Origin of the sequence: Paenibacillus sp. LC231 (assembly GCF_001860525.1) — a bacterium.
Classification (GTDB): Bacteria; Bacillota; Bacilli; order Paenibacillales; family Paenibacillaceae; genus Paenibacillus_AQ.
The window spans coordinates 1-57,671 of sequence record NZ_JFOM01000019.1; the positions used below are offsets into that span (position 1 = coordinate 1).

General features: G+C 48.2%; 58 protein-coding genes and 2 pseudogenes (1 of these 60 running past the window's edge). 54 read left to right on the plus strand and 6 right to left on the minus strand.

Going from position 1 to position 57,671, the window contains the following annotated elements; all coding sequences use genetic code 11:
• Window positions 1–159: 159 nt before the first annotated feature.
• The 12 genes and pseudogenes from AK95_RS14880 to AK95_RS14935 all read left to right on the plus strand — a co-directional run bounded on the left by AK95_RS14880 (window position 160) and on the right by AK95_RS14935 (window position 12,465).
• Complete coding sequence (locus tag AK95_RS14880) at window positions 160–1,056, plus strand: ABC transporter permease (protein ID WP_071220751.1); 897 nt, start codon at window positions 160–162, stop codon at window positions 1,054–1,056.
• Window positions 1,057–1,923: a carbohydrate ABC transporter permease gene (locus tag AK95_RS14885; protein WP_071220752.1), complete on the plus strand. Its 867-nt coding sequence runs from the start codon at window positions 1,057–1,059 to the stop codon at window positions 1,921–1,923.
• Between the two features lie 48 nt (window positions 1,924–1,971).
• Entirely contained in the window at window positions 1,972–2,685 is a 714-nt protein-coding gene (locus tag AK95_RS14890) for a glycerophosphodiester phosphodiesterase (protein ID WP_235613121.1), read from the plus strand.
• 267 nt (window positions 2,686–2,952) lie between these two features.
• Window positions 2,953–4,212, plus strand: coding sequence for an MFS transporter (locus AK95_RS14895; protein ID WP_071220753.1), 1,260 nt, complete (start codon window positions 2,953–2,955; stop codon window positions 4,210–4,212).
• A gap of 355 nt (window positions 4,213–4,567) precedes the next feature.
• On the plus strand, window positions 4,568–4,843 hold the full coding sequence (locus AK95_RS14900) for an acyl carrier protein (protein ID WP_071220754.1): 276 nt from the start codon (window positions 4,568–4,570) through the stop codon (window positions 4,841–4,843).
• The gene (locus tag AK95_RS14905; RefSeq protein WP_071220755.1) at window positions 4,830–6,344 is read left to right on the plus strand and encodes a hypothetical protein; all 1,515 of its coding nucleotides are present in this window, start codon (window positions 4,830–4,832) and stop codon (window positions 6,342–6,344) included. Before AK95_RS14900 ends, AK95_RS14905 begins: the two co-directional genes overlap by 14 nt.
• A 22-nt stretch (window positions 6,345–6,366) precedes the next feature.
• Window positions 6,367–7,473 (plus strand): glycosyltransferase family protein, encoded by a 1,107-nt coding sequence (locus AK95_RS14910; protein WP_071220756.1) that lies wholly within the window; start codon window positions 6,367–6,369, stop codon window positions 7,471–7,473.
• Window positions 7,445–8,620 (plus strand): radical SAM protein, encoded by a 1,176-nt coding sequence (locus AK95_RS14915; protein ID WP_071220757.1) that lies wholly within the window; start codon window positions 7,445–7,447, stop codon window positions 8,618–8,620. The genes AK95_RS14910 and AK95_RS14915 overlap by 29 nt, the downstream gene beginning before the upstream one ends.
• A 60-nt stretch (window positions 8,621–8,680) precedes the next feature.
• Entirely contained in the window at window positions 8,681–9,664 is a 984-nt protein-coding gene (locus AK95_RS14920; RefSeq protein ID WP_071220758.1) for an ABC transporter ATP-binding protein, read from the plus strand.
• Complete coding sequence (locus AK95_RS14925) at window positions 9,661–10,470, plus strand: ABC transporter permease (protein ID WP_071220759.1); 810 nt, start codon at window positions 9,661–9,663, stop codon at window positions 10,468–10,470. The genes AK95_RS14920 and AK95_RS14925 overlap by 4 nt, the downstream gene beginning before the upstream one ends.
• A 105-nt stretch (window positions 10,471–10,575) precedes the next feature.
• Window positions 10,576–11,285: pseudogene (locus AK95_RS14930) on the plus strand (ABC transporter permease).
• Between the two features lie 136 nt (window positions 11,286–11,421).
• Entirely contained in the window at window positions 11,422–12,465 is a 1,044-nt protein-coding gene (locus AK95_RS14935; protein ID WP_071220760.1) for a hypothetical protein, read from the plus strand.
• Between the two features lie 146 nt (window positions 12,466–12,611).
• Here AK95_RS14935 and AK95_RS14940 read toward each other — a convergent pair whose 3' ends face one another.
• Entirely contained in the window at window positions 12,612–13,226 is a 615-nt protein-coding gene (locus tag AK95_RS14940; RefSeq protein ID WP_071220761.1) for a TetR/AcrR family transcriptional regulator, read from the minus strand.
• A 349-nt stretch (window positions 13,227–13,575) separates the two neighbouring features.
• On the opposite strand from AK95_RS14940, the gene AK95_RS14945 reads away from it, so the two are divergent.
• The 20 genes from AK95_RS14945 (at window position 13,576) to ptsP (ending at window position 36,585) form a co-directional block, all read left to right on the plus strand.
• Window positions 13,576–14,574, plus strand: coding sequence for a phosphotransferase enzyme family protein (locus AK95_RS14945; RefSeq protein WP_071220762.1), 999 nt, complete (start codon window positions 13,576–13,578; stop codon window positions 14,572–14,574).
• Window positions 14,575–14,824: 250 nt separating this feature from the next.
• A complete protein-coding gene (locus tag AK95_RS14950) occupies window positions 14,825–15,160 on the plus strand; it encodes a hypothetical protein (RefSeq protein ID WP_235613122.1) in 336 nt (111 codons plus the stop codon).
• Between the two features lie 178 nt (window positions 15,161–15,338).
• Window positions 15,339–15,923, plus strand: a complete 585-nt coding sequence (locus tag AK95_RS14955) for a TetR/AcrR family transcriptional regulator (protein ID WP_071220764.1) — start codon at window positions 15,339–15,341, stop codon at window positions 15,921–15,923.
• A gap of 146 nt (window positions 15,924–16,069) precedes the next feature.
• Window positions 16,070–17,284, plus strand: a complete 1,215-nt coding sequence (locus tag AK95_RS14960; RefSeq protein ID WP_071220765.1) for an MFS transporter — start codon at window positions 16,070–16,072, stop codon at window positions 17,282–17,284.
• A gap of 228 nt (window positions 17,285–17,512) precedes the next feature.
• A complete protein-coding gene (locus AK95_RS14965) occupies window positions 17,513–17,845 on the plus strand; it encodes an ArsR/SmtB family transcription factor (RefSeq protein WP_071220766.1) in 333 nt (110 codons plus the stop codon).
• A gap of 28 nt (window positions 17,846–17,873) precedes the next feature.
• The gene (locus AK95_RS14970; protein WP_071220767.1) at window positions 17,874–18,734 is read left to right on the plus strand and encodes an aldo/keto reductase; all 861 of its coding nucleotides are present in this window, start codon (window positions 17,874–17,876) and stop codon (window positions 18,732–18,734) included.
• A gap of 102 nt (window positions 18,735–18,836) precedes the next feature.
• On the plus strand, window positions 18,837–19,613 hold the full coding sequence (locus AK95_RS14975) for a DeoR/GlpR family DNA-binding transcription regulator (protein ID WP_343225164.1): 777 nt from the start codon (window positions 18,837–18,839) through the stop codon (window positions 19,611–19,613).
• Between the two features lie 319 nt (window positions 19,614–19,932).
• Window positions 19,933–20,751 (plus strand): MBL fold metallo-hydrolase, encoded by an 819-nt coding sequence (locus AK95_RS14980; RefSeq protein WP_071220769.1) that lies wholly within the window; start codon window positions 19,933–19,935, stop codon window positions 20,749–20,751.
• Complete coding sequence (locus tag AK95_RS14985; protein WP_074961869.1) at window positions 20,748–21,995, plus strand: MFS transporter; 1,248 nt, start codon at window positions 20,748–20,750, stop codon at window positions 21,993–21,995. Before AK95_RS14980 ends, AK95_RS14985 begins: the two co-directional genes overlap by 4 nt.
• Window positions 21,970–22,932, plus strand: a complete 963-nt coding sequence (locus tag AK95_RS14990) for a metallophosphoesterase family protein (protein WP_071220830.1) — start codon at window positions 21,970–21,972, stop codon at window positions 22,930–22,932. Before AK95_RS14985 ends, AK95_RS14990 begins: the two co-directional genes overlap by 26 nt.
• Before the next feature lie 358 nt (window positions 22,933–23,290).
• Complete coding sequence (locus AK95_RS14995) at window positions 23,291–27,232, plus strand: polysaccharide lyase family 8 super-sandwich domain-containing protein (protein WP_071220770.1); 3,942 nt, start codon at window positions 23,291–23,293, stop codon at window positions 27,230–27,232.
• Between the two features lie 254 nt (window positions 27,233–27,486).
• Window positions 27,487–29,598 carry a BglG family transcription antiterminator gene (locus AK95_RS15000; protein ID WP_268801967.1) on the plus strand — a complete coding sequence of 704 codons (2,112 nt, stop codon included), beginning with the start codon at window positions 27,487–27,489 and terminating at the stop codon, window positions 29,596–29,598.
• 35 nt (window positions 29,599–29,633) lie between these two features.
• The gene (locus AK95_RS15005) at window positions 29,634–30,077 is read left to right on the plus strand and encodes a PTS sugar transporter subunit IIA (protein WP_071220772.1); all 444 of its coding nucleotides are present in this window, start codon (window positions 29,634–29,636) and stop codon (window positions 30,075–30,077) included.
• Entirely contained in the window at window positions 30,074–30,337 is a 264-nt protein-coding gene (locus AK95_RS15010; protein WP_071220773.1) for a PTS sugar transporter subunit IIB, read from the plus strand. The genes AK95_RS15005 and AK95_RS15010 overlap by 4 nt, the downstream gene beginning before the upstream one ends.
• A gap of 23 nt (window positions 30,338–30,360) precedes the next feature.
• Window positions 30,361–31,656, plus strand: coding sequence for a PTS ascorbate transporter subunit IIC (locus AK95_RS15015; RefSeq protein WP_071220774.1), 1,296 nt, complete (start codon window positions 30,361–30,363; stop codon window positions 31,654–31,656).
• A 97-nt stretch (window positions 31,657–31,753) separates the two neighbouring features.
• Window positions 31,754–32,746: a phosphotriesterase family protein gene (locus tag AK95_RS15020; RefSeq protein ID WP_071220775.1), complete on the plus strand. Its 993-nt coding sequence runs from the start codon at window positions 31,754–31,756 to the stop codon at window positions 32,744–32,746.
• A gap of 13 nt (window positions 32,747–32,759) precedes the next feature.
• The gene (locus AK95_RS15025) at window positions 32,760–33,518 is read left to right on the plus strand and encodes a creatininase family protein (RefSeq protein WP_071220776.1); all 759 of its coding nucleotides are present in this window, start codon (window positions 32,760–32,762) and stop codon (window positions 33,516–33,518) included.
• 36 nt (window positions 33,519–33,554) lie between these two features.
• Window positions 33,555–34,289: an SIS domain-containing protein gene (locus AK95_RS15030; protein WP_071220777.1), complete on the plus strand. Its 735-nt coding sequence runs from the start codon at window positions 33,555–33,557 to the stop codon at window positions 34,287–34,289.
• Between the two features lie 263 nt (window positions 34,290–34,552).
• Window positions 34,553–34,822, plus strand: coding sequence for an HPr family phosphocarrier protein (locus AK95_RS15035; protein ID WP_071220778.1), 270 nt, complete (start codon window positions 34,553–34,555; stop codon window positions 34,820–34,822).
• The gene (ptsP, locus tag AK95_RS15040; protein WP_071220779.1) at window positions 34,822–36,585 is read left to right on the plus strand and encodes a phosphoenolpyruvate--protein phosphotransferase; all 1,764 of its coding nucleotides are present in this window, start codon (window positions 34,822–34,824) and stop codon (window positions 36,583–36,585) included. The genes AK95_RS15035 and ptsP overlap by 1 nt, the downstream gene beginning before the upstream one ends.
• Window positions 36,586–36,747: 162 nt before the next feature.
• On the opposite strand, the gene AK95_RS15045 is transcribed toward ptsP, so the two are convergent.
• Entirely contained in the window at window positions 36,748–37,140 is a 393-nt protein-coding gene (locus tag AK95_RS15045; RefSeq protein ID WP_071220780.1) for a hypothetical protein, read from the minus strand.
• Between the two features lie 266 nt (window positions 37,141–37,406).
• Between AK95_RS15045 and AK95_RS15050 the strand changes: the two genes are divergently transcribed.
• From AK95_RS15050 to AK95_RS15075, 6 genes are all read left to right on the plus strand, one after another.
• Window positions 37,407–38,084, plus strand: coding sequence for a response regulator transcription factor (locus AK95_RS15050; protein ID WP_071220781.1), 678 nt, complete (start codon window positions 37,407–37,409; stop codon window positions 38,082–38,084).
• Window positions 38,081–39,442: a HAMP domain-containing sensor histidine kinase gene (locus tag AK95_RS15055; protein ID WP_071220782.1), complete on the plus strand. Its 1,362-nt coding sequence runs from the start codon at window positions 38,081–38,083 to the stop codon at window positions 39,440–39,442. The genes AK95_RS15050 and AK95_RS15055 overlap by 4 nt, the downstream gene beginning before the upstream one ends.
• Window positions 39,443–39,747: 305 nt before the next feature.
• Complete coding sequence (locus tag AK95_RS15060) at window positions 39,748–40,704, plus strand: hypothetical protein (protein ID WP_071220783.1); 957 nt, start codon at window positions 39,748–39,750, stop codon at window positions 40,702–40,704.
• A gap of 308 nt (window positions 40,705–41,012) precedes the next feature.
• On the plus strand, window positions 41,013–41,489 hold the full coding sequence (locus AK95_RS15065; RefSeq protein WP_071220784.1) for a YqeG family HAD IIIA-type phosphatase: 477 nt from the start codon (window positions 41,013–41,015) through the stop codon (window positions 41,487–41,489).
• A gap of 388 nt (window positions 41,490–41,877) precedes the next feature.
• Entirely contained in the window at window positions 41,878–43,335 is a 1,458-nt protein-coding gene (locus tag AK95_RS15070) for a S8 family serine peptidase (RefSeq protein WP_071220785.1), read from the plus strand.
• Between the two features lie 870 nt (window positions 43,336–44,205).
• Complete coding sequence (locus AK95_RS15075) at window positions 44,206–44,682, plus strand: GNAT family N-acetyltransferase (protein WP_071220786.1); 477 nt, start codon at window positions 44,206–44,208, stop codon at window positions 44,680–44,682.
• Window positions 44,683–44,753: 71 nt separating this feature from the next.
• Here the strand turns inward: AK95_RS15075 and AK95_RS15080 are convergent, their stop codons facing one another.
• Entirely contained in the window at window positions 44,754–45,095 is a 342-nt protein-coding gene (locus tag AK95_RS15080) for a winged helix-turn-helix transcriptional regulator (protein ID WP_071220787.1), read from the minus strand.
• Between the two features lie 39 nt (window positions 45,096–45,134).
• Here AK95_RS15080 and AK95_RS15085 point away from each other — a divergent pair.
• The 7 genes and pseudogenes from AK95_RS15085 to map all read left to right on the plus strand — a co-directional run.
• A pseudogene (locus tag AK95_RS15085) lies at window positions 45,135–45,597 on the plus strand (arginase family protein); the annotation flags it as partial.
• Window positions 45,598–45,853: 256 nt separating this feature from the next.
• Window positions 45,854–46,336 (plus strand): DUF2975 domain-containing protein, encoded by a 483-nt coding sequence (locus AK95_RS15090; protein ID WP_071220788.1) that lies wholly within the window; start codon window positions 45,854–45,856, stop codon window positions 46,334–46,336.
• A gap of 10 nt (window positions 46,337–46,346) precedes the next feature.
• Entirely contained in the window at window positions 46,347–46,571 is a 225-nt protein-coding gene (locus tag AK95_RS15095; protein WP_071220789.1) for a helix-turn-helix domain-containing protein, read from the plus strand.
• A 357-nt stretch (window positions 46,572–46,928) separates the two neighbouring features.
• Window positions 46,929–47,393 carry a hypothetical protein gene (locus AK95_RS15100; protein ID WP_162487588.1) on the plus strand — a complete coding sequence of 155 codons (465 nt, stop codon included), beginning with the start codon at window positions 46,929–46,931 and terminating at the stop codon, window positions 47,391–47,393.
• Window positions 47,394–47,419: 26 nt separating this feature from the next.
• Entirely contained in the window at window positions 47,420–47,980 is a 561-nt protein-coding gene (locus tag AK95_RS15105; protein WP_071220790.1) for a hypothetical protein, read from the plus strand.
• 305 nt (window positions 47,981–48,285) lie between these two features.
• Window positions 48,286–49,056 carry a TetR/AcrR family transcriptional regulator gene (locus AK95_RS15110; protein ID WP_071220791.1) on the plus strand — a complete coding sequence of 257 codons (771 nt, stop codon included), beginning with the start codon at window positions 48,286–48,288 and terminating at the stop codon, window positions 49,054–49,056.
• A 26-nt stretch (window positions 49,057–49,082) separates the two neighbouring features.
• Window positions 49,083–49,829: a type I methionyl aminopeptidase gene (gene map / locus AK95_RS15115; RefSeq protein WP_071220792.1), complete on the plus strand. Its 747-nt coding sequence runs from the start codon at window positions 49,083–49,085 to the stop codon at window positions 49,827–49,829.
• Here map and AK95_RS34160 read toward each other — a convergent pair.
• Window positions 49,815–49,982, minus strand: a complete 168-nt coding sequence (locus tag AK95_RS34160; protein WP_162487589.1) for a hypothetical protein — start codon at window positions 49,980–49,982, stop codon at window positions 49,815–49,817. The two genes, map and AK95_RS34160, sit on opposite strands and share 15 nt — an antisense overlap.
• 167 nt (window positions 49,983–50,149) lie before the next feature.
• On the opposite strand from AK95_RS34160, the gene AK95_RS34795 reads away from it, so the two are divergent.
• Window positions 50,150–50,254: a DUF6254 family protein gene (locus AK95_RS34795; protein WP_015735743.1), complete on the plus strand. Its 105-nt coding sequence runs from the start codon at window positions 50,150–50,152 to the stop codon at window positions 50,252–50,254.
• A gap of 152 nt (window positions 50,255–50,406) precedes the next feature.
• Entirely contained in the window at window positions 50,407–50,814 is a 408-nt protein-coding gene (locus AK95_RS15120; RefSeq protein ID WP_071220793.1) for a helix-turn-helix domain-containing protein, read from the plus strand.
• Window positions 50,815–50,858: 44 nt separating this feature from the next.
• Here the strand turns inward: AK95_RS15120 and AK95_RS15125 are convergent, their stop codons facing one another.
• Entirely contained in the window at window positions 50,859–51,497 is a 639-nt protein-coding gene (locus AK95_RS15125) for an NADPH-dependent F420 reductase (protein ID WP_071220794.1), read from the minus strand.
• A 175-nt stretch (window positions 51,498–51,672) separates the two neighbouring features.
• On the opposite strand from AK95_RS15125, the gene AK95_RS35345 reads away from it, so the two are divergent.
• The 7 genes from AK95_RS35345 to AK95_RS15160 all read left to right on the plus strand — a co-directional run bounded on the left by AK95_RS35345 (window position 51,673) and on the right by AK95_RS15160 (window position 57,150).
• On the plus strand, window positions 51,673–51,951 hold the full coding sequence (locus AK95_RS35345) for a winged helix-turn-helix transcriptional regulator (RefSeq protein WP_481855852.1): 279 nt from the start codon (window positions 51,673–51,675) through the stop codon (window positions 51,949–51,951).
• 204 nt (window positions 51,952–52,155) lie between these two features.
• A complete protein-coding gene (locus AK95_RS15135) occupies window positions 52,156–52,629 on the plus strand; it encodes a MerR family transcriptional regulator (protein ID WP_071220796.1) in 474 nt (157 codons plus the stop codon).
• Window positions 52,613–53,035, plus strand: a complete 423-nt coding sequence (locus tag AK95_RS15140) for a hypothetical protein (RefSeq protein ID WP_201259388.1) — start codon at window positions 52,613–52,615, stop codon at window positions 53,033–53,035. Before AK95_RS15135 ends, AK95_RS15140 begins: the two co-directional genes overlap by 17 nt.
• 322 nt (window positions 53,036–53,357) lie before the next feature.
• Entirely contained in the window at window positions 53,358–53,999 is a 642-nt protein-coding gene (locus AK95_RS15145) for a glycoside hydrolase family 11 protein (protein WP_071220797.1), read from the plus strand.
• Window positions 54,000–54,227: 228 nt separating this feature from the next.
• On the plus strand, window positions 54,228–55,070 hold the full coding sequence (locus AK95_RS15150) for a formylglycine-generating enzyme family protein (protein WP_071220798.1): 843 nt from the start codon (window positions 54,228–54,230) through the stop codon (window positions 55,068–55,070).
• Between the two features lie 185 nt (window positions 55,071–55,255).
• Window positions 55,256–55,894: a TetR/AcrR family transcriptional regulator gene (locus AK95_RS15155; protein ID WP_071220799.1), complete on the plus strand. Its 639-nt coding sequence runs from the start codon at window positions 55,256–55,258 to the stop codon at window positions 55,892–55,894.
• Window positions 55,891–57,150, plus strand: coding sequence for a glycosyltransferase (locus AK95_RS15160; RefSeq protein WP_071220800.1), 1,260 nt, complete (start codon window positions 55,891–55,893; stop codon window positions 57,148–57,150). The genes AK95_RS15155 and AK95_RS15160 overlap by 4 nt, the downstream gene beginning before the upstream one ends.
• Before the next feature lie 81 nt (window positions 57,151–57,231).
• On the opposite strand, the gene AK95_RS15165 is transcribed toward AK95_RS15160, so the two are convergent.
• Window positions 57,232–57,671: the final stretch of a TrkH family potassium uptake protein gene (locus AK95_RS15165; protein WP_071220833.1), read on the minus strand. 910 nt of this gene lie beyond the right edge of the window; only the last 440 of its 1,350 coding nucleotides appear in the window; its start codon lies beyond the right edge, outside the window; the stop codon is at window positions 57,232–57,234.

Below are 57,671 nucleotides of genomic sequence, written 5' to 3' on the forward strand. Positions count from 1 at the left end.
GGCCCCTTAAGGGGTAGCCGAAAAAGTAGTGCGGTTGGCGAACGATTCAATGCCCTTTAGGGCTGGCCAGTAACAAAGGCTTTCAGCCGCAGAGCAAACCACCCGTTCACACGGGTGGTTTTGATTAATTCTGGTTTATAACAATGGAGGATTGAATGAATGAATGCTTACTGGAAAAGGGCATTTCCAATCTATTTCATGATACTGCCGGGTATTCTCTTTTTTATCATTTTCAAATATATTCCGATGTTCGGGATCTTCGTTGCCTTCCTGGAATATAGCCCGTTCAAGGGAATTGCAGGAAGCGAGTGGGTAGGACTTCATTATTTTCGCAGATTGTTTGCCGAAGGCGATTTTCTGCTGCTGCTCAAAAATACGCTGCTTCTCAATCTGCTGGATGTACTGTTCTTTTTCCCGGCTCCTATTCTGGTCGCGCTGCTGTTGAATGAGGTTAGAGCGAAACGTTTCAAGACGGCCGTCCAAACCATTTTATATGCGCCCAATTTTATTTCCTGGGTCGTAATCGTCGGCATTACCCTTGTGTTATTCGCAACCGGCTCCGGAGGTTTCAATCAATTATTGGAGAACTTTGGACTGGATCGCATTGAATGGATGACGGATCCCCGGTATTTTCGGTGGGTGTGGCTAGTCCAAAATATTTGGCAAGGTGCGGGGTGGGGAGCGATTATTTATCTCGCAGCTTTATCGGGCATAGACCCGACATTGTATGAGGCGGCTATGATGGATGGCGCAAACCGTTGGCGCCAAGTTTGGCATATTACGCTTCCCGGCCTGCAAAGCGTCATTGTCATTATGTTTATTTTACGGTTCGGACACATGTTGGACCTTGGTTTCGAACATATTTTTCTGCTGCAGAATCCGATGAATCAAGATGTATCCGAGGTATTCGAGACATTCATATATAAAACGGGTCTGGTCCAAGGCGATTACAGTTATTCGACAGCGGTCGGATTGTTTAAATCCGCAGTCGGCTTGGTGATGGTGCTGCTCGTCAATTGCCTGGCCAAAAAAACGGGGCAGGAAGGAGTGTTTTAAATGCGGCAGCTCAGAGGTCTTGACCTGTTATTCACGATTATGGTCTACAGTTTCCTTTTGCTGGCGGCAACGATGGCTATTTTCCCTTTGTTTTATGTGCTATCGGTTTCTTTCTCGACGGAATATGAGTATTTAACGCGCGGTTTCTTCGTGATACCCAAGCAGTTCACCCTGGATGGTTACTTGTATCTACTGTCGCATCCAGGGTTTATCTCCGCCTTCCGCAATGCGGTTATCATTAGCGCTGTGGGAACGACGCTGAATATCGTGCTAACCTCTCTCATGGCATACGGGTTGTCCAAACGGTGGCTGAAATTTCGAAATTCACTGAATTTCATGGTGTTTTTTACGATGATGTTCTCGGGCGGCATGATACCAACCTATTTGGTCGTCCGATTCCTGCATCTTCTGGACAGCTTTTGGGCCATCTGGTTAAGCACGGCGATTGCTCCTTTTAACGTCATTGTAATGAGAAGTTTCTTTCAGTCCATGCCGCTAGAGCTTGAAGAATCGGCCAGAATGGACGGGAGCGGGGAGTGGCGCCTGTTTTGGTCGATAATCGTCCCGTTGTCCATACCGGTTATAGCGACCTTTACCTTATTTTATCTGGTAACCAACTGGAATACGTATTTCTCTGCCATCTTATATTTAAACGATGCCAAATTAATGCCGCTGCAGGTATTTTTAAGGCAGATGCTGGTTGAGGATGATCCTACGATATCCAATGCCACCAATGTATTATATAAATATACGCCTGCTGTCAAAATGGCGGCGATTATTTTGACGGCGCTGCCGCTGCTGGTCATTTTTCCGTTTATGCAAAAGCATTTTAATCAAGGAGCCATGCTGGGGTCGATCAAAGGATGATTGCCGCTTGTGAGGTCAATAAAATCGGATATAGAGGTGAGCAAAAAGATGAATATGAAACCCAAATACGTCGCCCATCGCGGATTGAGTTTGCACGCTCCCGAGAATACCATCCCAGCCTTTGAGTTAGCGGGCAAATCGGGCTTCTGGGGCATTGAATGCGATACCTATTGCACAACGGATGGCCGCTGGATCGTCCATCATGACCGCACCGTCGACCGTATGACGAACGGTTCCGGGAGGACAAAGGATTTCTCGTATGAGGAGATCCGCAAACTGCATATCGTGGCAGGGAATGGGATCGGGGACTACTCCAGCCTGCACATACCGACGCTTGAGGAAGTGCTGTCCGTCTGTTTGTCCTACGGCATGCACGCCTTTATCGAAATCGAGGAATATCACCAAGAGCGTGATCTGGAGAAGCTAGTTGTGCTTGTCCGCGGTTCCGGCATGCTTGGGCAATGCAGCTTTATATGTTTCAATGCCGATGATCTGTTGAAGGTGCGGGTTATCGACGATAGGGTGCCGCTCGGCTATTTATCGTCCAAATCGCCAGTCGCTGCAGACCTGGAGCTTATCAGTCGATTGCGGCCTGCCTTTCTGGATTACGATTATCGTTCGACCACTCCCGAGGACGTACGAAACTGCAGAAGGGCCGGAATTGAGGTTTCGATGTGGACCGTTAACGAACAGGAAATTTCAAAGTCGTTTGAAGAGGCGGGGGCTGCTTATATTACAACGGACACGATTTTGTGGACATGATGGTTCCAGGATATCTTTCCTCACCGAAGTGAAGGTTTATTTGTTGAAAAGTCTGGGAAATGCCTATACAGTTAATGAGAAGAAACTGTATGTGCCAATCTTTGCGCAAGTTATCCGTAAAGCTGTCAATCAGTAGAACCTAATTGTCATCCCGCATTCGATGATCTCTGATAGACGTAAAATGAGCAATTAAGAAGAAATATCGCATTTCATTATAAGTTAAAATGAGTATAATTCGCGTGAGATCATACACGAAAGGGTGGGACGATGTCAGAAATCGTAGATGACAAGAAAATCCATTGGAAGAGGAACATCATTCTCTTCTTAAGCAGCCAAACACTGTCGCTGTTTGGTTCTGCCTTGGTGCAATATGCCATCATGTGGTACATTACACTGACTACGCAGTCAGGCCTCATGATGACGCTGTATATTATTTGCGGATTCATTCCGACGTTTTTGCTGTCGCCGTTTGCAGGCGTTTGGGCGGACCGCTACAACCGTAAATCACTCATTATGATTGCGGATGCTATGATCGCGGTGGTTACGCTGATATTGGCCATTACGTTTATGCTTGGCTACCAAGCGGTTTGGCTGCTGTTTGTCATTTCTGCCGTACGCGCACTCGGGGCAGGCATTCAGACACCGGCGGTCGGTGCGATATTGCCTCAAATCGTGCCGCAAGAGAAGCTAACCAAAGTTAACGGCATCAACGGCAGTCTACAAGCGCTTACCATGTTCGTAGCACCCATCGTCAGCGCGGCTTTGCTCACTATGGCAACGATCGAGGTGATCTTTTTTATCGACGTCGTTACGGCTTCGATCGCGATATTCACCTTGCTTGTCTTTCTCAAAATTCCGCTGCACAAAAAGGCTTCTGATACGCAAAGCACAGGCTACCTGGACGACTTCAAGGAGGGCTTGGCGTATATTAAACAGCATGCCTTTTTAAAATCCTTTTTTATTTTCTTCGCTATTTTCTTTGTGCTTATGGCACCAGCTGCCTTTCTGACTCCGCTGCAGGTTACCCGCAGCTTCGGGGACGACGTATGGCGCTTGACGGCAATCGAGATCGCGTTTTCCGTCGGCATGATGGCAGGAGGAGGGATCATCGCGTCATGGGGCGGCTTCAAAAATAAAGTGTACACGATGGCGATTGCCAGCCTCATCATGGCGGTATCCACTTTTGCGCTCGGCATTGTCCCTGTATTCTGGATTTACTTAGCAATCATGGCCGTGTTCGGAGTAGCGATGCCCATATTTAATACGCCGACCACCGTCATGCTGCAGGAGAAGGTGGACGAAAATTATTTGGGACGGATATTCGGTGTCTTCGGGATGATCTCGACTTCCATGATGCCCATCGGGATGCTGATATTCGGACCGCTTGCCGACGTGGTCAAAATTGAATGGCTGCTGGTCGGTACCGGACTGTTTATGCTCGTGCTTACTGTGTTCTTCGCACGCAACAAGCGCTTGGTCGAAGCGGGCATGCCCCTTCCGGAAGAGCAAGAGGCCGCCACGGATTAAAGCTTCAATGCCTGGACAGAAAATGAACATACCAAAACGAAACATTAAAATAGTGTCCCAGGCTGGTTTCCTGTTGCCACAGCACTATAAAGCATATGCCGCGTCATAAGTAGAAGGAGCTAGTGACCTTTTGAGGTTACAGCTCCTTTTTATCGTGATCGGGCGCAGCATTCGGCAATGTTCATTCTATCGAATCCTGTTATATTTTTTGTTGACAGATTTTAACACTGAGAAGATAATAATTGTAACTATGGAAAAAGGAGGGAATCGCCTAAGGAGTTTGTATTCATATGGAATCTCTAATCGTAAGGATTCGGTTGTACCTCGTATATCAACCCTTTAAAGGAGTGTAGTCATGTACGATAAAATCGTAGACATTTTGTGCTCTATCAAGGAAGACCAACCGGAACTCCGCCAAAGCCTGTCCCCCGAAACGGATCTAAACAACGATATAGGCCTCGATTCTCTGCAAATGATCCAGTTTATGCTCAAAGTCGAAGATCAGTTAAACGTGGTCATTGACTATGACCAATTCGATTACGAACACCTCCAGTCGATCGACACATTTATCACTTTTCTGAAAAGCTGCCAATCGCAGGAGCAGCCTCTGTACGAAGATGTCAAACCATGAACCCGGTGTGATTCCGAAAATCGTGATGGGTACCTTCGATCCCGAAACGCGCTGGAGGGATCCGACGCTGGCCCGGCTGCCCGCGATGCCCGATAAGGACCGAGAATCGATTGTCCTATGCATGGACGAGCTGCTTTTTCCATTTTGCGGGCCGGACGACGTCCTTTACACGCGTTGCAAAATCGATCCTGCGCTGCACGAATACCTGAACGGACTGGGTTTTTCTTTTCGGACCCGTTACCACTTTGATTTGAACGAAGAGGATAAACCTTTACCAGGATTGGACGTGTTCAAACAGTGTATGTTCAGCCTCGCAGCCGAACAAGCCCAGGATCTTTTGCCGGCAAACAGGATGCTGAAGACTGCTTCTGCCGGTTATTCAAAGGGTGTGGTTTTGCCGGAATCGATCCCTTCCATATATGCCGCTAACGATTTACGGCAAAGACAATCACTGGATGAGACTTTGTTCTCCACCGCCGCACACATTTTATCGCCCTACGCAATTACAGCAGAAACGGAAGCTTACCTTCATGCTGCTGAACCGTTTAATTCATTACCGGACATAGAGACGGTTGTACGTGTGAACTCCAAGATATACTCGAGCACGCTTCTGACTAGAATTGGCGAGAAAAGCTGCGGCATGGAGGCAAACAGTACTGCGGAAATTGAGGCGATCGGAACTGCACTTCTTAAGCGAGGGCCATATTTGCTGAAAGACCCTTTCGGTGTTTCGGGCAAGGGCAACCTGCTCATCGACAGTGAAGCCATGCAGCGAAGGATCGCGGAGCACCTGCATAAACAGGAGGGGAGCGGATTGCGGGTTCAATTCCTGCTGGAGCCCCTGCTGCCGAAGGTGACCGATTTCAGTTCTCACTGGTTCATCCGGGAGAACGGAAAGACAGGGTTCATCTCCGTACAGCGGATGATGAATCACCAGCAGAATTACGGCGGGTCTATCCAAGCGGATGAAGCTTTTATTGGCATGTTGGAGAACGCTGGCTATTTTAGCGTGATGGAGAAAGCGCTCCGGGTTCTTGTCGAGGACGACTATCATGGCTTCGTCTGCTTTGACTCCATGGTACTGGAGGACGGAGAGGTCGTATCCATTGTGGAGATCAATGCCCGCAAGTCCATGGGACTGATTAACGCCTATCTCGATAAATGGTCGGAACCATACGGCCATACCGGCTGGCTTACGTTTTTCTCTCTCGGTCTTCCGGAAGGCTTCACATTCGGGAAACTCCTGCAGGCTCTACGCGAATCCGGTCTTTTGTTGACAACGCTCGGGGATTACGGGATCGTACCGCTATCATCCAATACCGTCATGGTGAACGAGATTCTGAACCGGCGCCGTATCGCCGAAGGAGTACAGAACAAGCGAGGCGTACCGAAAGGGCGGCTGTATGTATCGGTGGTGGGCCGTGACGACAGACACCGCAGCCAACTGGTCGAAAGCCTGCGGCAGGTGCTCGCCGACTTGTCCGTTAAAGTGTACAACTAAAACTGGAACTTGGAGGCTGCCCATGAATTCATCTTCGGTTACCTTGCTGGCGTCCGGGAATTCTCTCGGCGCATACATTCCGGCTATGCATCTGCACATGTACCTGCAAAGCCGAAGTGTCGGAACAGACGTTCAAGTTCTGGAAAACTTGTATCACGAAGAAGTCCGGCACAAGATTCGGTCCACCAAAAAAGCATTCCATGCTGATTTCTCCGTTGCCCGTATGGGGCATAAGCTGGCCAAGCCCGTTGACTCTTCTCTGGACGAGGAGACGGTTCGGAGGATGCTGGAAGGCTGGAGACAGGCCGGTATCTCCCGCTTTGCAGTCTTTACCGGTTTCTGGCTGCCGATTCTGGAGCGTTATAAGGAAGCTGCGGGCATCCCCCTGGATATCCGACTGATTCGGTTGGATGCGATTGATACACCGTCTTATAAGGTGCACAAGCCATTATACCTAGGCTATGACAACGTCTGGTTCTACGATCCTTCAAAGCTGTCGCCGGGCAGCTACCTTGCTTCGGACGAAGAAGAACCTCTGCCTTATGCGCAGCGTACCGGACGCGTTCTGATCCATGGCGGTGGCTGGGGGATCGGGACCTATGCCGGGACGATCTCAGAACTTCAAAAGCTAGGCCACAGCCTTGATGTGATCGTATATGATCCCTCCGAGGTACAGGAGGACGACGGGGTTACACGCTTCTTCGGAACGGAGGCCTCTTGGGATCCGTGGAGCAAGGATGCGCAGGGGTGTCACACGTTTCCGCCGATGGTCCGTTATGTCCGTGAAGACGGTGTTCTCCGGGAGTTTCCGCTCGGGAGTTACTCCGCTTACACGGACCTGATGCGTAATTGCGCCGCAATCATCAGCAAACCGGGGGGAGCGACCCTGAACGACTCGCTGGCATTCGGAATCCCTTTTGTTATGCTGGAACCGTTCGGCGACCATGAGCTTCACAATTCAGCCTATTGGGAATCCCGTGGTTTCGGTATCCGTTTTGCGGAGTGGAAAGCCCGGGATTTTTCAAAACCTAAACTGCAGGAGATTTGCAGATGTTTGCTGGAGCAGCGATCAAAAATCAACCATTATGGGAGGAACATCTATGCAGCCGAAAACAGCAGTTACGTTTGATAAACTGACATTCCGCAATATGAAAAGAACCCTGGTGCCGCTAGCGGAAACGGGAAGGAGACTCAAGGAGGATCCGACATATGCGGCCCCCGTGCCTTATGAGATCGGGATCAAGCTTAATAACGGCTGCAACCTGCGCTGCAAGCACTGCTTCGAATGGAATCCGGAAGGCTTCCATCACGGCTTTGCCAAAGAAGTAAAGAACGACGAAATCGAGATTCCTGTCGTGGAGAAGCTGTTGGCCGAAACGAGAGAACGCAAATCGCGCGTATTCCTGTGGGGCGGGGAGCCGCTGTTTTACTCCAAGTTTGATGAACTGGCGGAGCTGCTGGCCAAAGAAGACCGTTATACAACAATTTGTACGAACGCGATCCTCATTGAAAAGAAGCTGGATTCCATCTTGAAAATGTCAGAAAATCTGGTCATGCTGGTCAGCCTGGAAGGCTTCGAGAAAGAGAATGACGCGATCAGGGGCAAAGGCACGTTCAAGAAAGTGATCCACGCTATAGAGCTGCTGCTGGATTTGCAAAAGCAGGGCCTGTACAAAGGCAAAGTGTCCGTAGCTCTGACGGTAAATGACCAGATGGTCGGCCAGCTATACAGCTTTATGGAATTCTTCGAAGAGATGGGCGTAGATTCGGTATATTTCTGCTTCCCTTGGTACATCCCTTCCGGGACGGCGGAGAAAATGGACGCCTACTTCGATGCTCATTTCCCGCACCTTGCCTCCCGCTTCGCGGACGACCACAAGAACAGCTGGCACTCCTTCACGTTCCACATCTCGCCGGACCATTTCGACACGCTGATCGAAGAGCTGAAACGTGTCAATTCGCGTGTATGGAATGTACGGATACGCTATCAACCGGCACTGGAGCCTGAAGAGGTGGAAGGGTTTATCCGGGGAAGCGAGAAGCCTGCCATGAACCGGACGAAGTGCTTCTCGATCTCGAACCGGATGGACGTAATGCCGGACGGCAAAGTGAATCCGTGCAAGTTTTTCCCGGAATTCAGTGTCGGCAATCTGTATGAAGATAGTGTGGCGGATATTTTCCATGGCGAAGATCTTCGGAAACAGCGTGAGGTGCTGGCATGCGGTCTGATGCCGATTTGCTCAAAATGCGTACTGCTTTATAACAATGGAGTTTAAGCGTTTAAACTTTATGCTGTTCAATCAGGCAAATCAGGCAAACGTTTGGGAGGATCGGAGATGGATTTTATCCGTGTGCGGGAGCTGCACAAATCGTTTGTGTATTACCGGAAACAAGCCGGGCTCAAACATTCATTAAAAAATTTGTTTGCCCGCAAGTCACTGGTGAAGGAAGCGGTTAAATCCGTTTCCTTCGATATCGGTCCCGGCGAGTGTGTCGGATTTCTCGGGCCCAATGGGGCGGGCAAGACCACAACGCTCAAAATGTTATCGGGCATTCTATATCCCACGAGCGGGGAAGCCGTTGTACTCGGACATGTGCCATGGGAGCGAAAGAACGAGTTCAAACGGCTGTTCTCCATTGTGATGGGCCAGAAAAACCAGCTTTGGTGGGACCTTCCCGCCAGCGAGTCGATTTATTTGAACAAATGTATTTATGACGTCGACGATGATCTCTACCGTCGGAGTCTTGCCGAGCTATCGGAAATGCTCGATGTGCAGGACCTTCTGGATGTGCAGGTGCGCCGGCTGTCCCTGGGGGAGCGGATGAAAATGGAGCTCATCGCCGCACTGATCCATCAGCCTAAGCTGCTTTATCTTGATGAGCCGACGATCGGCCTCGATTTCCCTTCGCAGAAGAAGGTCAGGGAGTTTCTGAAATACTACAATGAACAGTTTGGTGCGTCGATCCTGCTGACGAGCCACTACATGAAGGATGTGGAGGACTTGTGCAAGCGGACGATCATTATTAATGAAGGCAGTATTCTGTATGACGGTGATCTTCACAAAATCAACGATCTTTTTGACGAGCAGAAAATTATAAGGTTGCAGTTCTCCGAACCCGTTGCCGAGCAGCGGTTGGCCAAGTTCGGGAAAATCGTCAGCGCAGACGACTACAACGCTGTTTTGGAGCTGCCCAAGTACAGGTTGAAGGAAGTGTCGCGTGCCGTGCTCGATTCCTTTCCGATCGTTGACTGGACGATCGAGGACGTGGCGATCGAGGAGAGCATATCGATGCTCTACCGCAAGGAATCCGTCGGATGAACAGACGCAAATTGTATAAGACTGTGTTTTCAATGGGCGTCCAGCATTCGATGGAGTACCGTTTTCATTTTTTTCTTGGTCTCGTGGGGGCCGCGTTTCCGATTCTTGTCCAGTATTTCATCTGGACGGCGGTGTACCGGCATTCCGGTCAGGCTGCGCTGTTCTCGTATTCGTACGGTCAAATTATTTTGTATACGATCTTGGCGGGATTGGTGTCCAAGCTGATCGCGACTCAGTTCGAGCACCAAATTGCCGATGATATCAAAAACGGCGGTCTTAACAAGTATTTGATCAAACCGGTCAGCTATTTCGGATATCGGCTGGTGTCCTTTTTCGGTCAGAAGGCGATCTACTACGGGATTACGGCTTTGCTGCTCGTCGGAATTATTGGGTTCGCATCTGCGGGTGGCGTGCTGGAGCTCCAGGCCATACGCTTGATTTTGTTCGCGGTCACGCTATCGGGGGCGCTTTTGCTCAACTTTCTGATCGCCTACTGCATCTGCGCGAGTGCTTTTTATCTGCATGAGATCTCGTATTTTTTTGTCATTACAAGTCTGCTCGTCAATATTTTGAGCGGAGGCATGTTTCCGCTCGAGATTTTCGGGGAGTCGGTTGTGAAGGCACTTCAGTACACGCCATTCCCATATACGATTTATTTTCCGGTCAATATCCTCAGCGGCAAAGCGGAAGCGGCGGCTATGTACCAAGGGCTGCTCATCCAGTGTGGGTGGATTCTGCTGTTCTTCTGGTTATCCCGTCTGACGTGGCGCATTTCCATGAAGAAATATTCGGCAGTAGGGGGGTAGCGGACGTTGCATATGTTTCATATCATGAGGAAATACATGCGTCTGTACGGTTTATTCATCAAAAATTGTCTCATCGCCCAAATGGAGTTTCGGGGCAATTTTATGATGAGCCTGCTGGTCGAATCCGTCTACCTGCTTGCCAAGCTGCTATATGTGCTAGTCGTGTTCCGCACCGATCTTCACGTTGATGGCATACCGCCCGAGGGGCTGCTTCTATTTATAGGCATGCATACGGTGGTGACCGGAATTTATGTCGGCCTGTTTTTTACAAATTTCATGAAAATTCCGGAATATGTTAAAGACGGTTCACTTGATTTGATGCTGACGAAGCCGGTATCCCTTCAGTTCATGGCTTCCTTGCGTTACGTCGATTTGGCGCTGCCGATCCCGGATATTCTGGTTGGGTTCGTCATGATCGGCATCGGCTGGCATGCGATGGATATTCCGCTGACGTTCCTGCAGCTCGCGGGGTTTGCCCTGCTGCTGTTCGTCTCTGTTGTCATCACTTACTGCCTGATGATTATCCCGGCGCTGCTTTCATTCTGGTTCGTCCAGACGGGCTCTGTGCGGAGATCGCGCATTCCGTTTGGGACGCTAACAACTTCCCTATGGCTATATACCCGGCCTGGGTCCGGCGGGTCGGGACTTTTGTTATTCCTCTATTCCTTATTACCAATTTCGGACCGATGTTTCTGCTTGGGCAGATTAACTGGCTCCATGCGGGCTTGGCACTGGCCGCTTCGCTTCTGCTCTTTGCAGCTGTACGGCTGCTCTGGAAACAAGCCGTGAAAGGTTACAGCAGCGCGAGCAGTTAAGCGGGCAGTTTGGTGGGGCGAAAAAAGCAGAGCTTGCATCCTCGCATCAGAGAAGGAAGTAGATGTGTCTGGTTAAATCGTCGGAAGACTGCTATCACGACGATTCCGGATCTCTTGTTAGGAAGGGGGGAATCAGATGAACGCGTTTCAACTACCGGTGGTGAATCCGCCGCTTAAAGGATTTTTGCGGTGGGCCTATACACTTTCCATCACCAGCATCCATGAAGAAACGAAGCCTTGGTTTTACAGCAATTTTATCCAGCTGTTCTGCAAAAAAAACTTTCTGGAGGACGGCAGGCAGTACTATTTTGATTTTTTTCGGGGCAAGCCCAACGAACTGAATTTCAACAACCCGTTTCTTCTCACCTGCTCGGTCAATTATACGCTTCTGGAGAGTTTGGCATTGGACGATTGGCCGAAATTTTTCGCGAATCAGATCCAATACGGCTATTATTGCGTTGTGTTTTTGGATGAATCCAGGTTATCGCCTGCGGCCTCCTATCAGAAAGAGCCGTTCCCGCATCATCTTTTCCTATACGGTTACGATTGGGACGAAAGGGTCTTCAATGCGTCGATGTTCGACCGTACGGGAGTATACCGCAATTTGCAGATCCCGTTCCGGGAGTTTCAGGACGCCGTTCAGTCCATGAGGCATCTTCTAAAGGAGAAGCTCACGGCCGATCATCATACTTACTTTTATAAATACGAGCCGCATTTTCCATATCCTTTTGATAAAACGGCCGCGATTGACCAACTTCGCGATTATCTAAACGGAGAGACCCGTCTCAACCGGATCAATTACAATTCGGACAACGAAGAAGCATTCGGAATCAAGGTATACGACTATTTGCGGCTGTACTATGATGCCGCAGAGGGCAACGATTCCCGGCTCGGTGACCGTAACGATGTAAGACACCTTCATGTGCTCTGGGAACATAAAAAAATGATGAGCGAGCGGATCGGATACTTGGTGGACGAGGGGATCATCCCGTATGACGAAGAGCTGGTGGCTGGCTACAAGGATATCACCAAAAGGGCGATGAAGCTGAGAGATCAGTACATTCGTCATGAACTTCGCGAAGACCACGAAATGTTTGATCGGCTGAGGCTTCGGTTCGATGAATTCCAAAACGAAGAGCCTGCTCTCCTGCAAAAACTGATTACACTGCTTGATGGCTGAAAAAATACGGGTGAGAATCCGCGTCCCGGATGCGATGCTTACTGAAAAGACCGGGTTTTCAGCAACAGATGAAGCATGGTTAGAACAAAACCTGCTAGCTATGGCTAGCAGGTTTTTTGTTCATTAATGGTTAAATGATGTTCTCGTTAGCCTGACTGCGTCGATAAGGCATCCCATACGCTCATCAGTTGAGTGATGGCAGCATCCATTGCTTCGTATGAAATACCGTCCCGGGCTTGCGTTGATATTCCTTGCAGAAATGTTTCAAATAAGGTTACCAGCATGGGAATATCCGTTGATGCCGGCAACTCTCCATTGGCTGCGGCTCGCTCGATACACTCTGTTAGCCAACCGTGAACCCTTGCCCGTTCCTTGGCAAGCATCTCTCGGATATGTTGTTGCTCGGGTGAACAGTTCACGGCGGACAACACCAACAGACAGCCGAGAGGGTGGGAACTTTCGGTTTGCATTTTAGCCGATCGTCGCAGTCCTTGTTCGATGGCCGCTTTTGATGTCAGGTTTGTATCCCTGAAACTTTCAGAGACTTGTCCATAAGTGGAGATATATTGATCCATCACTTCTCGGAACAGGGATTCTTTTGATTCGAAAGCGGCATAGAAACTCGCTGCAGAAATATCGCCCATTGCAGCACGCAACTGAGCTAGCGAAGTGGATCCGTAGCCGTGTTCCCAGAACAGAAGCATGGCGGCAGCAACTGCCTCGTCACGGTTAAAAGCGCGTGGACGTCCCGTTCGTGCCATATAAATGCCCCTCCTTTATTAATTCTATACTAATCGATCCAGAAGTCCTTGACAAGAGAGAAGAGTTGAATCCAATATACGGAATGATCGATTCATAAATAAATAGACTGGCTGGGCGTGTTGATCTGGTCCTGCTTGTATTTGGAGCATTCGCACTTATCTCGATTTGGATTGTGGGTCTGTTGATAGATCGACACCTGCGCCTGCTTGTACTTCTTAGTCTGTTGGCTATTGCGTGGAGCTCGAAGAAACATGGCTTTCCCAGCAAGCCATACCGAATTGGATAGCCAAATTTATATATGATGTTATTATGATCATAAGAATATGGATTAGAATGACAGGAGGGCGTATGGACCCAAACATAAAATTAATGTTCTTGGACGAACATGCCATTGAAGGTGCAGCGCGGTTCGGAGTCAGCTCCAAGGAGCTGATCTTCCTTGGAGGATTTCAAAACTTTATATACTCCTACGATCGTAATGATATGAAATATATCCTCCGTTTCACAGCGAGCACTCATCGAACAGGAGAAGAACTTGCAGCTGAAATAGAATGGATTCGTTATCTATCAGAGAATGGTCTGGCAGTATCAGATTCCATATCTTCGATGAATGGAAGCGACTTCGAACGAATCCGAGGAACTCATATTGATTTCTATGTGACCTCTTTCAGATATGCGCCTGGTCGTAAAATCGGATACCCGGAATGCTTAGGCAATCCCTTACTTTACGAGCAATGTGGACGCCTGACTGGCCGTCTCCATGAACTGTCGAAGCGTTACAAACAAAAGGTAAAAAGGCACACTTGGGAAAACAATGAATACCTCCTACAGGCCCAAAAATATATACCGGAAGAGTACCTACCCATTCTTCTTGCGCTTGATGATCTTAAGAGACATTTGTCCAGTCTCCGTGTTACTACTGATAATTTCGGATTGATACACGGAGATATCAATGTAGGAAATTTTATGGTTGATGAATCAGGGGGAATAACGCTTTTCGACTTCGACGAATGTCAGTATAGTTGGTATGTCGAAGACATTGCGATCCAGTTATATTACTTGCTGTATGTATTTGGGGAAGATTCTAAAGTTGAGCGAAAGGCGCAGTACGAGCTTTTCATGAAACATTTTGAGCGAGGCTATACAGAGGATGGCCGTCAAATGCCTGAGGGCTGGAAGGATCAGTTGAGGCTTTTCCTGAGGCTGCGTGAAATTATCGTAGTCGTCGGCATGCACCGAAGCTGGGATTTAAGTCAACCAGACGGTTGGACTCGCGACTTTTTAAGGGATAGCAGGATGCGGATTATACATGGGGTTTCGTTGATCGACGAATTCCAGTCATCCTAAATGGGAGGATAGGATAGAACAAGCATGGTTATATGTTGTTTACATATGGTTGGGATATTGGATAATTCTGGGCTGTGATTGATGTTATAATCAAAGTGGACGCTTTATTTCGAGACGAGGGAGGAGATGGCGGCTGAACAAGCGTACATGGTATATCTTTCTGGCAATTTGTGTCCTCATTCTAATCAGCGCAACGATATATTCGGCGTCTCAAAACAGAACATCGTTTAAGGAGATGGTGCTCGATCAGTTGATTGAGCCAAAGACCATCAGCCATATGAGTGTCAGGAAAAATCGGTTCCGTTCGAACGAGCAAGAGATACAAATTACAGATCCTGCGGAGATTGAGCGGATTATGAACAGCTTTTCCGAAGTCAAACTGCGTAAAACCAGCAGAGTGGATTACGGTAGCGAAGAATATGAAGTTTGGTTTCAGGGTCGAAATGGCCCGACCTTCTCTGTGTACTTCTTTAGCCCTGACCACGTTCGAATCCATAACGGTTCGAGCAATCACAAAAGGTATGGCAAGGAATATAAAATTGTGAACGACTTCGATCGTGGGGTCATCGAAAGTCTATTTAAATGACGAATGAGGGGAAAGGTCATCGGGACGATGACGTTTCTCTTTTTCATTGTGGAAATCCAAGGCCGTTTGAAGATCATCTCAATCCGTATCATTTTGAACGTCCTCTGCTGTTTGAAATTAAATACTGGAATGTTCGTTCCGATTGATATATACTCATGTAGAAAAGGAGGAAGTATCGATGGGAAGGACCAAGGAATTTGACCGGGAGCAAGTACTGCGCAAAGCCATGATCGTTTTTTGGGAAAAAGGATATGAAGCTGCAAGCATACCGGATTTATTGGAATCCATGGAGTTGAGCAGATCCAGTATGTACGAAACGTTTCAGGATAAACAGACGCTGTATTACGAGGCCATCCAATATTATAAAAAAATGTCGCAAAAAAAACGCGATCAGATGATACATGCAACTTCTGCGATCGAGGGGATCCGCCAGTATTTCGACCTGCATATCATGAACGCTTTTGCCACGCACGGGGAAGCTTTCCCCAATGGATGTCTGATTACGAATGCTTCCGTTGGTTTGGGTACGGTGGATGAACCCTTGCAGAATACGATTCTCCAAAGCTTTACGGAATTGGAGCAGCTGTTTTATGAGACGTTAAAGAAAGGGCAAGAAACGGGGGAAATAGCCCCGGAGAAAGATATTAAAATGTTATCGTACCTGCTGCTGAATCTCAACCATAGCATTAACGTAATGGCCAGAATCCAAAGCGATATTAATAAAGTCCATGGTATGATGAAAGCGGTCTTCGAGATGCTGTAAACCTATTTTTTTTCAGGAAACCGGAATGATCATTCCTGAAAAGATTTCCCCTTGCTTATGAGCATAGGAGGGGGGAGTTGTCTCTATTCTGGAACGAATGTTCCTGTAATATAACGCAATAATTCATAAAAAAGGAGTGTTTATCAATGTCTGAAAACGTAAAGGAAAGAGTGGAGAAATCTGTTTCCACATGGATCACCATGATTCTTGCTGTTGCCTGTGGGTTGATCGCTGCAAATCTTTATTATACACAACCTTTAATTGAATCGATCAGCTCGGCCATAGGGTTATCTTCGGAATCTGCAGGGTTGATCGTCACGCTGACCCAAATCGGCTACGGGATCGGCTTATTATTTATCGTCCCTTTGGGGGATTTGCTTGAAAACCGCAAACTGGTAGTTACGCTGCTGATTCTGACGTCTATTGTTTTGATCATCGCCGCTGAAGCCCGAAGTGCGGCTCTGTTTCTTGCCGCATCCTTGTTTATAGGTGTCGGGGCCGTTGCGGCCCAGATCCTGGTTCCATACGCGGCGCATCTTTCCCCTGGGGAGATGCGTGGACGTAATGTAGGCAACGTAATGAGCGGTCTGTTATTGGGTATTATGCTGGCCCGTCCGGTTTCGAGTATGGTGGATACATATTTCGGCTGGCATGCCATCTTTATGATTTCCTCCGCTATGCTCTTGGTACTGGCTCTTGTATTGGCAAAAGTCCTTCCGGCAAGGCAGCCGCAAACGAAGGACAAATATCCGGTTATCATCTCATCCATGCTGCATCTGCTCAAGACAACGCCGATTCTGCGGCGCCGCGCACTGTATCACGCGTTTTTGTTCGGCATGTTTAGTCTGTTCTGGACAACGGTTCCGCTCGTTTTAACGAGTCCGGTGTTTCATTTTTCTTCAACAGGTGTAGCACTTTTCGCTTTGGCAGGGGTTTCTGGTGCGGCGGCGGCTCCTATTGCTGGCCGCTTTGCAGATAAAGGCCTGATACGTTCGGCAACGGGATTGTCCATCGCGCTGGTGATTCTATCGGGACTTTTGCCGATTATGTTTCCTGGAGGTTCTATATTTTCTATCGTTATCCTCGTAATTGCTGCTGTTCTGCTCGACATGGGTGTGTCCGCCAATATGGTGTTGGGACAGCGAGCGATCTTCGCTTTGGGAGCTGAGGTGCGCAGTCGGCTGAACGGCATGTATATGGCGATCTTTTTTGCGGGTGGAGCCATTGGCTCCGCAGCCGGGGGTTGGGCTTACGCCATGGGCGGCTGGAAAGCGGCGATGTGGGTTGGCGTTCTATTTCCGATCCTGGCATTACTGTACTTTTTTACGGAAAAAAGAGGGGAGCACGGCGATCTAAGTTGAACAAATGTTGATTCTTTAAGGAATGCGACATTGATTTTCAATTGGCTCTAGTTGAGTACGTGTGAATATATCGGTGTTTATGTTTGACATAACCGCGTAAATTCGCGGCTAAATCAATAAGGGAAAATATGGATCTCCATTTGCTTTACCGATAGCATTTCGAATCTTCCAGTGTGTTATTCTAGGTTGGTCAATAAGACTAAACGGTCAAACAAACGGGGGGATTAGGTGAATCAGGAAATCGCAGCTGATATCGCTAAGGAGTTCAAAAACAACCAAAAGGTTCTGATCGCCATCGGTGATGAAACAAGACAAGCCATTCTTAAAACATTGATAGAGGGATCGCAAAATCCCGGAATGCGAGTGGGAGAGATCAGGTTGAATACTCATCTATCTCGTCCAGCCGTTTCTCATCATTTGAAGATTTTAAAAGATGCTCAGATTGTAAGTGTTCGTAAAGAAGGGACCATCAATTACTATAGGCTGGATTCGAAAAGCAAGCTTCTGTCTTTGAAAAATCTATTTCATGTAATCGAAAGAGCGTTGTTGCAATGTGAATAAATCGTAAGAACAGAAGGAGCGGTCACAGATGTATCGAACCGTCGAGGCAGCAAACGGTGTTCAAATTCCTCAGCTTGGTTTTGGCGTATATAAAATCGAGAAGGGAGCGGTCTTTGAAAAAACCATCGCAGCGGCAATTCAATCGGGATATCGTCATTTTGATACAGCGAAAATATACGGCAATGAAGAAGCGTTGGGACGAGAATTGCAAAAAAGCGGTCTTCCACGAGAAGAGTTGTTCATTACTTCCAAGGTATGGACAACCGATCTTGGATATCACGCAACGAAGAAGGCGTTTGAGCAGACCTGTCGGAAACTGAATGTTACGTATCTCGATATGTATTTGATTCATTTTGCTGGCCCTCATTACGAGAAGGCATGGGCGGCGATGGAGGATTTGTACATGGAAGGGAGAATTAAAGTCATCGGCGTAGCAAATTTCGAAATCGAGCATTTGGAGCATCTCAAAAAGCAATCTCGGATATCACCGATGATCAATCAGATCGAAACGCACCCAGAGTTTCAACAACACAATTTACATGATTATATGGTTCGTGATCGGATACTGCATGAAGCATGGGGACCACTGGGACAAGGAAACAAGGCCTTGCTGGAGCATCCGGTTCTCGTTGAGATTGCCCGTAATCATCAAAAGTCAGTTGCACAAGTCATATTACGCTGGCATATAAACCGTGGAATTATTATCATCCCCAAATCGTCAAATTTGCAAAGGATAAAGGAAAACAGCGAAATTTTCGATTTTGACCTAAGCGAGGAAGAAATGGACCGAATCCGGCAGCTAGACACGGGTAACAGATATTCCGTTAACCCGACTGGCTACATGATAAATCCGATTTACATACAGTTGATGAAGCTATTTGTAAAATAAGTGAGGGCTGGATCTTAAACGAAATAGCACAATTCAGTTGAACAGGAGGATTACATGCTTTTTATGGTAAACTTCTAATTAAGAAGTTTAGGCAAGTAAGGAGTGGAGCAGTTGTTTGCTGAGCAGCGGCATCAAATCATTATTCAGAAACTGAATCAGGACAAATCGATCCGAGCGTCGGAGCTCATGGAGCATTTCGGGGTTTCGTTCGAGACGATCAGACGTGACCTGGAATATTTGGAAAGCGAAGGCTATCTGCGGCGGGTGCACGGCGGGGCGATTCTGAAGGAGCCCGACTATAGCCGTGAAATCCCGCTGCCGATCCGCGAATCGATATATATGGAAGAGAAGGCGGAGCTTTCTCAAATCGCGGTACGTTATGTGACCGAGGGGATGTCCATCGCGCTCGATCCCAGTACGACAAACACCCAGATTGCGAAGGCGCTGAAAGCCAAGTTCGATCGATTAACCGTGATTACGAACTCGCTTCCGATCGTCAACGAACTCATTTCGATGCCAGGATATACGGTGATTATGACTGGGGGCGTTATTCGTCATGAAGAGCAAAGCATCATCGGAGATTTGGCGGAAGAGTTTTCATCACGCTTCCATGCGGATCTGTTCTTTATGAGTATGAGCGGGGTTACGTTGGAAGCAGGGATTACAGATTACGGAGTCGGCGAAATTCAAGTGAAAAAAATAATGCTCGCGAACGCGAAGCGCTGCATCGCCCTCGCAGACAGCAGCAAGTTCGGGCAAAATTCATTTATCAAAGTATGCGGGGTAGCGGAAGTCGAACGGTTTGTGACGGATTCCAAAATCAACCGGGATATCGTTGAACAATTTCGCAAGAACGGCATCGAAATCGTATACAAATAATAAAAATCCGTATGAACGATTCTTGGTTTCCACGAACCAGGAATCTTTTTTTATTTATTTGGAAGGTGCTTGTTATGGGGTTGTATTTGTGTGTGTTTGTATGTTTCAAATATTCCGACATGGCTCACACAGTTCAACTGTCCTTCCGACCAGGCAGTTTATCGATTAACTAGAGTATTTATACTCAACAGATTCCGGCAGAAAAAGAGTTGCACCTAATTAAATAATGTATGTGATTGATTGTGTATATGTGGTATTATTTGTATCAAATCAAGGAATCGAGAAATGAACCATTGCTTTTCAAAAGGAGGAGAAACCAGTGAAGATTCATTTTCTAGGCACAGCCGCAGCCGAAGGATTTCCAAACCCGTTCTGCCGCTGCGATGCCTGCAGCAAGGCGAGGTCGCTTGGAGGAAAAAATATTCGAACAAGAAGCTCTATTTTGATCGACAATTTGATCAAGGTTGATTATTCTGCAGATTCCCATATGCAGGCACTCCGTGATCGGATCGACTTGGGTGCGGTTGAGCACCTGTTGTTTACGCATACGCATTACGACCATTTTCAGCCATCGGATCTGTACAACCGAATTGAAGGATTTGCGCACGGTATCGATCATCCCTTACAAATCTATGGCAACGATGTTGCCATTAGCCAGACCGTTAATGCACTGGGTCCGGACGCAGGAGGCAGGTTTGCGTTCCATTTATTGCGCCCGTTCGAGACGATTTCATTGGGCGATACACGAGTCACCCCTTTGCTTGCGAATCATGACCCCATGGAAACTTGTTTGCTGTTTTACATAGAAAAAGGGGGCAAAACGCTATTTTACGGCAATGACACCGGATGGCTGCATGACGATACTTGGGAATGGCTTCAAGGCAAAAGGATCGATATGGCGATCCTTGATTGCACGCATAGCTATACGAACAATAAGCGAAATCCAAACCATATGGGGATTGAGAGTGTGCTGGAGGTTCAGCGAGTATGGCGGGAAGAAGGTACGCTTGGGCGTGAGGGTCTTATATACGTGACTCATTTTACACACAATTCCGATTTTCTGCATGATGATTTTGAACGGGCTTTCGAGCCCGCGGGCATTAAGGTGGCTTACGATGGCCTGATCGTCGATCTATGACAAGTGACAGCAACAACGCAATAGAACAGCGCCAGATTAGGATTGTCGGTATCGTAACGGCGCTAACCCTCTTCGGCGACTCGATGCTGTACATTGTCCTCCCCGTGTATTGGAAGGAAGCGGGACTGGACGCCCTTTGGCAGGTAGGCGTGCTGTTGTCCGTAAACCGACTAGTAAGGCTGCCCCTTAATCCTGTCATTGGCTGGCTGTATCATCGCATGTCGCTTCGAACCGGTCTGTTCATCTCTGTTTTGTTAGCGGCGCTTACCACAGTAGGATACGGCGTCTTCAAAGGGTTCGTGCTTTGGATAGCTTTGCGGGCGGTGTGGGGAATCGCATGGTCCTTGATGCGAATGGGCGGATATTTGACCGTCATTCGATACTCCGACGATACCAATCGAGGGCGATTTATGGGAACGTATAACGGATTGTGGCGCCTGGGCAGCCTGGTTGGCGTGCTGTTCGGAGGGTTTCTCGTACCCATGTTCGGACTGCAGTCCGTCTCGATCATCTTTGGTTTGATGGCATTGGCCGGACTTCCGTTGATCGCGGCATCCATAAGTCCGGGGAAAGCATCCGGCACACATCAACTGGAATTACCTCCAGGTAAGACAAAAACGGTATGGTCGCTGCAGGTAAAGAAAATCGTGATAAGCGGATTAATTATATCCTTGCTGCACGCCGTGTTCGGCGCGACGCTTACGTATCTCATTGATACGAGTTATCCAAAGGGAATCCCGTGGTTCGGTCTGATCATCGGCAGCACGGTGTTAGGCGGCGTATTGACAGCGCTTCGCTGTGCTTGGGAGCCGTTCTTGGCCCGATGGTTCGGACAGCGTACGGATGGACCGAGAGGAAGGCTGCCTTTATTTATGATCTCGCTTGCGGGTGCGGCAGCGGGTTATGCGTTACTTCCGTGGCAGCTGCCGCTCGGTATATGGATTGTTATTGTTATTTTTGTCATGATCACAAGCACTGCGCTTGGCACCATTATGGACGCCATGGCTTCTGACGCTGCGAAGAGCACTTCCGTTATTACAGTCATGACTGCTTATTCCGTATCTACCGATTTAGGGGCGGCGATCGGCCCGACGTTAATTTATTGGGTGGTCGGCTCGCAGTATGGCGTGACATCGATGTATTTGGCGTGCGCTGCTGTATTCGTTTTGATCGGGTTATGGTATTGGAAGGAATATGTGACAAAGGGGCGGGTATATCTTGGAGAAAAAGCTGAAGTTTCGTGAGGATGGAACGTTTGTCATTGTACAGTTTTCTGATGTAGAGTTTATTGACGCTGAGGACCTTGATCCGGAGACGCCGCTTCTCGACTCGATGACGAAGGCGACGATGGAGAGAGTCATTGCGATTGAGCAGCCGGATCTTGTTGTGTTTGCAGGCGACTTGACGGCAAGCGCTAGAAGCAAAGATCCGCTGCAATCGTTCCGCAGCGCGGTCGCTGTCGCTGAGGAAAACCGCGTAGCATGGGCGGCAGTGTTTGGCAATCATGACTCGGAAGGGAGCGTACCGCGTAAAAGGATGCATGAGGAGCAGCTCCTGCATGAATATTGCGTAGCCAAACCGGATCCATCGGGCGTAAGCGGAGCCGGAAATTATGTGCTGACGGTTGACGATTCCAAGGGAAGGCCGGCAGCTTCGTTGTTCTTCCTCGACAGCGGCGATTACTCACCGATGGATGCGGTGGGCGGATACGATTGGATACGCCGGGATCAAATCGAATGGTATACATCTGAATCTCGGCAATTAGCCGATCGAAATGGTGGAGAGCCTTTGCCTGCACTGGCTTTTTTCCATATTCCGCTCCCGGAATACAAAGAGGTGTGGAAGACGAAAGTGTGCGAGGGCCACTGCAGCGAATGGATCAGCTCGCCTGAACTAAACTCCGGCTTGTTCGCCGCCATGGTGGAGATGGGCGATGTTATGGGCACGTTCGTCGGACATGATCACTCGAATGATTACTGCGGGACACTGCATGGCATTCGTCTTTGTTATGGGAGGTCTACTCGTTACGTTAGTTATGTAGACGGTGTGCGCAAAGACAAATTTCCGACGGGTGCAAGAGTCATTCGATTAAGAGCGGATGAGCGACAGTTTGAGACATGGATCCGCCAAAACGACGGACTTGTCGCGGAAATGCCGCTGCATGAGCCGGATGCTCGGTAAGTTACCCTTTCCCACGCATTTCTCTTCACCAATATAGAATTCCTAAAATGTTCTGAATAATCTGCAAATCTTCTTCCGTTCAAACTGAGCCAAATTCAATCTGCCTCGTTCTTTGAGAATGTTGTTGTGATGCACCATGCAACCTGGGGATTTGAATGTGGCTTTTTCTCGATCTCGTATTTTGCAAGTTGATATTTTATGACAAAACAAGGATTGTCGTTGTTATTAAGGCCTGAAATGGATCATTCGGATGGCGTTAAAGCCGGGAGGGGGGTGATGAAACAGACGGAATTCATGCAAAAGGATGCTGGGGCTAACCATTGGCAGTCTAATTTGAATGATGGAAGGTGGTATTGTGATGAATTTACGTTGGCGGAAATGCATTGTGGTTTCTCTTCTCACCAGTTTCATGCTGTATCCCATTTTGTTGTTTACTGGACCGGTACAAGCATCAAGCGCTGCAGACGAATTCGATTTGCTGAGGGAGAGGTGGCATGTATATTTGACCGGGGGGACAACAATCGACACGTCGGACCCGGAAATTGCAGCGAAAATCAGCCAAATCGAAACCAACGCGAACAAGCACTGGTCAGCGATGAACACAAACGCCGGACGAACTTATCTGTGGAGCGATCTGGCGAATTGGAGTGTCTCCAGCACGATCTCATCCAACTATGTAAGGCTGAAGGAAATGGCTCTGGCCTATTCCACAACAGGGTCTTCCCTCAAAGGGGATGAGCAGCTGGCTGCAGACATCCTAAGTGGCCTGGACTGGATGTATGCGAACAAATATAACGAAACGAAGAGCGAGACAGGAAATTGGTGGGATTGGGAAATCGGCGTGCCGATGAATCTGACGGATGCGATGGTCTTGATTTATGATCAAATGTCCGCAGCGCAAAAAGCAAACTACACGAAGGCTTTGGACAAATTCGTTCCGGATCCAACCTATCGCACAAATTCACCCTCACTCCGGGAGACCGGTGCGAATCGGCTTGATAAAGCGCTAATCGTCTCTTTGCGCGGCGTGCTGAATAAATCGGATGCCAAGATTGCGCAAGGCCGTGACGCGATCAGCCAGGTGTTGTTGTATGTACAGAGCAGGGACGGCTTTTACGAGGACGGTTCGTTTATCCAGCATGACTATGTCGCGTATACAGGAAGCTACGGTGCCGTTCTGCTCGAAGATATGGCGAAGCTGCTGTATCTTCTAGGCGGTTCGAGTTGGGATGTGACGGACCCGAATATTGCGAATGTCATTCGTTGGGTAACGGAGGCTTACCGTCCTTTTCTGTATAAAGGCGCCATGATGGATACGGTGCGAGGGCGTGCGATATCGCGCGAAAGTTCACAGGATCACCAGGCGGGACGGAAAATCCTGGCTTCACTCGTCATGCTCGCCGACGGCCTGAACGCTCGGGATGCCGCAACGGTTCGCCAAATTGCCAAAGGCCAAATGATGTCGGATACTACGTTCCCGAGTTATACGGAGGGGCTGTCCATTTTCAGCATCGGCAAAATCAAAGCACTGCTTGGCGATCCATCCGTTGAACCCGCAGGGGATATGATCGATACCCATGTATTCGCAGGGATGGATCGTGCCGTACACTTAAGGCCAGATTTCGGCCTGGCGCTTGGTATGTTCTCGACGCGGATTTCGGCTTTTGAATACGGCAACGGCGAAAATACCAAGCCATGGTGGCAAGGCGCAGGCGCCGCCTACATGTACAATGCGGACCAGACGCAGTTTTCGGGGGCCTATTGGCCAACGATGGATCCGGTGAGATTACCGGGAACGACTACGGACGGCTCTACGGGGAGCGTGGGCTCGTTCAGCTTCAAATTCAATACATCGAATTGGGTAGGCGGTTCATCGATTGATGGCCCTTACGGTACGGTCGGCATGCAATTTTCGATGTCGAAAAACACGGGTACTCCGTTATCCGGCAAAAAGTCATGGTTTCTATTCGGCGACAAATATATAGCGCTCGGATCCGACATTTCGAGCACCGGAGGTCGATCAGTAGAGACGATCGTTGAAAATCGCAAGCTGAATGAGAGCGGTTCGAATACGTTGACGGTTGATGGAACGGTTAAGCCTGCGGCGGCGGGGTGGACGGAGGCGATGACAGGCGTACAGTGGGCGCATCTGTCTGGAAGCGAGCCCGGAGCGGATATCGCGTACGTATTCCCTGGAGGGGCGACGGTCCATGGTCTACGAGAAATAAGATCCGGCTCCTGGAAGGATATCAACACCGATGGAAGCGATAAGCTTCTATCCGCGCAATACGCCAGCCTTGCGCTGAATCACGGTATTGATCCGGTGCAAGCTTCTTATGCCTATGCCGTTTATCCGGGGGCGACAACGAGTGAGGCGGCCGGTCATGCGGCGAACCCGGGCTTTACGGTTTTGAAAAACACGGGAAACGTACAGGCGGTTATGGATACCAGCGATCAAATGGCGGTCGGAGCCAACTTTTGGAAGGATGCGGTTGAAACCGTTCAAGTGAACGGAGCCGATTACTTAACCAGCAATAAGAAATCATCCGTCACCATCGTTGAGAGCGAAGATGAGCTGCAAATCGGGGTTTCAGATCCGACCCAAGCAAACGGAGGGACTATTGAAGTCGAAATTCACCGTGCGACAACCGGCGCATTGCTGCTCGACCCGGGGGTTACAGTGAAGCAGTTTGCACCGACGACGGTATTGGAAGTCAATACGGCGGGAGCGATCGGGAAAACGTTCCTGGCTAAGCTGAGCACAGGGTCAACGACGCCGCCAGTGGCGCCCCAATTGATCGAAGCCCTGCCAGGACCTGGTTCAGCTGCGCTGAAATGGTCCGCAAGCGCAGGAGCAACAGGATACCGAATTTATTACGGGACAGCGCCCGGCAGCTATACGAATACCGTGGATATATCCGCAGTCAGCGGAAATAACCAGTATACCGTTACAGGGCTAGCCGATGGGGCAACGTATTATTTTACGATAAAAGCCCTTAATGGCGCCGGTAACGAAAGCGCCGCATCCAATGAATTATTCGTAACGCTTGGATACGCAATCTTGCCTTCCGACGATGTCTACGTACGCAGCGGGTCTTATGCAAACACGAACTTCGGATCTTCCGATCAATTGGTTATCAAAAACGATCCCAACGCAGGTTATCATCGGTACTCTTATTTGAAATTTGATTTATTTCATCTGCCGGATCAAGTCAAAAGCGCGCAAATCCGCCTGGTTCCGACAAGTGCCGGACTTGCCAACACACAAGGCGTCGCTTTTGAAGTTAGCAATCATGCATGGGATGAAAGCAGCATGACATGGAACAACAAGCCTGCCGCCGGCAGCCTAATCGGAAGCTGGACCGTCCCGGCAGCGGGGACGCCGGCAACCTTGGATGTAACGGCACAAGTGAATGCGGCCGTGGCTGGTGATCGTACAATCGCCGTTCAACTGGCTCAAACGACCAACTATGGCTCGACCGGCTGGGTGATTTACGGCTCTAAGGAGCATACGAATGCAGCTTACCGACCCGTGCTTCTATTCGAGCCGCAGGATACGGCTCCGCCAAACACGCTGGCGACATTATCCCCGGAGAAGCCGGACGGCGATAACGGTTGGTATGTCCAGCCTGTAACGCTATCGTTGGCCGCGGAGGATTCATTATCGAAAGTAACCGAATCGGTATACAGCTTAGACGGTGGAAGCTCATGGCAGCCGTACACTGGACCTGTTACATTCAGTGAAGACGACAAATATACAATAAGCTATCGATCAAAGGATGATGCGGGTAACGTAGAGCCCGCGAAGATGATTGAATTTAATCTGGATACAGAGGCCCCTCTTATTACGTTTGGCGATCCGGCAGCAGAAAGCTACGGTATTGATCAGGACTTATTGCCGCAATTTTATGTAAGCGATGATTTGTCCGGCGTCGATTCTAAGAAGACAACTTTGTTGCTTGATGGTCGGCCTCTGGAACAAGGCGCAACGATTCCACTGTTTACATTGCCAGTGGGCAGTCATTTATTAGAACTTACAGTTTACGATTCAGCAGGAAATATGGGGAGAGGCAGTGTGGATTTCCAAACGACGGCGACTACCGACTCGCTCAAAGCGCTGGTCGCAAGGTTTGAGAAGGACGGCTGGATTGACAACAACGGCATCGCGAACAGCTTGAGACAAAAGCTCGACCAGGGTGAACTGAACAGTTTTATTCACGAAATTCAAGCACAGAGCGGCAAACATGTCCATAGCGATGCTGCACGTTACTTACTTCAGAATGCAGAGGCATTGATTTAACATAGCAATCCGGGAAGCAAACAAAATCTTGCATGGGCCCTTTTCGCCTGTGCTTTTTTTTGTGCATATAATTGAAAAGTTCGCGGAGTTATTTAATGAAATGTATTTTGACGGTCTACTTAACTTTAAACACTTGAGTTCATTTTTGCACAAAAGGGTCTCCATGAATTGAACTGTCTTTCATGAATTGCCTGTGGGTATAATCGAATTGCAAAAGGTACCACACTAAACGGCAAAGGAGTTGATGCCGTATCCTGGACGAAAGAAGTACCCGGATTTTGACGCTGCTTCATGAAGCAGCCGATTATGTGTCGCTGGAAGAACTGATGCAGAAGGTCGGTATCTCCAGACGAACCGTTTATTATGATATGGAAAAAATAAACGACTACTTGAAAGCGGTTCATCTTCCGCCGGTCAAATACGTCAGGACAGTCGGCTATTATTTGCCGGATGAAAGCCGGTCCGGTCTTCCGCAGTCGACCGGGAAGCCTCAAACACAGCAGTATTATTTGTCCCCACGGGAAAGAATGGCCTGGATGTCGCTTTATCTGTTATCGGCGGAGGCTCCGCTCTTTGTTCATCATTTTACGGACCTTTTGCAGGTTAGCCGAGGGACCGTACTCAAGGATTTGAATATGGTTCGGTCGGACATGAAGATCTCGAAACTTAAAGTAACCTACGACCGCAAGCGGGGCTATGGCGTACATGGGGAGGAACGTGACAAGCGGAAGGCCCTAAGCCAATACTTCGGACAGATTTTCGGTCATGCCGGCTGGGAACAGATATTTAACCGGAATCCGGAATCGGAAAGTCCGGATCTCGCCCAAGTCCTATTTCCCCCTATGAAGTCAGGTCACCTGAAGCGGGTGTATCGCCTGATTTCGGATAGCGAAATAACGCTGGGCGTAGATTTGACGGATGAGATGTTATTTCATTTGACGGCACGGTTCCTGTTGTATGTAAGGCGGATTCAGACCGGACAGTTTATCTCGATAGATGAAGATGAACGAAACGTGCTGCGGAGGAAACCAGAGTACGAAGTTGCCGCAGGGCTTGCCGAAGGTCTTGGCCAAATGTTTGGCGTCTCCATCCCGGACGAAGAGATTTGCTACTTTACGATGCATTTACTGGGAGCCAGGGTTAACCGGATGGAACAGATGACCGGATCCGAAGAGGTGCTTAAGCAGCTTCGGCAAGTGACCAGACAGATGACGGATGATTTTCAGCGTTACGCCTGCGTCTTCCTGCCGAACAGAGAAACGATGGAAGAGAATCTGCTTGTTCATTTGAAGCCGGCTTATTATCGGATCGTATACGGACTCGGTCTTGAAAATCCGCTGCTCGAAAATATCCTATCCAAGTACAGGGAAGTATTCGAGCTGACCCGCCGATCCGCGGCTCCGTTCGAACAACTGGTTGGACGTCAACTTGACGACAACGAAATCGGATATCTCGCGATGCATTTCGGCGGCTGGCTGCGCAGAGAGAACACGAAGCCGACCGTACGGCGACAGGCAGCCATCGTCTGCGTCAACGGTATTTCCGCTTCGCGAATGCTGAAATCGCAGCTGGAGAACCTTTTCTCGGCAGTGGATATTACGGCGGTACTCTCGCTGCGGAATTACGAGTCCTTTGATGAAGACCATGTTGATTTTATTTTCTCAACGGTCCCATTGCCGGATAGCAAAGTGCCCGTTCTCATAGTGAATCCGATTCTCAGCGATAAGGATAAGGAGCACCTGCTGAACCAGGTCAACATGGTTGCCGGCCGTAATTCTAAGACCCCGGCGTACTCGGTTCAAGCGCTGCTGGATATCGTCCATAAATACGCCGCGGTTAGGGATGAGGCAGGTCTTACGGAGGAGCTGAACCATTACTTGTCCGTTGGGAAAACATGGCTGAGTGAAGCACGCAAGCCATCTCTATCGGATCTGCTCACCGGACAGATGATCCAAATGAAAAGAAAAGCAGCCGACTGGCGGAGCGCCATACGCGATGCCTCCGAGCCCCTGCTGAAGGATGGACGCATCAATGAAGCCTATATTGATGCGATGATCTCCAAAGTCAAGGCGCTCGGCCCTTATATCGTCGTTGCTCCGGGTATCGCGATTGCGCATGGCAAGCCGCAGGATGGTGTCCGGCGGCTGGGCATCAGTCTGCTGCGGCTGGAGGAACCTGTCGCCTTCTCAGAAGAAGCAAGGCATCAAGTTCAGATCATTCTGGTACTGGCGGCGATTGACGGCGAATCCCACCTCAAAGCGCTGTCGGAGCTGACCATCCTGCTCAGAGAGAAGGAGAGCCTGATCCGTCTGAAAGAGGCCAAGACGAAAGAAGAGATACTGCAGCAATTACACACCGGTCTTTAGCATCGATTAGAATACCGGATTTGGGAGGGATGAGAATGAAATTTTTGGAACCGTCGCTAATTGCCTTGGATGTTGTGGCCGAGACGGCCGAAGAAGCGATCCGCTTAGCGGGAGAACTGCTGGCGAAAGCGGGTGTGGCGGAAGAACGTTATGCCGACGCCATGGTGAAATCTTATCGTGAAAGAGGTCCGTACTTTGTTCTTGCACCCCATATCGCACTTCCGCATGCCCGTGCGGAGGATGGGGTGAAGGAAGCGTCCGTCTCGCTGATTAAATTGAAGAAACCGGTCGTATTCGGCCATGCCGCCAACGACCCGGTACAGCTTGTATTTGCGCTTGGCGGCTCCTCAAGTTCGGAGCATATCGCCATGCTGCGCAAGCTGACCACCTTGCTGAGCAGCCCGGGCAGTATTGAACAATTCATGCATGCAACGGATGTAGAAACAATCCAACAACTTATTAGGGGGAACGAACAATGAAAATTTTATGCGTATGCGGTCTTGGACAAGGAACGAGTTTGATTCTGAGAATGAATGTGGAGAACGTCCTGAGCGGTATGGGAGTAAGTACCGACGTGGAGCACACGGACGTATCAACGGCATCCGGAACTGCAGCCGACTATATCATTACAAGCAACGAGCTGGCCCAAAGCCTTCAAGGGCATGCGGCCCAAATTGTGATCGTCAACAACTATTTCGACACTAACGAAATCAAACAGAAGCTGGAAGAAGTGCTGTAAACCATTAGAAAGGGAGAGGGCATATGGACGTACTTTTTTGGATTGCCACCAACATTTTTGGAACGCCCGCCATTCTGCTCGGATTCATCGTTCTGGTCGGCCTTCTGCTTCAGAAGAAATCAACGAGCCAGCTTGTAAGCGGCACCTTTAAAGCGATTATCGGCTTCCTCATCATCGGTGCAGGCTCTGATGTCATCGTGAAAGCCTTGAATGTATTTGAGCCGATGTGGAAGGAAGTCTTCGGATTGGAGAGCGGAACCCTCGGTACCTTCATGGGGCAGGAGGCATTCAATTCCAAATTCGGCAGCGCCGTTACGCTCGCCATGCTCATCGGCTTTTTAATCAACGTTCTGCTGGCACGCTTCACCCGGTTTAAATTTATTTACCTGACCGGGCACATGATGTTCTGGACGTCGACCGTTTTTGCGGGCGTGATCGTTCATGCGGCCAGCGGCATCTCGATCTGGAAGCTGGTACTGATGGTCGCTGTCGTCCTTGGTGTGTATTGGACATTCCAGCCGGCGCTGGTTCAGCCGTTCCTTCGTAAAATTACGGGCAACGATAACATTGCGCTTGGTCACACCTCGGCCTCGGTTGCCTTGCTAGCTGCCTTGTTCGGTAAATTGTTCGGCAACAAAAACAACGATTCCGAGAAAATCAAAGTACCCAAAGGCTTCGAGTTTCTTCGTGATTCCAACGTCATCACTGCGCTCAGCATGGGAGTTTTGTTCCTGATCGGGGCCATTATTCTATCGACGAAGGGCACGCCGGCGGCTGCGGAGCTGATGAAACAATCAGGTGACCAGAACTTTATTATCTACTCCATTATCCAATCGTTCACATTCGCAGGCGGAATCGCCATCGTTCTGATGGGAGTCCGGATGTTTGTCGGCGAGCTGGTTCCGGCCTTCAACGGGATCGCTACTAAACTGGTACCAGGCGCCAAGCCGGCACTGGATGCGCCAGTTGTATACCCTTACGCGCCGAATGCGGTGGTTCTTGGCTTCCTGGGAGCTTTCGCCGGAGCGATTATCTGGCTGCTTGTACTTGGCAACACCGTATCATACATTTTCGTGCCAACGATGATCGTCTTATTCTTCCACGGCGCTACGGCAGGGGTATTCGGGAATTCGACAGGCGGTGTCCGCGGAGCCGTTATCGGCGGGTTTATCACTTCAACCGTGGTCGCTTGGGGACAGTTTCTGATGGTTCGCTTCTTTATCGCCTCGACGGTGCCGGATACGGCTATGTGGGCAGCTGATTCCGATATGTTCATCATTGGGCCGATTCTGCACTTCCTGGCGAAGCTGTTCTTCTAGAGGTTATTCAAAAAGCAGCTGACTTTTTGAATTTTGAACACGCATTTTTAGAGATCTGGCCAGGTTCCAATTTTATAGAGAGTGGAGGAGAAACGATATGGGCTTTATTCGTACTTTACATGGAGATATCAGCAAAGAGAAACTGGGCTTTACGTATTCCCACGAACATATCGTATGCCGTCCGGCCTACTGGCAGGAACGGGGCGAGGACGATTTGCTCCTGGATGATAAAGAGAAGTCCAAGCTCGACGTTCTTGACTTCAAACAACACGGTGGACGCTCCATCGTGGACGCTACAGCCATCGATTATGGACGGGATGTTCAGGCGGTGCAGGAAATCGCAGTTGAAACCGGCATTCATATTGTAGGAACGGCGGGCTTCAACAAAAGCTTTCTGTGGGACGCCAAAATCAAAGAGGAGCTTAAACCGCTGATCGGCCACTATGAAACCTACGCCCAGTGGATTGAAGCAAAAAGCATCAACGAGCTGGCGGATTTCGTCATCCGGGAGGTGGAAGAAGGGCTGGAGGGAACGTCTTTCAAAGCAGGCCAGGTTAAATTCGGGACAGGCTATAACCGCATTACGCCTCTGGAGGAAAAGACGCTGCGCGCTGTAGCGCGCGCTCATCATGAGACAAAGGCGCCCATTCATTCCCATACCGAGGTTGGCACCATGGCGCTGGAGCAAATCGAGCTCCTGAAGAGCGAAGGTGTGGATCTGTCTTTTTTGAGCCTGGGGCATATGGACCGCAATCCCGACCCGTACTATCACGAGCAGATCGCCGCAACGGGGGCTTTCATGAGCTTTGACGGTATCGGCAAAATCAAGTATGCACCGGAGAGCACCCGAATCTCGCTTATTCTGGAGCTTGTCCGCAAAGGCTTCGAAGATCAAATCCTCATCAGCGGAGATACCGCCCGGAAAACCTACTACAAGCATTACGATCAGGGTCTCGGTCTGGAGTACATTATTTCCAAATGGGTACCGCGTTTTGTGGACGAGGCGAACCGAAACGGCTTAGACGGACCAAAGCTGGTGAAGAAATTTTTCGTAAGCAACCCGGCCAACTGCTTTTCATTTAAAAAGTAAGGGGGGTGCCACTATGAAATTCGAACTCGAAAATTCGGTTGAGGTGAAGGATAAAATACGCCAATTCCGTGCTGCCATCCTTCCTATTGGTGCCGTTGAAGCGCATGGTCCCCATCTGCCGCTGGGCACGGATAACCTGCTCGCGACCAGACTCGCGGACAGATTAGCCGAGCGGACGGAAAGCTTCGTTCTGCCGACCCTCCCTTATGGCCAGGTGTGGAGCTTGCGCAATTTCCCGGGGAGCATCAATGTCTCAAACGAAGCGCTTATCCGGCTGTTAGCAGATATCGGCGAAAGCTTATACCAGCAGGGATTCCGCATTTTCGTCATGGTCAACGGCCACCTCGGCAATGCGGTTGCGCTGAAGGAAGCTGCGAGAGTGTTATACGAACGGGTTCCCGAACTGAAGGTGTTCTACTTCTTTTACCCTGGCACGAAGGAAGTAACGGCTTTGGTGCGAGAAGCTTCGGCTGCGCACGCGAGCTATATGCATGCCGATGAAATCGAGACATCCTATATGCTCTATCTCGCGGGCGAATATGTGGACATGAGCAAGGCGATCGATGGTGCCCCGCAGATCCCGATCGAAGCGGATTGCACGCCAACGCCGTGGGAGGAAATGACTTCCACTGCCGTACTTGGGGATGCAACGCTGGCAACGAGGGAGAAGGGGGAGAAAATAATAGAGCGCAGCTTGGAAGTGATGGCGGAGATGGTTCTCCGGGCTAAAAGAGCATTGTCAACCGATGATCAACCGGAAGAGAACAGATAGCATTGTAAATACAGGAACAATGAGGTGAGAGAGACGATGATGAACACCTATTTTGATGTGATTGGCGGGTTGTTGAACAAAGTTCGAACCGAGCAGGCCAAGCCGATCCGTGAAGCGGCCGAGAAGGTAGCGACCTGTATTCAGCAGGGCGGGATTATTCACTTGTTCGGCTGCGGACATTCACATATATTGACCGAAGAAGTCTTTTACCGGGCAGGCGGACTCGTACCGATTCGTCCGATTCTGGTTGAGAAGCTGATGCTTCATGAAGGCGCGGTCCGGTCGTCCGAGCTGGAAAGACAAAACGACCTTGCGGTTGAGTTTATGGAGAAGCAGGATATTCGCGAAGGCGAGATTGTATTCGTATTGTCCACTTCGGGGCGAAATCCCGTTCCTGTAGATGTCGCTTTGATGGCGAAGGAGAAGGGGGCCTTTACTGTAGGCATTACCTCTCTGGAATATTCCAAAAGCATGCCCTCCCGACACAGCAGCGGCAAGCATCTGGCGGATGCCGTTGATCTGGTGATCGACAATTTCTCGGTCAAGGGCGATGCCGTATTAAGCCATCCGGGCCTCCAGGTACCCTTTACGCCGAGCTCAACGGTGATCGGGGCCCTCATTTTGAACTCCCTGTTCGCCGAATCTATTGAGATTATGATTGAAAAAGGCTTCACCCCCCCCGTATTTCTCAGCGGAAATATCGATGGTTCCGATGAACACAACAGAGCGCTGGTTGAGGCTTATAAAGGACGGATCGCTTTACTGGCATGATAAGAATGAGCTTAGCGAGAAATAGCTTAGCTTCCGAAATGAGCGTAAGTACGAAAATGAAAATCATCCTACCTAAACGGGAAACAGTCATTATTAGCATATATACGAATTGCCCATGAGCAGGATCTTGAACAATAAATAAAGCAGGCCGCCTGGCAAAGATCAAGCACGCGAACGTCAGGGATACGGAAGAGTGAAGCCGTAACTGCGATTTCTGCAAGAAAATTGTCTCGGCAGGCCGTTACAGGATGAGGAGGAAAGACATGTTCACACAAACCGTAACCATACAGAATGAGCAGGGCTTTCATGTCCGTCCGGCTCAGCTTTTCTCGGAAAAAGCAGGACAGTTTGGAGCAGAGGTTTATCTCAAGACTCGCGAAGGACGGTCCGCGGATTGCAAAAGCATGCTGGAGCTGATGACGCTCGGCATTGAACAAGGGGCTGTCGTGACCATCGAAGCTAACGGAGATGGAGAACAAGAGATAGTCGAAGCACTGGTACAGCTAGTCGAAAGCAAGTTTGGTGAAGCCTGATGAAGAAGCTGCATATTCAAGGAATCGGCGTATCGGAGGGAATCCGGATCGCAAAGGCATACATCTACAAGCCTTCGCAGGGGGCAAGCAGCGACAGCAGCCCCGATGAGAAGAATATTCCCGATAAACCGGCCGCTATCGATGCCGAGCTTATCAAGCTCCGTGAAGCCAAAGCCAGCTGTGCGGAGCAGTTGGATGTGCTGACGGAAAAAGCGAAGGAAGCCGTGGGCGAAGAACAAGCCGGTATTCTTGCGGGGCAGCGGAAGCTTCTGGAGGATCCTGCCTTCTATCCGAAGATGGAGACGCGGGTTCGGGAGAAGCTGGAGCCAGCGCCAAAGGCCGTTGCCGAAATTGTGAGTCAGGTCGCTTCCATGTTGGAAAGTATGAACAATGATTATATGAAGGAACGCGCCGCAGACATACGTGATATTGGCAATCGTCTTCTCGCTTGTCTGTCGCCAGGGCATTCGCGCGGCTTTACGGGTATCACCGAACAGGTTATCCTGGTTGCCGACGATTTGGCGCCATCGGATACGGTGCAGCTGGACCCTGATTTGGTGATCGGTTTTATTACTCGCACTGGAGGAGCGACCTCACATACTGCTATTCTCGCACGGTCGCTCGGGATTGCGGCTATTGTCGGCGCTGGGGACGGCGTCGACGGCATTGAGGACGGCGACACGCTCGTCCTCGACGGTTTAGCCGGGCTGTGCGTTGCCCGGCCGGACGAGGCAGAAGCGGAGCAGTATCGGCTCCGCATGCTGCAGCACCTCGAGCGCAGGCAGTCGCTCGAGGCGTACGCGGCGCGCCCGGCAGTGACCGCCGACGGCGCGCGTGTGGAGCTCGCGGCGAACATCGGCAGCGCCGCGGAAGCCGAGACCGCCGTCCTGCAGGGCGCGGACGGAGTAGGGCTGTTCCGCACGGAGTTCCTGTTCATGAACGCCCAGGCCATGCCGGGCGAGGAGGAGCAGTTCCGTGCGTATCAGGAAGCGGCCCGGACGATGGAGGGCCGCCCCGTGATCATCCGCACGATGGACATCGGCGGAGATAAGGAGCTTCCGTATCTGCAGCTGCCCAAGGAAGCGAACCCGTTCCTGGGCTACCGTGCAATACGGGTAGGGCTTGTCCGCCAGGAGCTGCTTCGCACGCAGCTGAGGGCGGTGCTGCGGGCCAGCGCCTTCGGCACGGTAAAGGTGATGTTCCCGATGATATCCGGCCTGCAGGAATGGAGGCAGGCAAGAACCATCCTGACGGAAGTGCAGGCGGAATTGAAGGAGGACGGCATTCGGTTCGACGAGAAGATGGAAGTTGGCATCATGGTTGAGATTCCCTCAACGGCTGTGTTGGCGGAACGATTCGCGAGCGAAGTCGATTTCTTCAGCATTGGTACGAACGACCTTGTGCAGTACACGGTCGCGGCGGACCGCATGAATGAACATGTCGCGCACCTGTACGATTATTATCATCCAGCCGTGCTTCAGTTAATTCGCACGGTCATTGAGGCATCCCACGCGGCCGGTAAATGGACCGGCATGTGCGGCAGTATGGCGGGTGATCCGCTCGCGGCACCGCTCTTACTCGGACTCGGGCTCGATGAATGGAGCATGGAGGCAAGTGGTCTCAGCCGGATGAAGGAAAGGCTCGCTACTCTGGATCGTCAGGAATGCCGCGAGCTGGCGAAGCGCATACTTCGTCTCGATACGCCTCAAGCCGTACGTCAAACGCTGGAGGAATTTCATCACGTGAAACAGGCAGTGGTATAGATTACGTATTCACATGACTTGGCCAACATAGCAGGTGTTGGGTTTCTCAGAATTGGTATACCCGTATGAGAAATCGTTAGGTGGGTCAAATAGCTGCTGCATATAAAGAAATGGCGGTGCAGGGGGTTCCCCCCATGCCGCCATTTCTTTGTTATCGACTATTTACCCTTTACGACGCAGTACATTGGCAATTACGCCAACGATTAAGCCCCAAACCGCATTTATTGCAAAGACACTTATCATTGCCAGCGGATTCGTTAATGGACCTTGCAATGTTCCATCGATAAGGGGAGAGGCAATCCCGCTGATAATGATAGCAAATAAGGCATAACTCAAACCCGCAAAAACAAGAATGACAACGGGATAAGCCGTTCTTTTGAATAGAACGAGCATGAGCCAGGCCAAAGAGATGAGAACCGTCATCAGAATGCTGCCGAATGCTTGGCCGATCAGGTCCATGATCCCGGTCATCTTCATGATGGGTCTGACAAGCGCTAAAGCGCCCAGACCGAGAATGAAAAGCAGGTTTTCTTTTACGATATCGATTGTTTTCATATCCAATCCGTTCCTTTCCCATGTATGTGTTAATCTGTCGCCTGATGAAGTCGATAAGACCCCGTCCGATTCATCCTCCAACTTGTATGAATATTGCCAGTTCCTGCATTGATTTTCCCGGCTGTTGATAACATTAACAAATCCATGTTGTGAACTTATGACGATGCTTGGTGATTTACGTGAATTTTTCCGATGGATTTCCCGATCTCCTGACAGCCATAATATGCTAGACTACCTATATATTACTTTTAGGAGTCCATCATACGATGAAGACATTTACTATTTTGTACATTGAAGACGATCAGGAAATCGGTTCCTGGTCCAAGGAGTTTTTAATCGGTCAGGGCTATGAGGTGATATGGAAGAGTTCAGGCTATGATGTGGAAGCAGCAATGGAACATTGCGATCTTGTCATTTTGGACATTATGCTTCCGGGTCTGGACGGATTCACGGTCGGTCAGCGGCTAAAACGAATCAATCCCGCTGTACCCATCCTGATGCTTACGGCCAGAACCGCAATCGAAGATAAGCTTACCGGCTTGTCTTTTGCCGATGATTATATGACAAAGCCGTTTCATCCGGATGAGTTGGCCGCCCGGATTCAAGTCCTGCTCAGGCGCTCCGTCACTGTGGAACCGGAGCAGCTTATGATCCGGCATTTAATCATCGACCGAACAGGAAGCCGTATATGGAATTCCGAAACCGGGGAAGAGATTGTCCTTACAGGTAAGCAGTTTCACATATTCATGTATTTTCTGGACCATCTGAATCACATATTGACCCAGAAGCAGATTTATGAAGCCGTTTGGGGCGAGCCGCATCTGAACGGAGACAAGACGTTGAATGTGCATATCCGGCATCTGCGAGAGAAGATCGAGCTGGATTCCGGCTCCCCCCAAATTATCGAGACCATCCGCGGCGTAGGATACCGGGTGCGATCATGAAGATCCGCGGCTCGTTAATGAGCAAATACCTGATCCTTATTTTGACCGCCTTACTGCTATGGCCGATCATTCCAGCCCTGTTTTATTTACCTGGCTATATGTTTAGCGATCATCCAGTATATCGTCCGGAAGAGATAACCCGCATGTGGCAGCAGGAGGCAGACAACCTGGACGGTGCAGGTAGGGATAGGATTATTTCTAGACTGGGAGAGTTGAACGAGGACTATCCGGATGCTGAAATATTTTGGGTGGACCCGTCAGGGAGGACGAATGCAGTCAGAGACCTCTCGGAAGATATACCTGAGCAATGGACTTATGTGGATATTCTCTCGATTCGAGCGCAAGACCGTAATCAAGAAACGCTGGTCTTAACCTCTCTCATCGGAAACGATCCGAAGCAAGGCTTTATGGTGATGCGGCTCCCGGATTCCCATATCCTTGATGCAGAGATGTCGCTATCGGGAAACCTGCCGCTCATCTTTCTGTTTCTAATGATCTGTGTATGCTTCTTTATGCTGTCATGGCTGTTCTTCATTAAGCTTCGCAGAAGACTGATCAGGCTCCAATCCGCGATGACCGTAAATGGATTGAAAGAAATTCCGAACGAAGTCACGATTATGAAAAACGACGAGATCGGAGAACTAGAAGGCTCGTTTAATCGGATGGTGAAGGAGCTCAAAGAAAGTCAACAACGGGAGCGGGAGGAGGAGGAACTGCGCAAGCAATTCATTTCAACGATTTCCCACGATCTTCGAACCCCGTTGACTGTCATCCGGCAACATGTCCATACCGTTCGCAATAACCCTGCTTCTCCCCAGGGACAGGTTTCACTTTCTGTCATTGAGCATAAGCTGGACGACATCAGTAATCTGATGGACAATCTTCTGTCATACACGCTGTTATCGGCGGGGAAGTATCCGCTGCACAAGCAGCCGATTGATATCGTAGAAGAAGTCCGGAATCGAGTGGCTCAGTGGTATCCAGTATTCGAGGCTAAGGAATTCGATGTCGTTGTCGAGCTTCCTGATGAGACGTTATTATGGGATGTGGATCCATTGTGGTTTAACCGGATCCTGGACAATGTGTTTCAGAACGTGGTACGCCATGCGGGAGCAGGTCGGTACATCGGCATACACATGATTGATCGTGACAATCAATGGATACTGGTTATCAACGATAAGGGCCCTGGCGTCTGCAACGAGTCGCCTGAAAAAGGCGCAGGGATCGGTTTGTCCATTGTATCGATGATGGCCAAGGAGATGGGGATGCAATGGGAAATGAAATCCGACGCAAACGGAAGTGTATTTTATATTTGGATTGATAGCAGTTGCAGTGTTATAACTCGCGAGACAGATTAAGCTATGAGAAGGTAACAGTATCTAAAATGAATGCGAGTTCGTTATCGAATTTATGTTTGTTATTGGAATATATGTATCGTTTTTTTTCGAAGACCAGGGAAGAAGCTGCGTTCAAGTCGCTCAGAGTGACTTATACGCAGCTTCTTTTTTGAGCGTTGACTTACCTATCCAGGATAGAGAGTTTACAGCTTCACGTAAATGAAATTAACCCAAACTTAAACTTGAGGTCACTTTGCCTTTCGATAAGGGAGGTAGAATGGGGTGTAAAGCGAAGGCAAAGTTATTAAGGAGGTAAGTTTTCCAACATGAAGATTGAGCATAAAAAAGTTTCAGCAGAGCTCCAGGCAGCGCGATGGATAAAGATGCGTAGAATTTGTGGTTATGGCGCTGCCATAGCGGTGACGCCGTATTTGTTGATTAAACTGGCATGGACCCTCGGATATTTCATACCAACTGAGCAAATGGGAGACGTTAGTTGGCGTGCGGTCAACGCAGCTACCGCAGTGCTTGCGGCGATCGGAATTCTACTGGCAATGGCGTTCACCAGGCCGTGGGGTGAACGCCTGCCTGCATGGCTGATTGCCTTTCCCGTATGGGTTGGCACGGGTCTGCTCGTTCCCATGCTGGTCTTGGCACCGGTGCTAGGACCGGCAGCTATGACTCGGGATCAGGAAGCGGGGGCAGCCGATGTTTGGGTGTACGAACAATTCTTTGTCATGGTCTCGCTCGTTGGCATCGGCATTTGTCTGCCTCTCGCCTTCGCAGGATATGCGAAGACACGGTGGCCGGAGGCGTTCGGTGATTCGATTGACTATAGCAGGTTGCCCGGTAATACTTGGGGACTGCAGCATACATTGTCCAAGCTGGTTGGAGCAGGCTGTATCCTGCTAGGTACCATTAAGGTGTTCTGGGCTGCTGGAGGCACCCTCGGCATGGATCCGGCCAGATTGGACCATCGTGATGTGTGGTGGCATCTGCTGACGTTTAGTACCGGAGCGTGGTCCATCGCGGGGGCGTGGGGATTGCTGGTGCTAACTTCCCGGCGTGGGCCGCAGCGTTTTCTGTACCCGATGGCATTGGCTTGGATTTCGTCGGGCATGCTGTTCTCTTATAATCTCTTTTCCGCTATTCGTACCGATTCGCAGTTCTCGCCAGAGTACCCGCTGCTGCGGATGCTGACCACAGAGGCCGGTGTCATCTTAGGTGTAATGATGATTATGATCATTCTGTTCGTTCTGCATGAACGACGTCGGGCCTTGTAGGTTTATGCACCCAGACATAAAGCTCGAACATTAACATTTTCTGGACCGGACGGTCCGTTGGAACAACGTCATGTGTAGTGCGATATCGATCCGGAACATTACGTCGTTCAGGCAGCGGGTATCTTTACCTGTCGGAAGAAAAAAACAAATATGCTTATGAAGTCGCGAAAATCGCGGCTTTTTTGTTTAGGCGAAACTGAACATACAGACCATCCAAGAGAAATGATTGTACAAAAGTATGATTTTAACAGAATGAAGGCAATCTATACACGATTGGCTTACTTATATCAAAGTAGTGGAGGATATGTATGTCTATTTTTAAACCATCGAAAATTGCGCGCTCGATTTATGAGATCGACGGAGAAATGCTCCAGCAGGCAGGTATTAAAGGGATCATCCTTGACTGGACCAATACCATAACGACGAAAAATGCTGAATCCATAACAGATTTGATGAAAGATTGGCTGAATAACATGCAGTCCCGATACGGAATTAAGGTGATCATCGTCTCTAACAGCAAACCACCGATGCATGGCCACGGACAGATCAATGAGATTCCAGCATTGTTCGAAGCCGGTAAACCGAAGAAAAAAGCGTTTTTAGCCGCATTGAATCTACTCGGAACGCGCAGTAACGAGACAGCCGTTATCGGAAACGGCATCATTACCGATTTATGGGGTGGAAACCGTCTGGGGATGTACACGATTTTCATATCTTCTTCATGGGCGAAACCTCGGATTTTAAGCGTAGTCAAACGACTATTCGTAAAAGTGCTTCGAGTATAAACATGCGTGTTACAGTTGGAACATAATTGATGTGATTTGCGGGGTGAACGGATTGGATTTTTTGGCCGCGTTCACTATTTAAGATATTTTAATATTTCTCCTCTTTTTTCTTAAGGTATCTTCCCTAAACGGTAGACGGCCATTTTGTGGGTTTCGAATTACGTAGAGCTGCTGGGAAGTGAAAGTTATCCATTTACTTTTGAAGAGGATCAGGCTAAAAGAATAGATAGCGCTTAATCGTATCAGCGACATACAACCATGTTATTATAGACTGCAACCCCGAAGATATTAGGTTCGGGGTTGTTTTTTGTTACTTCATTCAACTAGCCAAATGAATGATCAAGCAATAAGCTAAAGATGTATATTGCTTTAGAAGGAGCATGAATCCATGAGAGTATTACCTGAACCTACGTGGTCACGACTAGGCTTTTCAGAAGCTCCGAATTTTACGGAATCCGGGAAAAACATTGGTATCGTCATCATTGATACAATTACCCCTCATCCTGCACTTCAGCATTTAGGCGATCGATTACAATACGTCACCGTTCATGACGACTTCTCCATTACATGCCGAAATATTGCTTTAGAAGAGCCCGTTGAACATGATGACGCTAGTGGTGAGCATGGGTTAATGACACTACTGGCACTATCTCATAAACCTTTTGTTTTCCAAGGAAAAACGCATATAGGCATTGCACCGGCGGCTCATTATATCGTGCTTAACCACGGGGCGTTCAAGACTGGGGAAGGAGAACGATTACAAGCCGGGATCGAGTGGATATTGAATAAGCAGAAAGAATGGAATATTCAAATCATATTAAGTACGGGATGGCATGCACTAGATCATCAGGTATATCTAAAAAGCACAAGTAAAAACAGCACGGTTCAGGCACTAGCTTCAGCCGTAAGAAGTGGGGTTCTTGTGGTGTGTGCAAATGGGAATACGAGAACAGCGAATATGTTGCCGCCTCGCGAATATCTAGCCGTGGGGGGATACAATGACCGAGGCCGCGCAGAGCGCCACATCCATGTACCATTTCCCGATGAACCGTATGGACGAAATGCCGAGGGGCACTTCAGGCCTGACGTTCTAGCACCACGAGTATACTTGACCGTTCCTTTTTGTGAATCCAATAAAAAAGCAGATGTCGTTTCCTATTATGAGGGAACATCAGGCGCAGCAACACTCGTAACCGGAGTCGCAGCATTTTTAATGTCAACATTCCAAGGTTTAGATGCAGCAACTCTACGCACTGCGTTGACTACATACGGTGATCGTATACATGGCTACGATAATCTAGCCCCCAGGGTTAACGTCGCCAAAACAAAAACCGCAATTGAATTGGGTCAGATAACGAATCAAGCTCAAGAAGCTTTACGGTCCCAGCGGATCAGGCACACACATATCGCACTGCATTCCCAAGATGACATCAAAAGGGCGGTATCCCTATCCACTCTCGTGGAAAGGCAGCTTTGCTCACGGAACCTTTTATGGCAATATTCATTCGATCGCTCGCCCATCGTAAGAAAAATCGCTGTTTGTGCTTTGGAAAAGCCCATAAACGAATATGAGCGAAAGGTTTTCTGGGAGCGATTAGCTCAGGAATCCGAAAGCGGCGTCCGTGGTTGGTATGCCTATGCATTATTGCAAGACGCAAGGAAAAATGAAGGTTCCAAGTGGATTCCATTGTCAACGGATATCAATTGGACGGTTCGATGGTGTGTAAGGGAATACCTTGCCATTTTTCCTGACTTCTTTCCGCAATTTGAACCGACGCATGATCCAGATTCTATAATTTCAAAAGCCTCTCCGCTAATACAATGGCTACGCGGACAGAATGGATAAGAGGACAGAATGGATAAGCGCGGAGCCCCATTTTCCCGAAAGAGCTGGAATCCGATTCATTAATGTGAACGCGTCGGACAATTGATGGACAGTGTGCAATGATGTGTCGGTGTGCGCAGCTGTATCGGTGTGCGCAGCTGTGTGCGGACAGGAGATCCGTTATTTCCCAACAACTGTACCAAAATCACTGATTCGTGGACACAGAATCCGTTATTCTCGGATTTTTCTTATTTTTTGCTGTGATTTTCAGGCAATAGCGGAACCTGTGTCCGCCTAACCTTATGTTTAGCGCCTTTTCTTACAAATAGCGGAACCACGGTCCATACGGAGTTGGTTTAATAGCTTCTTCCTCATACACCCCAAAAAAAAGATGATTGGTTTCCCTTATGGGTTTCCAACAATGTCTACTTTAAGGGCGTTCAATTAATTAAATGTATCTTAAGCCTCTGTTTCTATATGACCCCCGTCAGTAGAATCGTCTTCGCCGCGAATCCCTTGCCCTTTACCTTTCGAAGAACCCTCCAGCTCATTATCATCCCCAATCCCCAACAACAGGGTTTGCGGAAGTATTGACCAATGAGTCAGCAGAAATCGGTGTAACAGATGTATAAGCGACAACGATCAAAATGGGATACCGTTCATCTGGATGATCCATCAACAGGAATGCTAAACGCAGCTTATATGAGCAAAAAAATAAAACCGGCACAATGATGTGCCGGTTAATTCATACTGACCTAAAAAAGGCATGGATACATTATAGTCTATAAAAAATTTCAATATAAGTCTATTACTTTTTTTGGATAAATTGTATGTTATATAAGCGACCGCGGCGCAACGATCAACCCAAAATAATGAAGGGAGAAACCTTGAATGATTACACTCAGGAAAATCACGTTAGAAAACCGACGTGCCATATTTAATCTGGAGGTCTCAGAAGATCAAAGGCGCTTCGTAGCGTCCAATTTGTCGAGCGTGGCTTCGTGTTATGTCCTTGCAACCAATGGGGGGCAGCCATTTCCATTTGCCATTTACGCGGATGAGCAGCCGGTTGGTTTTGTTATGATTACTTACAGAATCACCGGATACGAACTTCCGACAATCGCAGACGACAGCTATTGCATCCTGCGGCTGATGATTGACAAGCAATACCAGAACAGAGGCTACGGTCGGGAAGCCATGAAAAAAATCTTGGAATTTGTCCGTACCTTTCCGGCAGGGCCTGCACAATACTGCTGGATATCTTATAAGGCTGATAACGCAGCCGCCAAAAAGCTTTATGAAAGCTACGGCTTCCGTGACAACGGCGAAATCGAAAACGACGAGCTAATAACCGTTTTACGACTCTAATTCACTGCTTCAATGGATCAACCTTTGAAAGCCGCATTTTATGCGGCTTTTTTGCAATTAGAAAATAGGGCTCAATGGTGTTGGTTCTTTACTCCCCACTCACATAACTGTTCCAAAATGGGTAATAGAGTTTCCGCTTTATCTGTAAGACTGTACTCGACTTTTGGCGGAACTTGAGGATATTCTTTGCGTGTCACCAGACCGTCCGCTTCCAGTTCCTTGAGCTGTGAGCTCAATGTTTTGTAAGTGATTGCTCCTATTTGTCTTTTCAGATCATTAAAGCGAACGGTTTGGTTTTCAGCCAAGAGGTACATAATCACCATTTTCCATTTGCCGCCAATAATCGAAATGGTATAACCAAAAGGTGTGTCTTGGACATTCTTAACTTTACCTTTAAATTCCTCCATACTCATACTGAACGCTATCCTTTCGGGTAGTACCTATCATAACAACTAAAACCTGAAAATGTCTTTATTGCGGGATTAGCGGCTCCTACAGAAGAAGAAGCTGTTGTAATTTCTGAAGCGTTTCAAAGATTAGGGTGTTGCACCTACAGAACCGGACACGGAAATGATTCAAAGGCTTGGTATTCGAACGGCCGGAACGAAGGAGTTAGCGAGCAGCACTGAATCTATAAAAGAATGGATCAAAGAAAGCGGCATTAAACACCTGGCTATTCATCTTGATTTAGACGTGCTTGATCCAAAGGCTTTTCGTTCGGTATTATTCGCCAACCCGGAAGAACCCTTTAATTTATCTCCTAAGGGAACCATGCAATTGCCTCAACTACTGAGTTTGATTAAAGAACTATCAGAAGAAACCGATGTCGTTGGGTTAGGTATAACAGAGCATTTGCCGTGGGACTCCATCAACCTGAAGAAACTCCTTGGAGAAATACCCATTTTAAATAACTAAAGGCATCCATGAATTTTATAGAATAATGAACTGCATAATCCTAAAAATACACCCACGCATTAGGGTGTATTTTTTAGGTGGTAATAAGGGGTGGCAGCAAGTGTAGTGATTCAGATTGATTACGTTTCAATGGAAGTATTTCTTTGGAGATATCAGCTTAACAATATAAATACAATCATAAACGTTAATTATTTATTGCAAAACGATAAATAAATTGCTAAAATCAAATTCATAATCATGAAGTGAGGTGCTTTTTATGAAACGAGGGTCCACATTATTTTTAAGGATTGCTGTCATTCTTATTGGAATTCCAGTTCTAGCTCTGTGCATATTTGTGGTACCAGAGATAGCGGAATTTATTGCAGAATTGTATCCAGATCATGCTTATTTGAGATATCTTGTTTTTATTGATTTGTATGCAACCGCGATACCGTTTTACTTTGCTTTATATCAGGCGTATAAGCTTCTAGGGTATATTGACAAGAACAAAGCTTTTTCGGAATTATCCGTACGCGTTCTAAAGAATATAAAAAACAGTGCAACCATAATCAGCAGCTTGTTTGTGGTAGGCATGCCGCTCTTCTATCTGATAGCGGAGAAAGACGATGCCCCAGGTATCATACTCATCGGAATGGCCCTGATTTTTGCGTCCATGGTGATTGCCGTATTTGCTGCTGTTCTTCAAAAGCTTTTAAAAGAGGCAATTGATATAAAATCTGAGAATGATTTGACGGTCTGAGGTGATAACTATGGCGATTATTATCAATATTGATGTGATGCTGGCTAAACGAAAAATGAGCGTAACCGAGCTTTCGGAGAGGGTTGGAATTACCATGGCCAATCTGTCTATATTGAAAAACGGAAAGGCCAAAGCCATTAGGCTTTCAACGTTAGAAGCTATATGCAAAGCGCTGGAATGCCAGCCTGGAGATATTTTAGAATACAAAAGTGACGAGAACACGCAAGAATCATAAAGCAGGGATCTAAAAAGTCGCCATTTCGGCGATTTTTTTGTGTTTCATAAGCAATCTTGATGATTGTCTGAAGTGAAACAGAATCGAATCATAAACGGACCTTCGATATTAATGTGAAGCAGGTTAGACTTGCGTCTCTTAACATGTGGTAAAATGGTTGTCAAGAACTATAGAAGAGGGGTTGGAATCTTGATTCGGGGAGTCATTATCGAAGGGTTGTCAACTGCTGGAAAAACATCATTGTTTTCTGCAATCAGGGGAATACATAGTCAAGCGCATAATGTTGGAAAATCGATAATTGCGATAAGTGAACACTATTCGCAAGTTTTGCATTCATACCAAGGCGTCCTGAGATCCATGGATAAGGATGAACATATTCAGCTGTTAAATCGTCATGTTGATTATCTTGAGCTACAATACAATTGGATTGATTCACTAGGCCATACGAAACCATCAAACGGAATATTCTATCTTTTGGAAAGATTCCATTTAAATCATCGAGCGGCATTTTCAAATTCTTCAGATATTGAGGAGTTAGAAAAACGCTTATTAAGACTGAATGCTCATTCTGTGCTTTTAACATTGTCTCAAGATGCAGTGGAGTCAAGGTATATTGAAAGTCGTGGCGACGCTTGGAAATCATATGTGATGAACAATCACTCCACAGTTAGGGAGGCTTGTCAGAAGTTCTTAGAGGACCAGAATCAACTTCGCATGTGTGCGAAACAATCGCTTATTCCCACTCTAGAGATCAACACAGATGAAGCAGACTGGAATTCTTACGCAAAACAGATTCTCATGGGAATCAACGTTGCAACTTAAAGTAATTAAGTAATGAGGGGGAGAACATGATTTTACTATTAAGAACTATAATGATTGTACTATTCGTATCTTTAATCGGGTGTCAGCAAAATACGAGCTCAACAGATAACCTCACTGCTGAATCAGATCTAGCAGGTTTTGTACAGCCAGAACCATCGGATTGGGTGAAATATATAACGCCAGTCAGAGAGTACATGTATTATAGAACGCAAGCCGTGGTTAACAAGGATATACATATTTTATGGGACCGCTATCCGGATCTTAAAGAGAATGTTGACCTCAAACTAGGCATAAATATAGAGGAAAATGAGGTTGAATCCTTGAATCAACATTTCCATTTGTTGGATGCCAATTATAATGTTGAAGGTTATGAACGAATGAAAGTGAAAACGATAAGTGATCATGAAGTGGAAGTTCTCATTCATGCAAGTATAGTTTATATGAGAGATGATTTTGATGAGTCTGGAGGAGAGCATTTAATTAAGCTCTTCTTAGAACATAAGAACAATCATTGGGCCGTCGTAAAAACGGATGAATATACTTTACCGGAATACAAAGAATGGATGAAGGAAAAGGAACAAATCTAATCTGTTGCTAAGCTATCCTAAGCGAGCTGGAACGATAGGTGAATAATGCGTTGAAGGCAGCCGACCAGTATGACCGGCTGCCTTTTAAGCTTTGAAGCTTGCATCGTTTATGGGCCGATTAAACGCTATGACAACTGTTAGCGTAGCAATGTTCCAACCGGATCGATCGTTCGAGGTTAAGCCGATGGTCAAGCAACGATTTCTAGGTTGAGCTGAATATCTTCCACTAATCTCTTGTTATTCGCAAGCTGATGTTTTATATTGACATAAGAGTAGGTCAAAAATAAAAGAGGTGATTAGACTAGATGACTCCACGCACGAAGGAACAAAACGAAGAGATCCGGCTGCGACGTCTGGCGCAAATTCGGAAAGCCGCTGCCGATGTGTTTTTGGATAAAGGTCCTTTACTGGAAATCCGGGATGTGGCCGCGCAGGCGGGACTCGGCTATGGCACGGTATACCATTATTACAGCAATAAAGGCGATTTACTCCACGATCTGCTATGGGATGCATTGGAGCGGGACGGTGAATGGCTGAAGGCCCCGCTAGATGCTCCGCTAGAAGCCATGATGAAGCTTCCGCCGGAGGTCCCGGGTGCATCGACTACGGGGGAGATGCCAGCGAGCGGGCTTTTCGGCTTGGCTGCTGCGCCGGACACCGGAAAGCCGGCTGCCGCGGATTCCCGTATGGGAAGCCACGAAACGGCCGCTGCCGCAGAGCTCGGCCCCGTCGCGGTAGCCGGCGTCCGGCTGCTGCAGCTTTGGGCGGAGGACCATGCCCTGTACCTGCTGCATAAGCTGGCCGGTGAGCGCTTTGCCTCGCTGCCTGAAGCGCGCTCAGCCCCGCTCCTGGCCGCCTTTCGCCGGGAGGTGCTCACGCCTCTTGCCGCGCTGCTGGAAACCGGGCGCGCGGAGGACGGGGCTGCGGCTTCCGGCGGAAACGCGGCAGAGCAGCAGAATTGGCTGCAGCGCGCGGAAATGCTGCTGGCCGCCTTGGTCGGCTGCGCCTCGCTTTCGCTTCACCGCGGTAAGCTGCACGAAGAGGCGAGGGATATCGTCCTGTTTTTAAAACTATAGTATAAATAAGGAGTGAATAAACATAGATGATCATCTTAAAATCACCAAGGGAAATCGAGGAGATGAAGCCGGCGGGCCAAATCGTTGCGGACTGTTACCGTGAGGTTGCCAAACTGATCGAGCCTGGGATCACCACCCGCGAAATCAATGACTTTGTTGCCAGACACATCACCAAACTCGGCGGCAAGCAGTTTACGAAAGGGTATAACGGTTTCCCCGCAGAAACCTGCACTTCGGTCAACGATGTGGTGGCCCACGGCATTCCTTCGAATCGGGCGCTTATGGACGGCGATTTGCTGAAGCTCGACATCGTCGTGGAATACGGCGGTTGGTTCGGCGATTCATGCTGGTGCTATGCGGTGGGCAATATCCGGCCGGAAGCACAAAAATTAATGAAAGTGACAAAGGAATGCTTGGATCTGGGGATCGCCCGGGCACTCCCTGGAGGCCGGCTCGGCGACATAACGTCGGCGATTCAACAGCATGCGGAATCGAACGGGTACTCCGTCGTACGCGATCTGCTGGCGCACGGGATCGGGCGGAGCCTGCACGAGGAGCCGAACTACGAGCATATCGGCGTAGCTGGCAAAGGCATTCGATTAAAGGAAGGCATGGTGTTTACGATTGAACCGATGCTCAACGAAGGTACGTTCCGTATCACGATCGACGACGATCAGTGGACGGCGAGAACGGCTGACGGCAAGCTGTCGGCGCAATATGAGCATACAATCGCAATCACGTCGGACGGACCGCTTATTTTAACGGCCCAGTAAGAATAGAGGCGAACGGACGGCGGTGCGGAAATAAGTCGCCAACCCGGTAAGCGAGATCATCCAAGCTCTCGCCTCAAGCGTGACTTCGGGTGGTCTGCCGGACGCTTTCTCCAACTGGATTAGAGAAGGTAAGTGGGCTGTTAAGGAATTCATTGGCCACACACCTTCTCCGAGCACGACCTGTATAATAGGGAAGCCATCGAGTACATAACTGTTTTTAAAACAATTGACTCTATATGAAATTCATGAATGAACAGAGCTGTGGAATGACAATATAAGTAAGTGGTATACAATTCAGTTTCCAAAGGAGGATATCTGTTATGGCTCACCAGAAGAGAAGGAAAGAAGCTGCCTGGAAGTCGCGAAAGCAAGAACAGCATCCCCATGGTAAAATCAAATCGCTTAAGGAATTGTCCAGCGAATAGGATGAAGAGTATACTGCTTGGAAGAGAGAAAGACTGTCGGCGTATAATGCCGGCAGTCTTCTTTTTTGTATCACTCATTAGATATCCCGGTTTACTTTCCCCTAATTATCTCTTAATATATGGATAACAAGAGATAAGGGAAGGTGTTTATAATGAATGCTAAAGAAGCAGCGTTATTACTTGGGGTTCATTACAAAACGATTCTTAACATGATTAATGATGGGCGTTTAGCCGCTTCGAAAAACGACTCTGGAGATTGGGTAATTAGCGAGAGCGATTTGGCTGCCCGTGAGCAGCGGATTGATGATAAGGAGTTTGTAGCGATCTACACTCATTTGGCCGTACAGATGATTGAAAAAGCTCATCATCGTGCTATAAACGCAGCAAAAGAAGAACTAATACACGTGGCGCGTGCCATGATAAAGGTCAAAGACAATCGAAATGAGTTGAATCAGCAAGTAAAACGCCTTCAAAATGCATTAGATGGATATAAAGCAGCGGAAGCCTTCACTCTCACTGTGGATTCAATCAAAAAACAAGCGGAAAGTGAGAATCACTAGTACTTGCTAAGTTAAGGCCATAGCCCCAGCCAGCTGTATTACACTTAATGTCTTAAAAGGGCAAAGGATGACCCTGGCGACTGCAGTTGAATTTCACTAATCACACATGCAAGCATGATTGATTCTTGTAGTAAGCTTTGCCGAATATCACCTAAATCAACGATCATTGACCAACCGAGATCGTTAAGAAGAACCCTGACCTGGTCTTTGGAAGGTGCATGGTTGCCGGATACGAACATGATCGGTGAACCTTCTTTATATCGGGGATTTACCATGATCTTATCGCTAACTGTATTAAGTGTCTTAACCACATGACTCTCCGGTAATATGGACTGGACGATCTCTCCTGCTGAAGTATTCGTAAGGAGCAAGCGCGGCCCATTGTCAAAATGGACGGCATTGCTTACATCAATAACCGTTTTGTTTTTTAGATACACAGGCTCGATGGTTTCAATCACTTCTTTCATATGGGCCCAAGGGAGAGCCGCAATAATAACCTCACCAAACTGAGCTGCTTCAGCAAATGATCCAATGTCTCCTGAATTGCCAACCTCATGTTTCCAAAGATCATGTTTTCCGCTATGGGGTGTTCGGCTGCTGATGAGAATTTGATGACCTGATTTCGCGAGTCTTTTCCCTAAGGACTGACCTACATTTCCCGCTCCGAGAATTCCAATGCGCATGGATGCATCTCCTTTCTAGGTGTGATTGTATTCTCGATTAAATAGCGATAACAATTAGGCACTTTTTTGTAACCAACCTTTTGCTTAAAGAAAAATGATACACTATGGATAAAAATGGGGGGGCGAAGTAATGCCTGTTCAACGAAATGAATGTCCCGTTGAGGTCGTATTTTCCATGTTAAGCGGGAGATGGAAAATTCCAATCTATAGATTTTTGTATAAAAACATAATGCCCGTTCGGTATAGCGAATTGCTGCGACATTTACCATCCATTTCGAAAAAAATATTGACTGAGCAGCTTCGTGAGCTTGAGCGGGATGGTATCATCGATAGAACATCGTATCCGGAGCCTCGGCCTAGAGTAGAATATACGCTGACACCGAAGGGTCGAACCATGATTGAATTTCTGGATTCGATGAGTGAGTGGGGGAAAAAGCACATCCTATCGGAATGATATCAGCCCCTAAATAGTTAGCCGTGGACAGGGCAGGTGATCTCGTTGACGCGGGGGCGAAAAGGGCAGCAACGGTGAGCGAAACAATTGAGACTAGCCTACTGGATATCATATGCCCTCATGCCAACGATTGCTTGATTGCTCTGATAATAAAATTACATTATGACTTGACATTGGAGCTTACTCCAATGTTATTTTGAATTCATGGAAAAACTTTATTCTATACAAGAAGTTTCGCAGCTGCTTGGGATTCCAAAGGATACGCTTCGGTACTATGACCGGATAGGAATCGTATCGCCGTTCCGTGAAGACAATCGGTACCGCAGGTATTCGAAGAACGACCTCATCGATTTGATGAATATCCAAATCATGCAATATGCGGACTTCACGCTTGACGAGATCAAGGGAACGTTTGGATTCCACAGGAAGGAGAATGTAGACCCTGCTTATTGCCGTGAGGTTGCTTCGTTCCTCGATGCCAAGAATGCAGAAACGCGCAAGAAAATGGCCCATCTGGAAAAGGTCAGTCAGTTGCTCGACGTAGCAGCAGAAACGCTAAGGGACTTTAATCATGAAAGCGACCAACGGCTGGCAGAAATCGTTCGCGAGCTTTACCGCTCTATTCACAAGAAGGAACCGGAAATATCTGAGGAGGGATGTCATGGGCATCAAGGTTAGGAATTTTTATTTTTTGACTGCCGGCCTTCTGGCGATACTGTTTGCCTTCACGCACGCATGGAACGGGCAATCCACTGTGCTGCCAGTGCTCCATGCGAGTGCGATAGCGATGGACACCCAAACAATATTCATGTATGTATGGCACATCATCACGGCGGAAAATCTGATTTTCGGCTTTATCTTCATCTTTATGTCATTCCAAAGTGAACGATCAAAGACCCACTTCGCCGTCTGGACCATCGTATCGCTTCTGCTCGTCCGGCTGCTGGTCATTCTTGGTATCACGGCATTACAAGACATATCGGCGCTTAGGGATACGTTAATCGATTCGATTGCGATCGTAATCTATGTCATCTTCATCATAATGGGTATAAGAAGGAAGCCGAGGGGTTCGGAGGTCAGATGAGCGACTATTCATGAAAAGACTATCCATTCATCGGGTGGAACAAGGGAAAAGGATATGGGGTATACTACTTTTGTGAAATGGAAGGGACTGTCGGTAATATTCCGGCAGTCTTATTTTATGATCTATCCGCCCTCGCAAGTCCCTAAAATTGTAAAATAATCTAGATATCATATTTAATTTGCTAAGTGTTTTTGAAACCGCTATCATTCTATAATTTACTTGGAAAGGAGGTAAAAGGAAAAAAGGATAAGAAAAATCGCATGCTGAGCACAGCCAAGAAAATCAACGCAAGGCACAATTCAACAATATGAGGAGGTAGATTATGTTTAAGTTTAAGTTTGGTAAGAAAATGATGACGGTTATTCTTGCAGCTACCATGAGTTTTGGTATGTTTGCAACAACCTCAAGCGCAGCGACCGATTATTGGCAAAATTGGACCGATGGCGGCGGAACGGTGAATGCTGTTAACGGCTCCGGCGGTAATTACAGCGTGACATGGCAAAATACCGGAAATTTCGTTGTCGGCAAAGGCTGGAATACCGGATCGCCTAACCGAACGATTAACTACAATGCCGGCGTCTGGTCGCCGTCCGGCAATGGGTATTTGACACTCTACGGATGGACGAGAAACGCACTCATTGAGTATTACGTCGTAGATAGCTGGGGTACTTATCGACCTACCGGAACACATAAAGGGACAGTGACAAGTGATGGAGGCACATACGACATCTATACGACCATGCGATACAATGCACCTTCCATTGACGGAACACAAACGTTTGCCCAGTACTGGAGCGTTCGACAATCGAAAAGAGCGACTGGTGTCAACTCCGCCATCACTTTCAGCAACCATGTGAACGCATGGGCAAGTAAAGGAATGAATCTGGGGAGCAGCTGGTCTTATCAGGTGTTAGCAACAGAGGGTTATCAAAGCAGTGGAAGCTCTAACGTAACGGTATGGTAGCCAATCGCCATCCGTAAACTCAACTAACGGACACGGAGGGGAGCATCTCTTAGGAAAGCGGAGTTCGGCTATCCGATTGACCATTCCCTTCGTTTTGCCCTAAGTCCGGATACGTTGTGGGCCGTTTTTCGCGGAGATGAACGGCCTTCGACGTAACGGGGAGGCAAGTTGCGGGCAGGCAACAACGGACCTATCATTTTTTGTATTAGCTTAAAGGAGATATTATCAATGAGAAAGCTAATAATGTTCCTTTTAATAGCAGCAATGGCTGTGATCTGCGCTTGTTCGCAAGATCAGCCTGACAAGAATGATGATTTTGTTTTCGTGAAAGGCGGGACCTTTAAGAACAACCAGTCTAACTACGCTGATAAAAAAGAAGCCTTATCGAACTTTTACATCGGCAAATATGAGGTCACCCAAAAAGAGTGGGTGGAAGTTATGGGCAGTAATCCATCTGCATTCAAAGGCGACCTTTTGCCGGTTGAAATGGTGAGCTGGTATGACGTTGTGGAGTATTGCAATCAAAGAAGTATACAGGAGGGCTTGAATCCGTATTACAACATAGACAAGGTGAAAAAGGATGCGAATAATAGGAACGATAACGATAATATCAAATGGACCGTCACGATCAATGAGGGAGCTAACGGTTACCGGTTGCCTACAGAAGCGGAATGGGAATACGCTGCGGGCGGAGGTCAGAACAGCAAGGGTTACATTTATAGCGGAAGCAATAATGCCGATGAGGTCGCATGGTATTGGAAGAACGCCGGAGACAAATACCTATCTGGGGATTGGAACTGGCCTATCATAGAGAGCAATCAGAATAAAACAAAATCGATCGGTACCCGGAAACCCAACGAGTTGGGAATCTACGATATGTCTGGAAACGTAAGGGAATGGTGCTGGGACTGGCATGGCGAATTGGGTAGTCCAAGCGGTTCCTTCAGGATAGTGAAGGGCGGCGGTTGGATCGGCGACGTCACCAACAACGAGATATCCTTCCGAGGGAAGTTCGATCCCAATGGCTTTGGCCCCGATCAAGGTTTTCGTGTCGTTCGCGGAGAAATATGACATTTTGTTGTCATGTTTCTTTTTTTATTCCGGATTTAGTTTGTGAAGTTGGTGTTTATCCGTGAGTCTTACCGCAAGGTGGCCGCTGATTTCCTGGCTTGATGCAAGCAAGTCACCACACTATTGACCAGGTGGTCAATGTGTAATACAATTTGGTCAAATGATATTGACCAGGTGGTCAATCGGTGGAGGTGGCGTACAAACCAATGGAGCCAGATAAAAAACAAACCATTTTGCAAGCAGCTTTAGTAGAGTTTTATCACAAGGGCTATGAAGGAGCTTCAACCAATCAAATTACCAAAGCAGCTGGCGTATCCAAGGGAATTTTGTTTCATTATTTTTCGGATAAAAGAACGTTGTATTTAACGGTGGTGGATGAATGCTTAAAGCACTACTACCATTCACTGACTTCGTCACCTATGGATCTCTCCGAGGATCTGTTTCAGGCGATAGAGCAATTATCTCAAAAAAAGATGGATGTATTTAAAAGTGACCCCATCAGGTTTGGATTTATGGCTAAAACATTTCTGATTATGCCGGAAGAGCTGAAAGCGGATCTTCTGCTCAAACAACAACAGATGAACGAGGATTCCATACACCTCCTGGCAAGCAGGATCGATCAGAGCCGTTTTAGGGAAGGAATCGATCCCAAGCAAGCTATCGAATTCGTATTGCTTTCCCTTGAATCTCTAATTACGAAGCAAATGACCAAACGGTACGACGAGAAATCTACAGGAGAACTCGAGGCAAGTGCGGCTTTAGACACAAAACCCTATTTGGACATATTAAGGTACGGCATTTATCGTAAGGAGGGAAAAGAGTGAAAATAAAGTTGCTCACCATCGGAACAAGGGGAGATGTACAGCCGTTCATTGCCCTTGCTCGAGGTCTCCAGAACAACGGACATGACGTGGTTATATGCACATCGCAGGATTTCGAAGGCTTCGTTCGAGGGCATGGTGTCGGTTTCGCACCAATACGGGCAAATATCATGAAACTAGCGCAATCTGCGGAAGGGAAACGCATGCTGGGCAGCAATCCCTTCGAGATTATGAAGCAGATGAAAAAGCTTATATATCCTATGATGCAGCAAATGCTCGATGACCTGTGGACCGCTTCTCAAGATGCGGACTGCCTCATCTACCATCCCAAAGCATTCGCTGGATATGATATTGCACAAAAGCTGAATATTCCCGTATTCGCGGCTCATCCGATTCCGATCATTGCACCGACAGGCGCTTTCACCAATCCCATTTTACCTGTCACCTTCAGGAATCGATGGTTAAATGAAAAAAGCTATCATCTCAACCGTTTCATGCTGTTATCCTTCAAAAAATTGATGAATACATGGAGAAGAGATACGTTGCATTTACCTCCACGAAGTCTATTCTCCGATGATCTGCACGTAAACGGACGCGATATTCCGGTGCTTTACGGTTGCAGTCCTTCGATTATGCCATTTGATCCGAAATGGAAGGATCGCGTCTGTATGGAGGGGTTTTGGTTTCTGGAAGATACTGATTGGGACCCACCAAGGGAGTTGGAGTCTTTTATCGCGTCAGGATCCCCGCCAATCGTTATCAGTTATAGCAGCATGCCTCTAAAGCATCCGGATCATGTGCTCGAGATGACTACGCAGGCTTTACGACAAACGGGGCAACGCGGCATCATTCTGGTTGGCTGGAGTGGAATGCAAGTATCCGGGAATGGGGCCGAGAACATCCTGTGTATACAGGAAGCACCGCATGCATGGCTGTTTCCGCGAGCTGCAGGCGTTATTCATCATGGTGGAGCAGGGACGACAGCGGCCGTTTTGAGAGCAGGGAAGCCGATGACCATATCCCCGTTCAATGCGGATCAGCCTTTCTGGGCCAAGCGTATGTATGAGCTAGGTGTATCGACCAAGCCGATTCCTGAAAAATCAATGTCTGTAGCCAGTTTGGCTGAGCGAATAGCGGAGCTAACCAGTCATTCAACATTGACAGCCAATGCAATGGCACTGTCAGACCAAATTTTAGGGGAGAGTGGTGTTGATCGAACTGTAGAATTTATTGAGAGACGGTTGCATGATTACTTTTGAGAGGATTCCTTTAACAAGGGATATGTGTACCAAAAGTTAAAGTATTAATGGACAAGAAAATTCTTGATTGGGAACCCTGAGTTACCCAATCAAGATATGATCTTCCGCGTAACCAATTTTGGAGGTGCGTTTTTTTTGAGCCAATGCATAAGCGAGCGTTAAGGGACCCAGACGACCGGCAAACATCGTTATCGCTACAATGACTTTCCCTACGGGGGACAATTCACTTGTCAATCCCATCGACAAACCGGTGGTGCTAAATGCTGAGGTCGCTTCAAACAACACTTCCAAAAAATGTTCTTCTAGCATTCCTTCAGAGATGGTCAGCAACAGCGAAACGCCCAGCACGACCACCAAAGAACTCATGACAACGGCCAAGGCGCGCATAACGGTTTCTCCTGCTATTTTGCGTTTGAAGGCATGGATTTGACCGCCCCCGCGAAAGGTTTGGATCGTAGCTAGGATGAGTACAACAAGCGTATTGATCTTAATACCGCCGCCTGTTCCTCCGGAAGCAGCAC

Excerpts from the sequence above, each read along its gene's own strand:
- AK95_RS15020 (WP_071220775.1), top strand. The coding sequence starts at position 31,754 with ATGGGCTTTATTCGTACTTTACATGGAGATATCAGCAAAGAGAAACTG.
- AK95_RS14985 (WP_074961869.1), top strand. The coding sequence starts at position 20,748 with ATGACAAGTGACAGCAACAACGCAATAGAACAGCGCCAGATTAGGATT.
- AK95_RS15060 (WP_071220783.1), top strand. The coding sequence starts at position 39,748 with ATGAAGATTGAGCATAAAAAAGTTTCAGCAGAGCTCCAGGCAGCGCGA.
- AK95_RS15025 (WP_071220776.1), top strand. The coding sequence starts at position 32,760 with ATGAAATTCGAACTCGAAAATTCGGTTGAGGTGAAGGATAAAATACGC.
- AK95_RS14970 (WP_071220767.1), top strand. The coding sequence starts at position 17,874 with ATGTATCGAACCGTCGAGGCAGCAAACGGTGTTCAAATTCCTCAGCTT.
- AK95_RS15090 (WP_071220788.1), top strand. The coding sequence starts at position 45,854 with ATGAAACGAGGGTCCACATTATTTTTAAGGATTGCTGTCATTCTTATT.
- ptsP (WP_071220779.1), top strand. The coding sequence starts at position 34,822 with ATGAAGAAGCTGCATATTCAAGGAATCGGCGTATCGGAGGGAATCCGG.
- AK95_RS15110 (WP_071220791.1), top strand. The coding sequence starts at position 48,286 with ATGACTCCACGCACGAAGGAACAAAACGAAGAGATCCGGCTGCGACGT.
- AK95_RS34795 (WP_015735743.1), top strand. The coding sequence starts at position 50,150 with ATGGCTCACCAGAAGAGAAGGAAAGAAGCTGCCTGGAAGTCGCGAAAG.
- AK95_RS14945 (WP_071220762.1), top strand. The coding sequence starts at position 13,576 with ATGGACCCAAACATAAAATTAATGTTCTTGGACGAACATGCCATTGAA.
- AK95_RS15095 (WP_071220789.1), top strand. The coding sequence starts at position 46,347 with ATGGCGATTATTATCAATATTGATGTGATGCTGGCTAAACGAAAAATG.
- AK95_RS14940 (WP_071220761.1), bottom strand. The coding sequence starts at position 13,226 with ATGGCACGAACGGGACGTCCACGCGCTTTTAACCGTGACGAGGCAGTT.
- AK95_RS15100 (WP_162487588.1), top strand. The coding sequence starts at position 46,929 with ATGGATAAGGATGAACATATTCAGCTGTTAAATCGTCATGTTGATTAT.
- AK95_RS15120 (WP_071220793.1), top strand. The coding sequence starts at position 50,407 with ATGAATGCTAAAGAAGCAGCGTTATTACTTGGGGTTCATTACAAAACG.
- AK95_RS15145 (WP_071220797.1), top strand. The coding sequence starts at position 53,358 with ATGTTTAAGTTTAAGTTTGGTAAGAAAATGATGACGGTTATTCTTGCA.
- AK95_RS14885 (WP_071220752.1), top strand. The coding sequence starts at position 1,057 with ATGCGGCAGCTCAGAGGTCTTGACCTGTTATTCACGATTATGGTCTAC.
- AK95_RS15125 (WP_071220794.1), bottom strand. The coding sequence starts at position 51,497 with ATGCGCATTGGAATTCTCGGAGCGGGAAATGTAGGTCAGTCCTTAGGG.
- AK95_RS15005 (WP_071220772.1), top strand. The coding sequence starts at position 29,634 with ATGAAATTTTTGGAACCGTCGCTAATTGCCTTGGATGTTGTGGCCGAG.
- AK95_RS15030 (WP_071220777.1), top strand. The coding sequence starts at position 33,555 with ATGATGAACACCTATTTTGATGTGATTGGCGGGTTGTTGAACAAAGTT.
- AK95_RS15080 (WP_071220787.1), bottom strand. The coding sequence starts at position 45,095 with ATGAGTATGGAGGAATTTAAAGGTAAAGTTAAGAATGTCCAAGACACA.
- AK95_RS14955 (WP_071220764.1), top strand. The coding sequence starts at position 15,339 with ATGGGAAGGACCAAGGAATTTGACCGGGAGCAAGTACTGCGCAAAGCC.
- AK95_RS15135 (WP_071220796.1), top strand. The coding sequence starts at position 52,156 with ATGGAAAAACTTTATTCTATACAAGAAGTTTCGCAGCTGCTTGGGATT.
- AK95_RS14960 (WP_071220765.1), top strand. The coding sequence starts at position 16,070 with ATGTCTGAAAACGTAAAGGAAAGAGTGGAGAAATCTGTTTCCACATGG.
- AK95_RS14925 (WP_071220759.1), top strand. The coding sequence starts at position 9,661 with ATGAACAGACGCAAATTGTATAAGACTGTGTTTTCAATGGGCGTCCAG.
- AK95_RS14910 (WP_071220756.1), top strand. The coding sequence starts at position 6,367 with ATGAATTCATCTTCGGTTACCTTGCTGGCGTCCGGGAATTCTCTCGGC.
- AK95_RS35345 (WP_481855852.1), top strand. The coding sequence starts at position 51,673 with ATGTTAAGCGGGAGATGGAAAATTCCAATCTATAGATTTTTGTATAAA.
- AK95_RS14880 (WP_071220751.1), top strand. The coding sequence starts at position 160 with ATGAATGCTTACTGGAAAAGGGCATTTCCAATCTATTTCATGATACTG.
- AK95_RS15055 (WP_071220782.1), top strand. The coding sequence starts at position 38,081 with ATGAAGATCCGCGGCTCGTTAATGAGCAAATACCTGATCCTTATTTTG.
- AK95_RS14890 (WP_235613121.1), top strand. The coding sequence starts at position 1,972 with ATGAATATGAAACCCAAATACGTCGCCCATCGCGGATTGAGTTTGCAC.
- AK95_RS15015 (WP_071220774.1), top strand. The coding sequence starts at position 30,361 with ATGGACGTACTTTTTTGGATTGCCACCAACATTTTTGGAACGCCCGCC.
- AK95_RS14895 (WP_071220753.1), top strand. The coding sequence starts at position 2,953 with ATGTCAGAAATCGTAGATGACAAGAAAATCCATTGGAAGAGGAACATC.
- AK95_RS34160 (WP_162487589.1), bottom strand. The coding sequence starts at position 49,982 with ATGAATTCCTTAACAGCCCACTTACCTTCTCTAATCCAGTTGGAGAAA.
- AK95_RS14900 (WP_071220754.1), top strand. The coding sequence starts at position 4,568 with ATGTACGATAAAATCGTAGACATTTTGTGCTCTATCAAGGAAGACCAA.
- AK95_RS15070 (WP_071220785.1), top strand. The coding sequence starts at position 41,878 with ATGAGAGTATTACCTGAACCTACGTGGTCACGACTAGGCTTTTCAGAA.
- AK95_RS15010 (WP_071220773.1), top strand. The coding sequence starts at position 30,074 with ATGAAAATTTTATGCGTATGCGGTCTTGGACAAGGAACGAGTTTGATT.
- AK95_RS15045 (WP_071220780.1), bottom strand. The coding sequence starts at position 37,140 with ATGAAAACAATCGATATCGTAAAAGAAAACCTGCTTTTCATTCTCGGT.
- AK95_RS14935 (WP_071220760.1), top strand. The coding sequence starts at position 11,422 with ATGAACGCGTTTCAACTACCGGTGGTGAATCCGCCGCTTAAAGGATTT.
- AK95_RS15065 (WP_071220784.1), top strand. The coding sequence starts at position 41,013 with ATGTCTATTTTTAAACCATCGAAAATTGCGCGCTCGATTTATGAGATC.
- AK95_RS14995 (WP_071220770.1), top strand. The coding sequence starts at position 23,291 with ATGAATTTACGTTGGCGGAAATGCATTGTGGTTTCTCTTCTCACCAGT.
- AK95_RS15150 (WP_071220798.1), top strand. The coding sequence starts at position 54,228 with ATGAGAAAGCTAATAATGTTCCTTTTAATAGCAGCAATGGCTGTGATC.
- AK95_RS15075 (WP_071220786.1), top strand. The coding sequence starts at position 44,206 with ATGATTACACTCAGGAAAATCACGTTAGAAAACCGACGTGCCATATTT.
- AK95_RS15140 (WP_201259388.1), top strand. The coding sequence starts at position 52,613 with ATGGGCATCAAGGTTAGGAATTTTTATTTTTTGACTGCCGGCCTTCTG.
- AK95_RS14905 (WP_071220755.1), top strand. The coding sequence starts at position 4,830 with ATGTCAAACCATGAACCCGGTGTGATTCCGAAAATCGTGATGGGTACC.
- AK95_RS15105 (WP_071220790.1), top strand. The coding sequence starts at position 47,420 with ATGATTTTACTATTAAGAACTATAATGATTGTACTATTCGTATCTTTA.
- AK95_RS14920 (WP_071220758.1), top strand. The coding sequence starts at position 8,681 with ATGGATTTTATCCGTGTGCGGGAGCTGCACAAATCGTTTGTGTATTAC.
- AK95_RS15050 (WP_071220781.1), top strand. The coding sequence starts at position 37,407 with ATGAAGACATTTACTATTTTGTACATTGAAGACGATCAGGAAATCGGT.
- AK95_RS14915 (WP_071220757.1), top strand. The coding sequence starts at position 7,445 with ATGCAGCCGAAAACAGCAGTTACGTTTGATAAACTGACATTCCGCAAT.
- map (WP_071220792.1), top strand. The coding sequence starts at position 49,083 with ATGATCATCTTAAAATCACCAAGGGAAATCGAGGAGATGAAGCCGGCG.
- AK95_RS15035 (WP_071220778.1), top strand. The coding sequence starts at position 34,553 with ATGTTCACACAAACCGTAACCATACAGAATGAGCAGGGCTTTCATGTC.